The organism is Kitasatospora sp. NPDC018619, assembly GCF_044391605.1.
In the GTDB taxonomy this organism is placed as follows: Bacteria; Actinomycetota; Actinomycetes; order Streptomycetales; family Streptomycetaceae; genus Kitasatospora.
The window spans coordinates 237,034-292,206 of the sequence record NZ_JBISAI010000009.1 but is presented as its reverse complement, the minus strand read 5'-3'; the positions used below and the strand labels follow the sequence as shown (position 1 = coordinate 292,206).

General features: G+C 74.9%; 55 protein-coding genes (2 of these 55 cut by a window edge). 35 read left to right on the top strand and 20 right to left on the bottom strand.

The window, feature by feature from the left end; genetic code table 11:
* Positions 1-1,498 carry the 3' portion of a glycosyltransferase gene (locus ACH5AR_RS17210; RefSeq protein WP_396302236.1) on the top strand. It extends 242 nt beyond the left edge of the window, so the window shows 1,498 of its 1,740 coding nt (coding positions 243-1,740); its start codon lies off the left edge, out of view; it ends in the stop codon at positions 1,496-1,498.
* A gap of 235 nt (positions 1,499-1,733) precedes the next feature.
* Positions 1,734-3,968 carry an acyltransferase family protein gene (locus ACH5AR_RS17205; protein ID WP_396302235.1) on the top strand — a complete coding sequence of 745 codons (2,235 nt, stop codon included), beginning with the start codon at positions 1,734-1,736 and terminating at the stop codon, positions 3,966-3,968.
* Here the strand turns inward: ACH5AR_RS17205 and ACH5AR_RS17200 are convergent.
* Entirely contained in the window at positions 3,959-4,447 is a 489-nt protein-coding gene (locus ACH5AR_RS17200; protein ID WP_396302234.1) for a hypothetical protein, read from the bottom strand. The genes ACH5AR_RS17205 and ACH5AR_RS17200 overlap by 10 nt on opposite strands.
* Before the next feature lie 267 nt (positions 4,448-4,714).
* On the opposite strand from ACH5AR_RS17200, the gene ACH5AR_RS17195 reads away from it, so the two are divergent.
* The 3 genes from ACH5AR_RS17195 to ACH5AR_RS17185 all read left to right on the top strand — a co-directional run bounded on the left by ACH5AR_RS17195 (position 4,715) and on the right by ACH5AR_RS17185 (position 6,149).
* Positions 4,715-4,945: a hypothetical protein gene (locus ACH5AR_RS17195; RefSeq protein ID WP_355262023.1), complete on the top strand. Its 231-nt coding sequence runs from the start codon at positions 4,715-4,717 to the stop codon at positions 4,943-4,945.
* 92 nt (positions 4,946-5,037) lie between these two features.
* On the top strand, positions 5,038-5,526 hold the full coding sequence (locus tag ACH5AR_RS17190) for a hypothetical protein (protein WP_396302233.1): 489 nt from the start codon (positions 5,038-5,040) through the stop codon (positions 5,524-5,526).
* Entirely contained in the window at positions 5,523-6,149 is a 627-nt protein-coding gene (locus ACH5AR_RS17185) for a class I SAM-dependent methyltransferase (protein WP_396302232.1), read from the top strand. Before ACH5AR_RS17190 ends, ACH5AR_RS17185 begins: the two co-directional genes overlap by 4 nt.
* Positions 6,150-6,669: 520 nt before the next feature.
* Here the strand turns inward: ACH5AR_RS17185 and ACH5AR_RS17180 are convergent.
* Entirely contained in the window at positions 6,670-7,299 is a 630-nt protein-coding gene (locus tag ACH5AR_RS17180; RefSeq protein WP_396302231.1) for a histidine phosphatase family protein, read from the bottom strand.
* Positions 7,300-7,399: 100 nt separating this feature from the next.
* Positions 7,400-8,320: an aldo/keto reductase gene (locus tag ACH5AR_RS17175; protein WP_396302230.1), complete on the bottom strand. Its 921-nt coding sequence runs from the start codon at positions 8,318-8,320 to the stop codon at positions 7,400-7,402.
* Between the two features lie 48 nt (positions 8,321-8,368).
* Between ACH5AR_RS17175 and ACH5AR_RS17170 the strand changes: the two genes are divergently transcribed.
* The 3 genes from ACH5AR_RS17170 to ACH5AR_RS17160 all read left to right on the top strand — a co-directional run bounded on the left by ACH5AR_RS17170 (position 8,369) and on the right by ACH5AR_RS17160 (position 11,051).
* The gene (locus tag ACH5AR_RS17170; RefSeq protein ID WP_396302229.1) at positions 8,369-9,382 is read left to right on the top strand and encodes an ArsR family transcriptional regulator; all 1,014 of its coding nucleotides are present in this window, start codon (positions 8,369-8,371) and stop codon (positions 9,380-9,382) included.
* A gap of 109 nt (positions 9,383-9,491) precedes the next feature.
* Positions 9,492-9,920, top strand: coding sequence for a hypothetical protein (locus ACH5AR_RS17165; RefSeq protein ID WP_396302228.1), 429 nt, complete (start codon positions 9,492-9,494; stop codon positions 9,918-9,920).
* Between the two features lie 75 nt (positions 9,921-9,995).
* Positions 9,996-11,051 carry a hypothetical protein gene (locus ACH5AR_RS17160; protein ID WP_396302227.1) on the top strand — a complete coding sequence of 352 codons (1,056 nt, stop codon included), beginning with the start codon at positions 9,996-9,998 and terminating at the stop codon, positions 11,049-11,051.
* A gap of 30 nt (positions 11,052-11,081) precedes the next feature.
* Here ACH5AR_RS17160 and ACH5AR_RS17155 read toward each other — a convergent pair whose 3' ends face one another.
* Entirely contained in the window at positions 11,082-12,674 is a 1,593-nt protein-coding gene (locus tag ACH5AR_RS17155) for a M4 family metallopeptidase (RefSeq protein ID WP_396302226.1), read from the bottom strand.
* A gap of 374 nt (positions 12,675-13,048) precedes the next feature.
* Between ACH5AR_RS17155 and ACH5AR_RS17150 the strand changes: the two genes are divergently transcribed.
* The 5 genes from ACH5AR_RS17150 (at position 13,049) to ACH5AR_RS17130 (ending at position 18,286) form a co-directional block, all read left to right on the top strand.
* On the top strand, positions 13,049-13,873 hold the full coding sequence (locus tag ACH5AR_RS17150; protein WP_396302225.1) for an ABC transporter ATP-binding protein: 825 nt from the start codon (positions 13,049-13,051) through the stop codon (positions 13,871-13,873).
* Positions 13,874-14,000: 127 nt separating this feature from the next.
* The gene (gene efeO / locus ACH5AR_RS17145) at positions 14,001-15,146 is read left to right on the top strand and encodes an iron uptake system protein EfeO (RefSeq protein WP_396302224.1); all 1,146 of its coding nucleotides are present in this window, start codon (positions 14,001-14,003) and stop codon (positions 15,144-15,146) included.
* Between the two features lie 113 nt (positions 15,147-15,259).
* Complete coding sequence (efeB, locus tag ACH5AR_RS17140) at positions 15,260-16,561, top strand: iron uptake transporter deferrochelatase/peroxidase subunit (RefSeq protein WP_396302223.1); 1,302 nt, start codon at positions 15,260-15,262, stop codon at positions 16,559-16,561.
* Positions 16,562-16,606: 45 nt separating this feature from the next.
* Positions 16,607-17,458 (top strand): iron uptake transporter permease EfeU, encoded by an 852-nt coding sequence (efeU, locus tag ACH5AR_RS17135; RefSeq protein ID WP_396302222.1) that lies wholly within the window; start codon positions 16,607-16,609, stop codon positions 17,456-17,458.
* A gap of 216 nt (positions 17,459-17,674) precedes the next feature.
* Positions 17,675-18,286, top strand: a complete 612-nt coding sequence (locus ACH5AR_RS17130) for a DUF4232 domain-containing protein (protein ID WP_396302221.1) — start codon at positions 17,675-17,677, stop codon at positions 18,284-18,286.
* A 102-nt stretch (positions 18,287-18,388) separates the two neighbouring features.
* Here ACH5AR_RS17130 and ACH5AR_RS17125 read toward each other — a convergent pair whose 3' ends face one another.
* The 3 genes from ACH5AR_RS17125 to ACH5AR_RS17115 all read right to left on the bottom strand — a co-directional run bounded on the left by ACH5AR_RS17125 (position 18,389) and on the right by ACH5AR_RS17115 (position 22,524).
* A complete protein-coding gene (locus ACH5AR_RS17125; protein ID WP_396302220.1) occupies positions 18,389-20,953 on the bottom strand; it encodes an ABC transporter permease in 2,565 nt (854 codons plus the stop codon).
* Between the two features lie 56 nt (positions 20,954-21,009).
* Positions 21,010-21,780, bottom strand: a complete 771-nt coding sequence (locus ACH5AR_RS17120) for an ABC transporter ATP-binding protein (protein WP_396302219.1) — start codon at positions 21,778-21,780, stop codon at positions 21,010-21,012.
* A 219-nt stretch (positions 21,781-21,999) separates the two neighbouring features.
* Positions 22,000-22,524, bottom strand: coding sequence for a TerD family protein (locus ACH5AR_RS17115; protein ID WP_396302218.1), 525 nt, complete (start codon positions 22,522-22,524; stop codon positions 22,000-22,002).
* A gap of 448 nt (positions 22,525-22,972) precedes the next feature.
* Between ACH5AR_RS17115 and ACH5AR_RS17110 the strand changes: the two genes are divergently transcribed.
* Positions 22,973-23,887, top strand: a complete 915-nt coding sequence (locus ACH5AR_RS17110) for a DUF2797 domain-containing protein (RefSeq protein ID WP_396302217.1) — start codon at positions 22,973-22,975, stop codon at positions 23,885-23,887.
* A gap of 62 nt (positions 23,888-23,949) precedes the next feature.
* Here ACH5AR_RS17110 and ACH5AR_RS17105 read toward each other — a convergent pair whose 3' ends face one another.
* From ACH5AR_RS17105 to ACH5AR_RS17085, 5 genes are all read right to left on the bottom strand, one after another.
* Positions 23,950-24,261, bottom strand: coding sequence for a hypothetical protein (locus tag ACH5AR_RS17105; protein WP_396302216.1), 312 nt, complete (start codon positions 24,259-24,261; stop codon positions 23,950-23,952).
* Positions 24,258-24,422, bottom strand: a complete 165-nt coding sequence (locus tag ACH5AR_RS17100) for a hypothetical protein (protein WP_396302215.1) — start codon at positions 24,420-24,422, stop codon at positions 24,258-24,260. Before ACH5AR_RS17100 ends, ACH5AR_RS17105 begins: the two co-directional genes overlap by 4 nt.
* 163 nt (positions 24,423-24,585) lie before the next feature.
* Complete coding sequence (locus ACH5AR_RS17095) at positions 24,586-25,323, bottom strand: succinate dehydrogenase/fumarate reductase iron-sulfur subunit (RefSeq protein WP_030285070.1); 738 nt, start codon at positions 25,321-25,323, stop codon at positions 24,586-24,588.
* Positions 25,320-27,263 carry a fumarate reductase/succinate dehydrogenase flavoprotein subunit gene (locus ACH5AR_RS17090; protein WP_396302214.1) on the bottom strand — a complete coding sequence of 648 codons (1,944 nt, stop codon included), beginning with the start codon at positions 27,261-27,263 and terminating at the stop codon, positions 25,320-25,322. Before ACH5AR_RS17090 ends, ACH5AR_RS17095 begins: the two co-directional genes overlap by 4 nt.
* Positions 27,260-27,964 carry a succinate dehydrogenase cytochrome b subunit gene (locus ACH5AR_RS17085; RefSeq protein WP_396302213.1) on the bottom strand — a complete coding sequence of 235 codons (705 nt, stop codon included), beginning with the start codon at positions 27,962-27,964 and terminating at the stop codon, positions 27,260-27,262. Before ACH5AR_RS17085 ends, ACH5AR_RS17090 begins: the two co-directional genes overlap by 4 nt.
* 96 nt (positions 27,965-28,060) lie before the next feature.
* Between ACH5AR_RS17085 and ACH5AR_RS17080 the strand changes: the two genes are divergently transcribed.
* Positions 28,061-28,981, top strand: a complete 921-nt coding sequence (locus tag ACH5AR_RS17080) for a LysR family transcriptional regulator (RefSeq protein WP_396302212.1) — start codon at positions 28,061-28,063, stop codon at positions 28,979-28,981.
* Between the two features lie 63 nt (positions 28,982-29,044).
* Here the strand turns inward: ACH5AR_RS17080 and ACH5AR_RS17075 are convergent, their stop codons facing one another.
* Positions 29,045-29,533 carry a glutathione peroxidase gene (locus ACH5AR_RS17075; RefSeq protein ID WP_396302211.1) on the bottom strand — a complete coding sequence of 163 codons (489 nt, stop codon included), beginning with the start codon at positions 29,531-29,533 and terminating at the stop codon, positions 29,045-29,047.
* Between the two features lie 146 nt (positions 29,534-29,679).
* Complete coding sequence (gcl, locus tag ACH5AR_RS17070; RefSeq protein WP_396302210.1) at positions 29,680-31,461, bottom strand: glyoxylate carboligase; 1,782 nt, start codon at positions 31,459-31,461, stop codon at positions 29,680-29,682.
* Between the two features lie 742 nt (positions 31,462-32,203).
* Between gcl and ACH5AR_RS17065 the strand changes: the two genes are divergently transcribed.
* Both ACH5AR_RS17065 and ACH5AR_RS17060 read left to right on the top strand, forming a co-directional pair.
* The gene (locus ACH5AR_RS17065) at positions 32,204-33,694 is read left to right on the top strand and encodes a SulP family inorganic anion transporter (RefSeq protein ID WP_396302271.1); all 1,491 of its coding nucleotides are present in this window, start codon (positions 32,204-32,206) and stop codon (positions 33,692-33,694) included.
* A 76-nt stretch (positions 33,695-33,770) separates the two neighbouring features.
* A complete protein-coding gene (locus tag ACH5AR_RS17060) occupies positions 33,771-34,082 on the top strand; it encodes an MTH1187 family thiamine-binding protein (RefSeq protein WP_396302209.1) in 312 nt (103 codons plus the stop codon).
* On the opposite strand, the gene ACH5AR_RS17055 is transcribed toward ACH5AR_RS17060, so the two are convergent.
* A complete protein-coding gene (locus ACH5AR_RS17055) occupies positions 34,071-34,544 on the bottom strand; it encodes a DoxX family protein (RefSeq protein WP_396302208.1) in 474 nt (157 codons plus the stop codon). The two genes, ACH5AR_RS17060 and ACH5AR_RS17055, sit on opposite strands and share 12 nt — an antisense overlap.
* 154 nt (positions 34,545-34,698) lie before the next feature.
* Here ACH5AR_RS17055 and ACH5AR_RS17050 point away from each other — a divergent pair, with 154 nt between their 5' ends.
* The 3 genes from ACH5AR_RS17050 (at position 34,699) to ACH5AR_RS17040 (ending at position 37,512) form a co-directional block, all read left to right on the top strand.
* Positions 34,699-35,277, top strand: a complete 579-nt coding sequence (locus tag ACH5AR_RS17050) for a TetR/AcrR family transcriptional regulator (protein ID WP_396302207.1) — start codon at positions 34,699-34,701, stop codon at positions 35,275-35,277.
* Between the two features lie 76 nt (positions 35,278-35,353).
* Positions 35,354-36,754: an MFS transporter gene (locus ACH5AR_RS17045; RefSeq protein ID WP_396302206.1), complete on the top strand. Its 1,401-nt coding sequence runs from the start codon at positions 35,354-35,356 to the stop codon at positions 36,752-36,754.
* Complete coding sequence (locus ACH5AR_RS17040; protein WP_396302205.1) at positions 36,751-37,512, top strand: SDR family NAD(P)-dependent oxidoreductase; 762 nt, start codon at positions 36,751-36,753, stop codon at positions 37,510-37,512. Before ACH5AR_RS17045 ends, ACH5AR_RS17040 begins: the two co-directional genes overlap by 4 nt.
* Before the next feature lie 43 nt (positions 37,513-37,555).
* Here the strand turns inward: ACH5AR_RS17040 and ACH5AR_RS17035 are convergent, their stop codons facing one another.
* Complete coding sequence (locus tag ACH5AR_RS17035; protein ID WP_396302204.1) at positions 37,556-38,242, bottom strand: SMI1/KNR4 family protein; 687 nt, start codon at positions 38,240-38,242, stop codon at positions 37,556-37,558.
* Positions 38,243-38,479: 237 nt separating this feature from the next.
* On the opposite strand from ACH5AR_RS17035, the gene ACH5AR_RS17030 reads away from it, so the two are divergent.
* The 3 genes from ACH5AR_RS17030 to ACH5AR_RS17020 are packed head-to-tail and all read left to right on the top strand — an operon-like array spanning position 38,480 to position 41,762.
* The gene (locus ACH5AR_RS17030) at positions 38,480-39,418 is read left to right on the top strand and encodes a carbohydrate ABC transporter permease (protein WP_396302203.1); all 939 of its coding nucleotides are present in this window, start codon (positions 38,480-38,482) and stop codon (positions 39,416-39,418) included.
* A complete protein-coding gene (locus ACH5AR_RS17025; protein ID WP_396302202.1) occupies positions 39,415-40,317 on the top strand; it encodes a carbohydrate ABC transporter permease in 903 nt (300 codons plus the stop codon). The genes ACH5AR_RS17030 and ACH5AR_RS17025 overlap by 4 nt, the downstream gene beginning before the upstream one ends.
* 50 nt (positions 40,318-40,367) lie before the next feature.
* Positions 40,368-41,762, top strand: coding sequence for an ABC transporter substrate-binding protein (locus ACH5AR_RS17020; protein ID WP_396302201.1), 1,395 nt, complete (start codon positions 40,368-40,370; stop codon positions 41,760-41,762).
* A gap of 81 nt (positions 41,763-41,843) precedes the next feature.
* On the opposite strand, the gene ACH5AR_RS17015 is transcribed toward ACH5AR_RS17020, so the two are convergent.
* On the bottom strand, positions 41,844-42,113 hold the full coding sequence (locus ACH5AR_RS17015) for a helix-turn-helix domain-containing protein (protein ID WP_396302200.1): 270 nt from the start codon (positions 42,111-42,113) through the stop codon (positions 41,844-41,846).
* Between the two features lie 98 nt (positions 42,114-42,211).
* Here ACH5AR_RS17015 and map point away from each other — a divergent pair, with 98 nt between their 5' ends.
* The 5 genes from map to ACH5AR_RS16990 all read left to right on the top strand — a co-directional run bounded on the left by map (position 42,212) and on the right by ACH5AR_RS16990 (position 48,388).
* Positions 42,212-42,979 (top strand): type I methionyl aminopeptidase, encoded by a 768-nt coding sequence (map, locus tag ACH5AR_RS17010; protein ID WP_396302199.1) that lies wholly within the window; start codon positions 42,212-42,214, stop codon positions 42,977-42,979.
* Positions 42,980-43,432: 453 nt separating this feature from the next.
* Positions 43,433-43,567 carry a hypothetical protein gene (locus tag ACH5AR_RS17005; protein WP_396302198.1) on the top strand — a complete coding sequence of 45 codons (135 nt, stop codon included), beginning with the start codon at positions 43,433-43,435 and terminating at the stop codon, positions 43,565-43,567.
* Positions 43,568-43,772: 205 nt separating this feature from the next.
* Positions 43,773-44,198, top strand: coding sequence for an acyl-CoA thioesterase (locus ACH5AR_RS17000; RefSeq protein WP_396302197.1), 426 nt, complete (start codon positions 43,773-43,775; stop codon positions 44,196-44,198).
* Between the two features lie 139 nt (positions 44,199-44,337).
* The gene (locus ACH5AR_RS16995) at positions 44,338-45,852 is read left to right on the top strand and encodes an alpha/beta hydrolase (RefSeq protein WP_396302196.1); all 1,515 of its coding nucleotides are present in this window, start codon (positions 44,338-44,340) and stop codon (positions 45,850-45,852) included.
* Between the two features lie 214 nt (positions 45,853-46,066).
* Positions 46,067-48,388, top strand: a complete 2,322-nt coding sequence (locus ACH5AR_RS16990) for a transglycosylase domain-containing protein (protein ID WP_396302195.1) — start codon at positions 46,067-46,069, stop codon at positions 48,386-48,388.
* A 264-nt stretch (positions 48,389-48,652) separates the two neighbouring features.
* Here the strand turns inward: ACH5AR_RS16990 and ACH5AR_RS16985 are convergent, their stop codons facing one another.
* Entirely contained in the window at positions 48,653-49,249 is a 597-nt protein-coding gene (locus tag ACH5AR_RS16985; protein WP_396302194.1) for a hypothetical protein, read from the bottom strand.
* A gap of 50 nt (positions 49,250-49,299) precedes the next feature.
* Positions 49,300-49,848, bottom strand: coding sequence for an RBBP9/YdeN family alpha/beta hydrolase (locus tag ACH5AR_RS16980; RefSeq protein ID WP_396302193.1), 549 nt, complete (start codon positions 49,846-49,848; stop codon positions 49,300-49,302).
* Positions 49,849-50,103: 255 nt separating this feature from the next.
* On the opposite strand from ACH5AR_RS16980, the gene ACH5AR_RS16975 reads away from it, so the two are divergent.
* The 3 genes from ACH5AR_RS16975 (at position 50,104) to ACH5AR_RS16965 (ending at position 52,855) form a co-directional block, all read left to right on the top strand.
* Complete coding sequence (locus ACH5AR_RS16975) at positions 50,104-50,670, top strand: DJ-1/PfpI family protein (protein WP_396302192.1); 567 nt, start codon at positions 50,104-50,106, stop codon at positions 50,668-50,670.
* Positions 50,671-50,857: 187 nt separating this feature from the next.
* Complete coding sequence (locus ACH5AR_RS16970) at positions 50,858-52,270, top strand: serine hydrolase domain-containing protein (protein WP_396302191.1); 1,413 nt, start codon at positions 50,858-50,860, stop codon at positions 52,268-52,270.
* Between the two features lie 57 nt (positions 52,271-52,327).
* Positions 52,328-52,855, top strand: coding sequence for a gamma carbonic anhydrase family protein (locus tag ACH5AR_RS16965; protein ID WP_396302190.1), 528 nt, complete (start codon positions 52,328-52,330; stop codon positions 52,853-52,855).
* On the opposite strand, the gene ACH5AR_RS16960 is transcribed toward ACH5AR_RS16965, so the two are convergent.
* Positions 52,852-54,057 (bottom strand): MFS transporter, encoded by a 1,206-nt coding sequence (locus ACH5AR_RS16960; RefSeq protein ID WP_396302189.1) that lies wholly within the window; start codon positions 54,055-54,057, stop codon positions 52,852-52,854. The genes ACH5AR_RS16965 and ACH5AR_RS16960 overlap by 4 nt on opposite strands.
* 187 nt (positions 54,058-54,244) lie before the next feature.
* On the opposite strand from ACH5AR_RS16960, the gene ACH5AR_RS16955 reads away from it, so the two are divergent.
* The 4 genes from ACH5AR_RS16955 to ACH5AR_RS16940 form a co-directional block, all read left to right on the top strand.
* Positions 54,245-54,490, top strand: coding sequence for a DUF2277 domain-containing protein (locus ACH5AR_RS16955; RefSeq protein ID WP_396302188.1), 246 nt, complete (start codon positions 54,245-54,247; stop codon positions 54,488-54,490).
* Positions 54,491-54,505: 15 nt separating this feature from the next.
* A complete protein-coding gene (locus ACH5AR_RS16950) occupies positions 54,506-54,742 on the top strand; it encodes a DUF6296 family protein (protein WP_396302187.1) in 237 nt (78 codons plus the stop codon).
* Positions 54,743-54,823: 81 nt separating this feature from the next.
* Positions 54,824-55,108, top strand: a complete 285-nt coding sequence (locus tag ACH5AR_RS16945; protein ID WP_396302186.1) for a DUF427 domain-containing protein — start codon at positions 54,824-54,826, stop codon at positions 55,106-55,108.
* 50 nt (positions 55,109-55,158) lie between these two features.
* Positions 55,159-55,173, top strand: partial view of a hypothetical protein gene (locus ACH5AR_RS16940; RefSeq protein ID WP_396302185.1) — the 5' portion only. 939 nt of this gene lie beyond the right edge of the window; only the first 15 of its 954 coding nucleotides appear in the window; it begins with the start codon at positions 55,159-55,161; its stop codon lies beyond the right edge, outside the window.

Genomic DNA, 55,173 nt, shown 5'->3' with positions numbered 1-55,173 from the left:
GCTCAACGCGGCCACCTGGCTGCTCTCGCTCACCGACGGCCAGCGCGCCCGGCGCTTCACCCGTGACTCGCACGACCTGCTGCTGCGCGCCTGGAGCCCCGCCCGCGCACCGAGCGTCGACCTGCTGCTCCCCACCGCCGGCGAGCCGCTGGCCGTCCTGGACAACGCCTACCGGCACACCGCGGCCGTCCGGTGGCCCGGCGAGCTGACCGTCCTCGTCCTGGACGACGCCGACCGCCCCGAGGTGCGCGAACTCGCCGAGTCCTACGGCTTCCGCTACCACGCCCGCCCCGACCGGGGCCGGTTCAAGAAGGCCGGCAACCTCAACCACGGCCTGGCCGAGGGCACCGGCGAGATCGTCGCCGTCCTGGACGCCGACTTCTGCCCCCGCCCCGACTTCCTGCACCACCTGGTGCCCTACCTCGACAACCCCGAGGTCGGCATCGTGCAGAGCCCGCAGTGCTTCGACACGGACGCCGACATGTCCTGGCTCGAACGCGCCGCGGGAGCCACCCAGGAGATCTTCTACCGCTGGATCCAGCCCTCCCGGGACGCGCAGGACGGCACCGTCTGCTGCGGCACCAACGCCCTCTACCGCCGCGCCGCACTGCGGCGGATCGGCGGCTTCGCCGAGATCGACCACAGCGAGGACCTCTACACCGGCCTCGCCCTCGCCCGCGCCGGATGGGCCACCCGCTACGTCCCCGCGCTGGTCGCCAAGGGCATGTCGCCCACCGGCCTGCCCGCCTTCATCAGCCAGCAGTACCGCTGGTGCCTCGGCTCCCTGGCCCTGGTCCGCGACCCGGACTTCCGCCGGGGGCCGCTGCCGAAGTCCGCCCGGCTCTGCTTCTGGAACGGCATCCTCGGCTACGTCACCAGCGCGGTGAACGTCTTCGCCGTGCCGCTGCCCGCCCTGATCATGCTGTTCTTCCGCCCCGAGGAGATCCAGCCCTGGCAGGTGCTGCCGTTCCTGCCGCCGATCTGGGTCGCCCTGGTGCTGCTGCCCGCGATGTCCCGCACTCGCTGGCGCTTCGAGGTCACCCGGGTCCAACTCCTGGGCGGGCTCTGCCACGTGGTCGCCATCGCGCACGCGCTGCGCCGCCGCTCCGCCGACTGGGTGCCCACCGGCGCCGTCTCCGGCGGCAGCTCGCTCGCCCGCACCGTCGCCCGGATCGGGGTCGGCTGGCTCGGGTTCGTCGTCCTGGCGGGCGCCGCCGGGCTGGTCCGCGCGGCGCTGCTGTACGGCTGGCGGCCGTACTGGGCGCTCGCCGGGCTGCTCGCGCTCACCGCGTACACCATGGTCCCGCTGATCCGGGAGCTGTGGCCGCTGCTGAACGGGGCCAAGGGCGGCAAGGGCGCCGCCGTCGGCGAGGTCGCCGCCCCCGCCCCGGGCCGCTCCGACCTCGGGTTCGAACGGGCCGAGGCCGTCGCCGTCACCGCCGTGCTGCTCCTCTGCGGGCTGCTGGCCTCCGGCTGGGCCGACCCGCTGATCTTCTGATCCACCATCAGTCTCCGGGTGACGCCTGCCTGTTGCCCATCCTCCCCGTTGCCCTTCCTTGCGCGTCGCCCCACCGGCGCGGACACCGCCCGGCCGCCCCATCGGCCCGGCGGGCCCGACCACCGCTGCCAGCCCTGCAAGGAGCACCGCCGTGCCAACGGCCGCACCGTCCTCAGAGCCCACCTCCGTGCCCGTACCGGAGCCGTCTGCCGCACGTCCCACCGAGCCGCCTGCCGTGAGCCTCGCCGAGCCGTCCTCCCCGCCCGTACCGGAACCGCCCGCCGCGCCCGAACTGCTGCCCGGCGTCGTCCGGATGGACCGGGAAGCCGCCGTCCCGCGGCGCGCCGCCGTCACCGAGAACGGGCGGACCGGCCCCCGCACCGCCTTCCGCCCCGACATCGAGGGACTGCGCGGCCTCGCCGTGCTCGCCGTCCTCGCCTTCCACTCCGCCGTCCCCGGGCTGACCGGCGGATTCGTCGGCGTCGACATCTTCTTCGTGGTCTCCGGCTTCCTGATCACCGGCCTGCTCGTCGGCCGCCCGCTCGGCCTGTGGGACTTCGCCGCCCGCCGCGCCCGCCGCATCCTGCCCGCCGCCGCCACCGTGCTGGTCGCCACCGCCGCCGCCGGCGGCGCCCTGCTCGACCCGCTGCGCGCCACCGACCTCGCCCGTGACCTGATCGCCTCGGCCGGCCAGTTCGCCAACTGGCGCTTCGTCGGCCAACAGACCGACTACCTGGCCGCCGAACGCGACCCGAGCCCGCTCCAGCACTTCTGGTCGCTGGGCGTGGAGAACCAGTTCTACCTGCTCTGGGGCGTGCTGCTGCTCGGCCTCGCCCGCTCCCTGCACGGCCGCCGCCGCACCCTGGCGATCACCCTCGCCACCACGGCCGTCGGCGGGGTCTCGCTGGCGCTCTGCCTGCACTGGACGGCCGCCTCCGCGCCGCTCGCCTACTTCTCCACCGGCAGCCGGCTCTGGGAGTTCGCGGCCGGCGCCTGCGCCGCCCTGGCCGGCCCGGCCCTCACCGCCCGTGCCGGACGGCGCCCCGTGGCCTGGTCGCTACGGGCCGCCGGCTGGCTCGGCCTCGCGGCCGTGCTCGCACCGGTCGTCCTGTACGACCGCACCACGCCGTTCCCCGGCACCGCCGCACTGCTGCCCGTCCTCGGCACCGCCGCCGTCCTGCTGGCCGGGCACCGCGCCCCCGGCGCCGCCGACGCCGGCCGACTGCTCGCCACCCGCCCGCTGCGCGCCGCCGGACGGCTCTCCTACGCCTGGTACCTGTGGCACTGGCCGGTGCTGACCATCGCCCAGGCCCGGTACGGCGCGCTGCCCTGGACCACCCTGCTCGCGCTCACCGCCGCCAGCGCACTGCCCGCCTGGCTCACCCTGCGCCTGGTCGAGCAGCCGCTGCGGTACGGCAGCAGCCCGGCGCCCCGGCGCGGGCTCGCGGTCGGCGCCAGCGCCCTGGTCATCCCGCTGATCGCCGCGCTCACCCTCGGCGGCAGCACCGTACGCGCCCTCGGCGACCCGGCCGCCGGGCCCGCCGCGGCCCCGGCCGGAGCCGTCGACGGCCCGGCCCTGCTCGCCCCCGGCACCCAGGTGGTCGGTCTGACGCCCTCGCTGGCCCGGGCCAGGGAGGACTTCCCGCCCGGCAAGGGCTGCGAGATCCCGCTCAACGCCGACAGCAGCCCGCGCTGCCTGTTCGGCGCCGAGGACAGCCCCGACCGGATCGTGCTGCTCGGCGACTCGCACGCCGGACAGTGGATCTCCGCCGGCCTCGCCCTGGCCGAGCAGCGGCACTGGGCCCTGGAGGTCCTGGTCAAGCCCGGCTGCCCGCTGGCCACCCTCACCGTGCGCAACAACGTGCTCGGCCGCACCTTCGAGGAGTGCGACCGCTGGCGCGAGAACACCCTCACCCGGCTGGCCTCCGGGCCCAAGCCCCGCCTGGTCCTGATGGCCGGCCTCAACCGCTACGGCAGCCCGGAGGAGCGCACCGAGGGTTGGACCCGCACCCTGGACCGGCTCACCGCACTCGGCGCCCCGCTCGCCTACCTCGGCGACACCCCGATGCCCGGCAAGGACATCCCGGCCTGCCTGGCCGCCGCCGACGGGCGCCCGGACGCCTGCCCCTTCCCGCGCGACACCGCCTTCGAGCCCGACCCCGTGCTGGACGGCGGGCTCGCCGCCCGGTACGGGGTCCGCACCCTCGACCTCGGCCCGCTGCTCTGCCCCGGCACCGGGCCCTCCTGCCCGGCCGTCCTGGAGGGCGTGGTGCTGTACCGGGACACCGGGCACATCACCGACACCCTGGCGCGGGTGCTGGCGCCCCGGCTGGACAAGGGGCTGCTGGGGGTGCCCGGGGCCCCCGCGGCCCCGGGCGTTCCGGCGGCGCCGGACGTGTCCCCGGCCCCGGGCGTGTCCCCGGCGCCGGGCGTGTCCACGGCCCCGGGGGCGGGGCCGGCTCAGCCGTAGAGACCGCGGCAGATCCTGGCCTGGTCCGAGCCGGTCGGCCAGCGGCCCGCGCGCTCGGCCTGGTCGCAGATCGTGCCCGGGCCGCCGCCCGTGCCCGCCCCGGAACTCGCCTGGGCGGGCGTCCCCGACGGACCCCGGGCCGGCGTGGAGCTGTGCGGGCTGTGCCCCGCTTTGGGGTGGGCGCTGGCCGGGGCGTGCTGGGCGTCAAGCGTCGTCCCGGCCCCGGCGCCGGGTGCGGCGCTGGGCGCGGCCGGCGCCGGGGCACCCGGCCCGCCGACGGGGACCGCCGTGCCCGGGGTGGGCGCCGGCAGGGGGGACGGCGCGGGCTGCGCCGGGGCCGGTGAGACCGGCAGCAGCTGCGCCGTCGGGTCCGCGGCGGACGGCGAGGAGTCCGGCGCCGCCGCCGCGCTGAGCTCGTCGCCCGGCCCGGGGCCGTACATCGCCAGGACGGAGGCCAGCACGGCGCCCGTCCCGACCATCGCCGCCGTCCAGGCCCTGCGTGACAGCCGCCTCGGTGGTGAGGCGGAGGACCACTGCGGTGGCGGTTTCGTCGGAACCGGCGGCGGCTGCCACGCATCCTGCGGCCACTGCCACTGCCCTCCGGTGGGCTGCCCAGTCATGTGCTCGTCCTTCCAGCGGCCCCCCTCGAACGTTTCCGTGCTCAACGAGCGCACCGACGCCGGGACATGACCCGGAAGAGGGGTTTGGACGGGCGTTGATTGCCAGTGCGCCACATGCTGGGGGGCATGGAGACCAACAGCACGTCCGCCCCCCTCGTCGAGGTGGCCGAGTTCCGGACCGACAGCCGCTACCGCCTCGTCCACTTCGAGGGCCACGGCTGGGAGCCGCTCGCACCGGAGGAGTTCGAGCCGCGCGTCCACCAGCTCTTCCCCGACCTCGACCCGCGCGACCCCCAGCGCGTCCACTGGGCCGACCGCCCCTGGGAATGGCCCGCCTGGCACCCCGGCGAGGCCTGAACCGGTGGAGACGGTCGGTTCGGGCGGTCCGGTCCGGGCGGGTCGGGGCGGTCGGCCGGGGCGCGGACGCCCGGGTTCGTTACGCTGAGCGGGTGAGCGTGGATCATGACCGGCGCCGCCTGCCGGGCCGGGCCGTGGACACCTGCCGGCCGGAGGAACCCGGCCGCCTCGTGCCCCGGGACCGCGCCGTCCGGTACGGCCGGCCGGCCGCCGCCGGGCACGCCCTCGGCGTGCGGCGCACCGCCGCCCTGGGGGAGCTCGCGCCCGCCGAGAACGGCCCGCACCCCGAGCCCGCCGCCCGGCTGTCCGTCCACGGCGGCGGACGGCCCGCACCGGACGGGGCGCTGCCGGCCGGTGCCCTGTCGGCCGGTGTCCTGCCGGACGGTGCCGTCCCGGTGCTGCGTCCCGAACAGGTCCGCCGGCCGGGCAGCGTCCCCGCCCTGACCGTCGCCCCTCGCCGGCACCCGACGCCCTGGCCCGAGGCGTGGGCGGCGCTCGTCGTCCACGGCCTGCGCGAGCCGCGGGACCTCTTCGCCGGAGCCGCCGCAGGCGACGCGGTGGCCGTCAGGGAGGCGGCGTGACCGGAGCTGCGGAGCCGGCCGGGCACGCAGGGACCGCCGGGTACGGGGAGGCGGCTGAGCAACTCGCCGTCCAGTACGAGAGCGTGACCTTCGCCGAAGTGCACCGGGCGGTGAGCCACCTGTACCCGGCCCCGCCCGCGACCGTCCTCGACGTCGGCGCCGGCACCGGCCGCGACGCCGCGGCCCTCGCCGCCCTCGGGCACCGGGTGACCGCGGCCGAGCCGACCCCCGAACTCCGCGCCGCCGGAGGGCGGTTGCACGCCGGCTCGGGCGTCCGCTGGGTCGCCGACGAGCTGCCGGTCCTGCCGCTGCTCGTCGCCGAGGGCGGGCGGTACGACCTCGTCCTGCTCACCGCCGTCTGGATGCACCTCGACCCCGCCGAGCGGCCGCCCGCGATGGCCGCCCTCGCCCGCCTCCTGGCCCCGGCCGGCCGCCTCGCACTCACCCTCCGGCACGGCCCCGTCCCACCCGGCCGCCGCATGTTCGACCTCCCGCCCGAGCCCACCGTCGCCCTCGCCGCCGACCACGGCCTGCGCCTCGTCCACCGCTCCGCCCGCCGCGACCTCCACGGGCGGGACGGGGTGCACTGGACGGAGCTGGTCTTCGAGGGGCCGGGGGCGTAGCGGCTCGGGCGGACGGTCCAGGTCGGCGGCGGGCGGACCGCCTGTTCCTCGGTGGGGCCCGGCGCGGCGGCCGCCCCGGACGTCCGCGTGAGCGTGCGGACCTCCGCCGGTACGGGGAGCGGCGGTCGGGCGCCCCTGGGCCGCCGGTCCACGAGGGAGGCGCCCGTCGCCGGGGCGGCGGGTCCTCCGGGGTGCCGCGGGGGACGAACGGTCTGGGGGCTTCTGCGACCGTGTTTCCCGACTCGGGTGTTCTCACCGGCAGTCGGGCCGGCGCGGTCCAGCGGTCCGCGACCGCGTCGGGCGGAGGGGGCAGGGCGGCTCCCTCCGCGAGGGCGGCGGCCACCCGCTCGGCCCGGCCGCCGGGGCAGTGGCCGTGGAGCGCGCCGTGCGGGCCCCGGCGGCGGCGATCCGGGTCTGTTCGCCCTGGGCCCCGTCCGGCGGCCGTGGGCCGGTCCGGATGTTCCCGTCGGCGGCTCCACGGCCCCACGGCTCCACGGCCCCACGCCCCCACGGCCCCTCGTCAGAAGCGGAGTTCGGGCGGGTAGCCGGTCCAGCGCAGCTCCTCCGGCAGGTGGCCCTGGTCGTTCAGCAGCAGCACGGCGGGCGGTCGGCCGGGCGCGTAGCGCAGGACGGTCAGCGCCGCGTTGGCGGCGGTGACGCCGAGCCACCGCCAGGCCGGGGCGTCCAGCGCGTGCCGGACCAGCCAGCCGACCACGAACGCGTGGGTGACGACCAGTTCGTGCCGCGCCTCGCCGCCGGGCACCGGCCCGGTGAACCGCTCGACGGCCCTGTGGGCCAGCGCCGCGCCCTGCTCCCGTGCCGCCGCCGTGGTGGATGCGAGGCGGTCAAGCAGGAACTGGGCGCTGTCCTCCGGGAGTTCGGCCCGATCGGGCAGGTAGGGCACGAAGTCCCCGGCCTCCTCGCGGACTTCCGCCCGTACGCCGGGCAGCTGCGCGGCGACCAGCCGCGCGGTCTCGGCCGCGCGCGGCAGCGGGCCGTGGTGCAGCGCGGTGAGGGGGCGGCCGGCCAGCCGCCGGCCCAGCAGGACGGCCTGCCGGCGGCCGGCGGTGGTGAGGCCGCTGCCGTCGCCCTCGGACTCGGCCTCGCCGTGGCGGGCCAGATAGAGGTAGCGGGTGGCTCGGTCGGTCATGGGCGGGGCCTCCTCGGGCGTGTCTGACAATTCTCGCCGGGTGCGCGGCGAATCGTCAGACACGCCCAAGGGCGGGGGACGGGTGGACGGAACGTCGGGCTCACTCCGCGTGGGCCTCGTCCAGCAGTGCCAGCTCCGGCGCGGACAGGCGCAGCGCCCCGGCGGCGATGTTGGCCTCCAGGTGGGCCAGGTCGCCGGTGCCCGGGATGGCCAGGACGTGCGGGCCGCGGCTCAGCGTCCAGGCCAGCCGCACCTGTGCGGCGCTCACCCCGTGCGCCTCGGCCACCGTCCGGACCTGGGCGGGCTCGGCCTGGCCCGCGCCGCGCTCCCGGCCGGCTCCGGCGATCGCGTAGAAGGGGACGAAGGCGACGCCCTGCTCCCCGCAGATCCGCAGCAGCTCGTCCTGCTCCGGCGTGGCGCCGATGCCGTACGGGTTCTGCACGCAGACCACCGGCGCGATGGTCTGCGCCTCGGCGAGCTGGTGCGGGTGGACGTTGGACAGGCCCAGCTGCCGGATCAGTCCGGCCCGGCGCAACTCGGCCAGCGCGCCGAAGCGTTCGGCGACGGAGTCGGTGCCGACGACGCGCAGGTTGACCAGGTCGAGGTGGTCGCGGCCGAGCTCGCGCAGGTTCTGCTCGACCTGGGCGCGCAGCCGGGCGGGGGTGCGGGCGTGCTCGGCCCAGCTGCCGTCGAGGCTGCGACCGGGGCCGACCTTGGTGGCGATCACCAGGTCGTCGGCGTACGGGGCGAGCGCGCGGTTGATCAGTTCGTTGGCGGAGCGCAGCGGAGAGAAGTAGAAGGCGGCGGTGTCGATGTGGTTGACGCCCAGTTCGACGGCGCGGCGCAGCACCCGCAGCGCCTGCTCGCGGTCACGCGGGACGGCGTGCGGCACGAGCGCGGGGCCGGTCTGCGGCAGGCGCATCGCGCCGAAGCCGATCCGGTGGACGGTGCGGTCGCCGAGCGTCCAGGTGCCGGAGGCGCGGGCGGTGACGGGGGTGTTCACGAGACTGTTCGACGTCATGCCGGTCATGATCGCCAGTGCACTAGCCTGACCGCCAATGATTCGCACATGTCTGAATCCACGGGGGTGGGTGCGCTGGCCGAGCTGCTGTTCACGGCGGGGGACCTGGCGCGGATGCGCTTCGCGGTCTCCCCGATGTGGGAGGTGGGCCCGAGCCTGCGGCTGCTGCGCTCCGGGCTCGCCCATCCCGTCCACCGGCCCTGGGCGGAGCAGGTGCGGCCCCGGCTGGCCGCGCTCGGCCCGTCGTACGCCCTGCTCGCCGAGCTGGTCCGGCCCGCCGGCTACGTGCCGGACTTCCTCAACCCGGCCCCGGAAGGGCCCGCTCCCACGCTGGCGGAGGAGCTGGCGGCGATCCGGTCCACCCCCGCCGAGCAGGTCCGGCGCGACCTCGACCGGCTCCGGGAGGACGGCGGGCCGGGCCCCCGGCTCCGTGCCCTGTACGGCGACCCGGTCGGCGGCCTGGCCCGGCTGACCGAGGCGGTCGAGGCCTACTGGGAGCTCGCGCTCGCCCCGTACTGGGCGCGGATCCGCGCCGTGCTGGACGCGGACGTGCTGCACCGCGCCCGCCAGGCCGCCGAGCACGGGGCGGCCCGGGTCCTGAACGACCTGCACGCCGGACTCCGGTGGACGGAGGACACCCTGCGGCTGCGCCACCGCACGCGCCCGCTGCCGGGCCGGACGGCCGGGGCGGGCCTGCTGCTGGTCCCGTCCGCCTTCACCGGCCCGGCGCTCTACACCCGGCTCGCCCCGCCGGAGCCGCTCCAACTCGCCTACCCCGCACGCGGGACCGGCGGACTGTGGGCTGCCGCCCCGGCGGACCGCACCGGGGCCCTGGCCGCCGTCCTCGGCCGGCCCCGGGCCCGGCTGCTGACGGAGCTGGCGGCCCCGGCGTCCACGAGCGAGCTCGCCCGGCGCACCGGGCTCTCCGCCTCGGCGGTGTCCCAGTACCTGACGGCCCTGCGGGACGCCCGGCTGGTCAGCGCCCACCGCGCCGGGCGGTCGGTGCTGTACGCGAGGACGGTCTCGGCGGAGGCGCTGCTGGCGCCGTTCGCGCAGGGGTGAGCCGGGCGGCCCGTCCGTCCACCGTCGCCTCGGCCCCCGCGCGCCCGCGGCCCGCCCGGTCGGAACGCCGCGTGGTCGGCGCCGGGCACCGCCGGTTAGGCTGCCGGGCATGGCGGGTGTGGAGGGCACGGATGGTGTGGAGGGCGGGGCGAAGGGGAGCCCGCCGTACGAGCGGACGGCGGAGGAGCGGGTCCGCGAGCGCTTCGGCGGGGCCGTGGAACCGCAGGGCGCGCTGACGGCCTTCGACGGGCGCCTCGTCGTCGACCCGGACACCCGGGTGGTCACCCTGGACGGCCGTCCGGTGCAGCTGACCCGCGCCGACGTCAGGCTGCTGCGCGGCCTGGTCGACCTCGGCGAGGGCGTGCACGATCCGCAGGAGATCCTGTGGAAGGTCTACCGGGCGGCCCTCCACCCGCACGAGCTCGGGTACCCGATGACGCTGCTGAGGGCGAAGCTCGGCGAGCCCACCTGGATCGTGCGGACCGCTCAGGGCTACGGCCTGCGCCCCCCGGAGCCGCCGGCCGCCGCGGGAGGCTGAGGCCCTCGCCCGGCCGCCGCGGCTACGGCTGCGTGCCACCCCGTACCCGGGAGGCGATGCCCGCATACTGACGGCATGACGGATGCGGAGGGCGGCCGCCGGGCCCCGGACCGGCGCGGGGTGCTGCGGGCCGGTGCGGCGGGTACGGCGGCGCTGGTGCTCGGGGCGGCGGGCTGCACGGGCGGCGGCAGGCCGCGGACGGCGCCCGGCAGCCCCGCCACGACTCCGCCCGGAACGCCCACCCCCACGCCGACACCCACGCCGACACCCGTCCCCACGCCGACACCCGTCCCCACGCCGACGCCGCTGCCCCGCCCGCCCCTCTGGCAGCCCGGCCCCGGCGAGATCCAGCCCGAGGTCAAGCGCCGCGCCGTGGAACTGGTCGCCGCGCTCGGCGCCTGGCCGCCCGGCGGGCAGGGCGCCGAGGCGGCCCGGGCCCGGGTGGCGGCGCTCGGCCTGCCGCCCGCGCTGGCCGACCGGGCGGGCCCGCTGGCCCCGGCGGCGGCCGAGGCGAGCCTGGAGGTGGTGGTCGCCCAGTACGGCGGCATCCTCGCCGACTCGGCGAGCGTGCTGGTGGTCTGCCGGCAGTGGACCCGCGGCCCGGACGGCTCGGTGGTCGAGGGCGGCACCACGGTGGACGTCCGGCTCGCCCGGGCCGAACCCCGCTGGACCGTCACCGACCTCCTCCCGGGCGCCGCGGGCCCGGCCGCCGCCCCGTCCCCCGCGGTGGCCCGGGTGCTGGCGGAGCCCCGGATCGAGCTGCCGCCCGAGGCCGCCGCGGACCTGCGCGCCGGCACGGTGCACGACAGCGTGGCGGAGGCGATGCTGCGGCTGGCCGGCCCGTACACCCTCTCGGTGAGCGTGGTGCGGACCGGCCACCCGCTGGACGTCTTCGGCACGACCCGGCCCAGCGACCATCCGCTGGGCCGGGCCTTCGACGTCTGGCGGATCGACGGGCTGGCCGTGGTCGATCCCGGCACGTCCCGGCAGCTCGTCGAGTCCTTCATGCGGGACGCGGCCGCCGCCGGCTCGTACAACGTGGGCGGTCCGGTGGCGATCCCGGGCGTCGGCAACCGGTTCTTCACCGACGACACCCACCACGACCACTGCCACGTCGGGTTCGATTACTAGCCGGCCCCGCGGCCGCCCGGCCGGCCGGCGTCAGCTGACGTTGACCGCGCTCCAGGCCGCCGCGACCGCGTTGTACTCGGTGCTGCCGGCGCCGTAGAGGTCGCGGGCCGCGTTCAGGGAGGCGGTGCGGGCGCCCTTGTAGGTGGTGGTGGAGGTCATGTAGACGGTCAGCGCGCGGTACCAGATCTTGGCGACCTTGGTGTTGCCGATGCCGGCCACCGTCGAGTTGTTGCAGGTCGGGCTGGTGTAGGCGACGCCGTTGACGGTCTTGCTGCCGCTGCCCTCGCTGGCCAGGTAGAACCAGTGGTTGCCGACGCCGGAGGAGTAGTGCACGTCGAGCTTGCCGACGGTGCTGCTCCAGCAGTCGGCCGAGCGGCCGTCCAGCGAGGGCTTGTCGAAGCGGCGCAGCCACGGCGGGGTGGACTGGTCGCTGAACAGGTAGTCGCCCTTGTCGACGCTGTTGTTGGCGTACCACTCGACCATGGTGCCGAAGATGTCGCTGGTGGACTCGTTGAGGCCGCCGGACTCGCCGCTGTAGCGCAGGTTGGCGGTGGCGCTGGTGACGCCGTGGGTCATCTCGTGGCCCATGGTGTCGAGGTCCACCTGCTCCGGGTCGGTGGTGCCGTCGCCGTCGCCGGTCATCATGCAGAAGCAGCTGTCGGACCACTGGGCGTTGTCCCAGTTGGTGCCGACGTGGACGAAGACCGTGGCGCCCTTGCCGTCGTTCTTGATGCCGCTGCGGCCGTGGACGTTCTTGTAGTAGTCGTACGTCCAGGCGGTGTTGGCGTGGGCGTCGACGGCGGCGGTGGCGCGGTTGGTGGAGAACTTCTGCCCGTCGCCCCACACGTTGGTGGTGCTGGTGAACGGGGTTCCGGAGGTGGCCTTGAGCGAGCTCGCGGAGAGGTTGTTGGCGTCCTTGGTGACGTGGCCGCGGACCGGGTCGGTCAGGGTGTAGCCGCCGGAGGTCGCGGTGGTGTCGATGGTGACGGTGCCGGTGTACTCGGAGTTCCCGGTCCCGGCCGCCTGGTGCTCGGCGTCGTAGGACTCGATCTGCTCGCCGGTGGTGGCGTCGGTCACGACCACCTTGCCGGCCGGCTGGCCGTGCTCGCCGGTGCCCTCGACGGTGGTGCGCCAGGCCAGCCGGGGGGTGCCGTCGGCGGCCCAGACGACCAGCTCGGGGGTGCTGACGGCGTCCCGGACGCCCGGGGCGGCGGCCAGCGCCTCGGCCGCGCCGGACTGCGCGCCGACCTTCGGGACGGTCGACTTCACGGCGGGGTCGTGGGCGGCCGCGCGGGAGGAGTCCTTGAGCCGGCCCTTGGCGTCTTGGTGGACGACGAGGTCGCCGCCGACGACCGGCAGGCCCTGGAAGGTCCGGTCGAAGCGGACGTGGGTGCTGCCGTCGGCGTCGACCACGACGTCCCTGGGCACGAGGTCCTGGCCGGTGCCGAAGCCGAACGCCCCGGCGTTGTGGGCGACGTTGGCGCGGGCCTGGGATATCGCGGCCTCGCGCGTGCCGGGGGCGGCGGAGGCGGTGGCGGCCGGCACGGTGGCGCCCGCGAGGGCGGCGACGACCGCGACGGCCGCGGCCATGCGGGCACGGCGGGAGGAGGACGTGGGGATCACTCTGACTCCAGTGGGGGTAGCTGTGCAGGGAAAGGAGCTGGGTCAGAGATTGACGGGGGTCAGTCAGGTCGAGCTAGAGGAAAGGTCATAACTTTGCCAAGTCGTGTCCTTGGTCGATAAAAAATGATCGAAAGTTAACAAGCGCTCCACAGTGCCGTCGTGACGGTCTGCTGGCTCCGCAGGTCGGCGGCCCGGGCCGCCGACTCGCTCCGGACTGCCGATCGCCCCGCAGGACGGGCATCCGGCGCGTCCACCCCTCGGACGGCCGGGCCGGCGGCCGGGCGACGGTTGTACTCTGCACGCGGACGGACGGCGCCGGCCCGCCCGGTGCGGCGCCCTGCCCGCACCCTGCCCGGCACCGCGATCGGAGTCCCGTGAACGCACCCGCCCCCGCCGTCGACGGGCCCCTGCTGCGCACCCGGGACGTGGACGTCGTGCGCGACGGCCGGCACCTGCTGCGCGGGATCAGCCTGGAGATCCTCCCCGGCCAGCACTGGGCGCTGCTCGGCCCCAACGGCGCGGGCAAGTCGACCCTGCTCGCCCTGCTCGGCGCGGTCTCCCACCCCACCCGCGGCGAGGTGGACGTGCTCGGCCGCCGCCTCGGCCGGGTGGACATCCGCGAGCTGCGCGCCCACCTCGGGCACGTCAACCCGCGGCACCCGCTGCGCTCGCCGCTGTCCGTGCGCGAGGTGGTGCTCACGGGGCACACCAACACGATCGAGCCGGAGTTCCACCGCAAGCCGGCCCCGGAGGCGCTGGAGCGGGCCGAGCGGCTGATCGACACCCTCGGCATGCGGGCGATGGCCGAGGCGCCGTGGACCACGCTGTCGCAGGGCGAGCGCGGCCGGGCCCTGATCGCCCGCGCGCTGATGCCCAGCCCGCGGCTGCTGCTGCTCGACGAGCCCGCCACCGGGCTCGACCTGACCGCCCGGGAGCTGCTGCTGGACAGCCTCGACCTGCTGCGGCACCAGCACCCGGAGCTGGCCAGCGTGCTGGTCACCCACCACCTGGAGGAGCTGCCGGAGAGCACCACCCACGCCCTGCTGCTGCGCGGCGGCGAGTGCGTCGCGGCCGGGCCGGTGGACGCGGTGATGACCACGGAGCTGGTCAGCGAGACCTTCGGCCACCCGATCCGGATCAGTCGGCACGAGGGCCGCTGGACGGCGCGGGCGGCGGCCCGCCGGGCACCGGGACGGTAACGGTCCGGGGGTGGGTGTAGACGAAAAATCGTCTTTACGTAAGGTATGCCTTAGCTAATGATGGTCGGCTGACCCCGGTCGACCGCACTGCCACGGCACACCCATGCCCTTTTCCGTTGGAGCCCGCATGTCCGCCCGCCGCCGTTCCACCGCAGCCGCGCTGCTCACCCTCGCCGTCGCGACCGCGACCCTGGCCGGCTGCGCGTCCAAGAAGGACGACAAGGCGAGCGGCGACGCGGTCAGGGTGAACGCGACCGACACCGCCTGCGAGGTCTCCAGGACCACCTTCCCGGCCGGGCACGTGGTGCTGGACATCAGCAACAAGGGCTCCAAGACCACCGAGGTCTACGTCTACGGCGACGGCGACAAGATCGTCACCGAGCGCGAGAACATCGGCCCCGGCACCAAGGCCAGCATCAACGCCGAGATCAAGGCCGGCTCGTACGAGATCGCCTGCAAGCCCGGCATGGTCGGCAACGGCATCCGCCAGAAGATCACCGTCACCGGCGGGGACGGCAGCACCGCGCCGGCCGACCCGCGCCTGGCCGCAGCCGTCGACGCCTACCGGGCGTACGCCCAGGAGCAGGCCGACGCCACCGTCCCGGCCGTCGAGGCCTTCGCCGCCGCGATCAAGGCGGACGACCTGGAGAAGGCCAAGTCGCTGTACGCGCCCTCGCGCACCGGGTGGGAGCGCACCGAGCCGGTCGCCGAGAGCTTCGGCGACGTCGACCCGAAGACCGACACCCGAGAGGACAAGCTGGAGCCCGGCCAGGCCTGGACCGGCTGGCACAAGCTGGAGAAGTCGCTCTGGGTCGACGCGAAGACCGGCGACGACGAGAAGAAGCTCGCCGACCAGCTCGTCGCCGACCTCAAGGACTGGCAGAAGAAGATCCCCGAGGCCGAGATCACCGCGACCAGCATGGCCAACGGCGCCAAGGAGCTGCTGGACGAGGTCGCCACCAACAAGATCACCGGCGAGGAGGACCGCTACAGCCACACCGACCTGGCCGACTTCCAGGCCAACGTCGAGGGTGCGCAGAAGGCCTACGAGCTGCTGAAGCCGGTCGCCTCCGAGAAGGATCCGGAGCTGGCGAAGACGCTGGACTCCGAGTTCGCCGCCATCAACGCCCTGCTGGCCAGGTACAAGCAGGCCGACGGTACCTTCACCCCCTACGACAAGGTCTCCGAGGCCGAGCGCAAGGCCTTCTCCGACGCGGTCAACTCGCTGGGCGAGCCGCTGTCGAAGCTGGCCGCCGCCGTGGTCGTCAAGTAGCCGGCCACCCGCACCGCAGTACCCCCCACCGACGCCGTGGCGGCCCGTGATCCGGGCCCCACGGCCGCCGTGGGTCAGCGCAGAACCCGTACAGGAGAAGGGCCCGCCCGCCGATGGACGCGGAGAACGAGCAGCAGAACGGGACGCCGGCCGCCGCCGGCGCCACCGCGACCAGGGGCGCGGTCAGCCGCCGCGCCGTCATCGGCTGGGCGGGCGCGGGCGTCGCGCTCGGTGCCGCCGCCGTCGGCTCGGTGGCCGCGGCCACCCGGCAGGACGACGCCGCCCCGGCCGCCGCCCAGGTCGGTGCCGAGGTGCCGTTCTACGGCGAGCACCAGGCGGGCATCTCCACCCCGGTCCAGGACCGGCTGCACTTCGCCGCCTTCGACGTCTCCGAGAAGGCGACCCGGGAGTCCCTGGTCAAGCTCCTCAAGGAGTGGACCAGGGCGGCCGCCGCGATGACCGGCGGCCGCGAGGTCGGCACCGGCGCGGTGCCCGGTTCGCCGGAGGCGCCGCCGGACGACACCGGCGAGGCCCTCGGCCTGCCCGCGTCGCGGCTCACCCTGACCATCGGCTTCGGCCCCAGCCTGTTCGAGAAGGACGGCGTCGACCGCTTCGGCCTCCTGGCCAAGCGCCCCGAGGCCCTGATCGACCTGCCGAACTTCAAGGGCGACAAGCTCGACCCGGCCCGCAGCGGCGGCGACCTCTGCGTCCAGGCCTGCGCGGACGACCCGCAGGTCGCCGTGCACGCGATCCGCAACCTGGCCCGGATCGGCATGGGCACCGTCAACATCCGCTGGTCCCAGCTCGGTTTCGGCAAGACCTCCTCGACCACCCCGGACGAGCAGACCCCGCGCAACCTGATGGGGTTCAAGGACGGCACCCACAACATCGCCGGCACCGACGCCGCCAGGCTCGCCGACCACGTCTGGGCCGCCCCCGGGGACGGCCCCGAGTGGATGACCGGCGGCTCCTACCTGGTCGCCCGGCGGATCCGGATGCACATCGAGACCTGGGACCGCGCCTCGCTGAAGGACCAGGAGGACACCTTCGGCCGCACCAAGGGCGAGGGCGCCCCGTACGGCAAGGCCAGGGAGCACGACGCGCCGGACCTCGCGGCGATGCCCGCGACCTCGCACGTCGCCCTCGCCCACCCGGACGCCAACGGCGGCCTGATGATCCTGCGCCGCGGCTTCTCCTTCACCGACGGCACCGACGGCCTCGGCCGGCTGGACGCGGGGCTGTTCTTCCTCGCCTACCAGCGCGACACCCGCAAGGCCTTCGTCCCGCTCCAGCAGAAGCTCGCGGCGAGCGACAAGCTCAACGAGTACATCCAGCACGTCGGCTCCGCGCACTTCGCCTGCCCGGCGGGCGTGCGCAAGCCGGGGGAGTGGTGGGGCCAGGCCCTCTTCGGCTGAGCCCGCCCCGCACCCCCTACCGTCCCGATCCCCCCAGGAGCCCGCGTGTTCGGCAACTACCTGATCGGCCTGCGCGAAGGCCTCGAAGCCAGCCTGGTCGTCTGCATCCTGATCGCCTACCTCGTCAAGACCGGCCGCAAGGACCGGCTGGCGCCGGTGTGGACCGGCGTCGCCGCGGCCGTGGTGCTCTCCATGGCCTTCGGCGCGGCGCTCCAGTTCGGCTCCTCGCAGCTCACCTTCGAGGCGCAGGAGGCGCTCGGCGGCTCGCTGTCGATCATCTCGGTCGGCCTGGTGACCTGGATGGTGTTCTGGATGCGGCGCACCGCCCGGCACCTGAAGGCCGAACTGCACGGCAAGCTGGACGCGGCGGTCGCGATGGGCACCGCCGCGCTGGTGGTCACCTCCTTCCTGGCCGTCGGCCGCGAGGGCCTGGAGACGTCGCTGTTCATCTGGACCGCCGTCCAGGCCACCGGGGACGGCTGGAACCCGCTGATCGGCGCGATGCTCGGCCTGCTCACCTCGGTGGTGCTCGGCTGGCTGTTCTACCGCGGCGCGCTCAGGATCAACCTGGCCCGGTTCTTCACCTGGACCGGCGCGATGCTGGTCGTGGTCGCGGCCGGCGTCCTCGCCTACGGCGTGCACGACCTCCAGGAGGCCGGCTGGCTGCCGGGCCTGCACAGCACGGCCTTCGACATCTCCAGCACCATCCCCAAGGACAGCTGGTACGGCACCCTCCTGAAGGGCGTGTTCAACTTCCAGCCGGACCCGACGGTGCTCCAGCTGGTGGTCTGGCTGCTCTACCTGGTCCCGACCCTGGCCGTGTTCTTCAACGTCCTCGGCGGCGGCCGCAAGAGCGGCAAGCCGGCCCGGCCGGTGGCCGCGAAGCCGGCCGGCTGAGCAGCCCGTTCCACCCGTCACCGCCCCGTCCGGCCTGCGCCGGGCGGGGCGGTTTCGTACCAATGGCGCCAGTTCCGGCCAGTCTTGACTGAAAATAGTCAGGAAACCAACAAAAACGGTCAGCTCTGACAAACTGCAACCTCAGTGGAACCGTTGCGCCACGGCTTTCGTACTAAGAGTGACCGCACCATGCCATGACTCACCCTTGGGGGGACCATGACCGTTCGCAAGCCTGTCAGGTTAGTCGCCGCCGGTGTCGCCGCCCTCGCGGCGACGGTCCTGCTGACGGCGTGCGACGACGTGAAGTACACGGACGACAAGCCGGGGGACCCGAAGGCGAGCGCCGCCGGGGCCACCGTCCCGGGCGACCCGATGGCCGGCCAGGCGGCCGGATCGCGGTGCAAGGGCGACGACATCGCGGCCACCGTGCAGCTCAAGGGCCCGGGCTCGGCCCTGTTGACGATCAAGAACAAGAGCGACCACAACTGCACCCTGTACGGGTACCCGGGCTTCGCCGGGCTGAAGGCCGACAACAGCCCCGAGGCGCTGGACGCCAGGACCGACGCGCACCCGGGGCCGGCCGTGCTGGTCACCCTGAAGCCCGGCAAGTCCGGTTACGCGGGCCTCAAGTGGAGCGCTTGCGACAAGGCGGACGCGAGCTGCCACGTGCTCGCCGGGCTCCAGGTCACCGCGCCGGACGAGACCAAGGCGGTCACCGCCGAGGTGCTCGGCACCGACGGCAAGCCGGTGGCCCAGCTGCTCGTCTCGGCCGCCGGGCTGACCACCGGCACCCTCCAGCCGAACAACGAGAAGGTCCTGTTCAACTGAGGCCGTCCTGCTGACGCCCGGGTGCCGACGACACGACGGAGCCCCCGGCGGCGGTTCCACGCGAACCGCCCCCGGGGGCTCCGGTGGTGCCGGGCGGGCCGGCTACTGGCTCTTGATCGAGTCCAGGATGTCCAGCCTGGACGCCCGGTAGGCCGGCCAGAGCGCGGCCAGCAGGCCGATCACGGCGGCCGCGACGAGGAACCCGGCGATCTGCGCCGGCGGCACCACGGTGGTGATGCCCTTGAGGTTGTCCGCCATCGTGCGCACGGCCGCCCAGGCGACCAGGATGCCGAGGCCGACACCCACCAGCCCGCCGAACAGGGCGATCAGCAGCGACTCCAGCCGGACCATCCGGCGGATGCCCAGCCGGTCCAGGCCGATCGCGCGCAGCATGCCGATCTCCCGGCGGCGCTCGAAGACCGACATCGCCATGGTGTTGACCACGCCGAGCACCGCGATGACCACGGACATCCCGAGCAGCCCGTACATCATGTTCAGGACGCTGGTGATCATCTCGCGGTTCTCCGCCCTGATCTCCTTCTGGCCCTTGACCGCGATCAGCGGGTTGCCGCCGGTCGCGTCGCGCAGCGCCTGCTTGAGCTCCTCGGTCGGGCCGTTGACGCCCTTGACCAGGACCGACTCCGGACCGGAGCCGGGCTTGGCGTGCGGGCCGACCACGGACTCGGGCGCGATGACGCCGGCCAGCGCGGTGTCGGCCTCCAGGATGCCGCCGATGGTCAGCGTGCCCTTGGCGCCGTCCGGGTAGGTGACGGCGAGGGTGTCGCCGAGCTTGTAGCCGCCGTGCTCGGCGCGGCCCGAACTCACCAGCAGCTTGCCCTGCTTGAGGGCGTCGGCGGAGCCCTCCCGGACGCTGACGGTGGCCAGCTGGTCGATGGTCGCGGCGTCCACCGCGGTGATCGCCTCGCTGTCCTCCTGCTCCTGGCCGATGCCGACCCTGACGGTGCGCTGGGCGCTCATCACGCTGACGCCGGGGGCCTTGGCGATCTGGGCGGCGACCTCGGGGGAGAGGTTCGAGTAGTTCTGCATCGCGACCGTGTAGTCGGCCTTGACGTTGCTCGCGGTGAGCCTGTCCACGGCGTGGTTCACCGAGGCGCCGATCACGGTCAGCGAGGTGATCAGGGTGACGCCGATGGTCAGCGCCGAGGCGGTGGCGGCGGTGCGGCGGGGGTTGCGGACGGCGTTCTCCCGGGCCAGCTTGCCCGGCGTGCCGTACACGGCGCGCAGCACCGGGGCGAGCAGGGCGATCAGCGGCCGGGACAGCAGCGGGGTCAGCACGAACACGCCGATCAGCAGGGCGCCCGCGCCGAGGCCGACCAGCTTGACCTCCTTGCCGGCCACGCCGGCCACCAGCGCGGCGCCACCGGCGGCGGAGAACAGCAGGCCGATCGTGTTGCGGACCACCAGGCTCTTGTGGGTGGCGGGCTGCTCGACCGAGCTCATCGCCGCCACCGGCGCGATCCGGGAGGCCCGGCGGGCGGGCAGCCAGGCGGCCAGCACCGTCACCAGCACGCCGGTCGCGAGCGCGGCGACCACCGCGGTGGGGGCGACGACCAGCGGGCCGTCCGGCAGGTTGGCCTCCATCGGGCCGTTGAGGACCGCCTTGAGCCCGGCGGCGATGCCGATGCCGGCCAGCAGACCGGTCACCGAGGCGGTCAGGCCGACCAGCAGCGCCTCGATCAGCACCGAGCGGGTGATCTGGCGGCGGGTGGCGCCGACGGCGCGGAGCAGGGCCAGCTCCTTGGTGCGCTGGGCGACCAGCATGGTGAAGGTGTTGGCGATGATGAAGACCCCGACGAACAGCGCGATGCCGGCGAAGCCCAGCAGGGCGGTGCTCAGCGCCGTGGTGCCCTGCCTGATCATCCGGTCCTGCTCGTCGGCGAGCTCGCGGCCGGTCTTCGCCTCGATGGTGTCGCCCTGCGGGACGGTCTGCCGCACGGCGGCGAGCAGCGCCGCGTCGTCGGTGCCGGGTCGGGCCCTGACGTCCAGTTCGGCGAAGCGGCCCGGGGTCAGGTAGAGCCGCTGGGCGGTGGCGGTGTCGAAGGCGGCCAGCGAGCCGCCGGCCACCACCCGCGGGTCGTTGGTGTGCACGGTGCCGGTGAGCGTGAGCTGCATCACCGGGCCGTTGACCGCGACCCGGACGGTGTCGCCGACCTTGAAGCCGCCCTTGTCGGCCGTCCTGGCGTCCAGCACGATCTCGGTGGCGTCCTTCGGGCCGCGGCCCTCGACCAGCGGGTAGCGCGGGTCGGTGCCGTCGGCGCCCGGCACGTAGTTGGTGCCGGTGGTGGAGAAGCCGTTGCCGATCAGCGCGCCCTTGCGGTCGGCGATGCCGGCGAAGCCGCTGACGACGCCGCGGACCTCGGCGGCGCCGGGCAGCGCGGCGATCTTGGCCCGGGTCTCCTCGGTGAGGGTGGGGCTGCCGACGGGCCGGTCGTCCTCGTCGCGGCTGAGGTTGCCGGCCTCGCGGTCGCTGACCGTGACGGCGATGTCGGTGTAGCTCTTGGAGTTCTGGGTCCTGAGCGCGTTGCCGACGGTGTCGGAGAAGACCAGCGTGCCGGACACGAAGGCGGTGCCGAGCATGACGGCCAGTACCGTCATCAGCAGCCGGCCCTTGTGGGCGAGCACATTGCGCAGTGCGGTGCGGAACATGGGGGAGCGTCAGTCCTGGGGGTACTCGGGGACGGGTGTCGTTTCCGGGGCCGGTCTCAGCTGGTGCGGCCCTTGGCGTCGAAGCGGCGCATGCGGTCCAGGACGGTGTCGGCGGTGGGCTGGTGGAGCTCGTCGACGATGCGGCCGTCGGCGAGGAAGACGACGCGGTCGGCGTAGGAGGCGGCGACCGGGTCGTGGGTGACCATGACGACGGTCTGGCCGAGCTCGCGTACGGAGTTGCGCAGGAAGGAGAGGATCTCGGCGCCGGAGCGGGAGTCGAGGTTGCCGGTGGGCTCGTCGGCGAAGATGATGTCGGGCTTGCCGGCCAGGGCGCGGGCGCAGGCGACGCGCTGCTGCTGGCCGCCGGAGAGCTGGGAGGGGCGGTGGCTGAGGCGGCCGGAGAGGCCGACGGTGTCCACGACGCGGTCGAGCCAGGCCTGGTCGACCTTGCGGCCGGCGATGTCCATGGGCAGGGTGATGTTCTCCAGCGCGGTGAGCGTGGGGAGCAGGTTGAAGGCCTGGAAGACGAAGCCGATGTGGTCCCGGCGCAGCTGGGTGAGCTGCTTGTCCTTGAGGCCGACGAGCTCGGTGTCGCCGATGGTGGAGGAGCCGGAGGTGACGGTGTCGAGGCCGGCCATGCAGTGCATGAGGGTCGACTTGCCGGAGCCGGAGGGGCCCATGATCGCGGTGAACTCGCCCTGGGGGAAGACCACGCTGACGTTGTCGAGGGCGACGACGCGGGTCTCCCCCTCCCCGTAGACCTTGTTCAGGCCGGTGGCTCGGGCGGCCGCCAGGCCGGTGCGGACGGCGGTAGGAGGGAAGGTCACGTGGGCTCCTGGAACGGATCGACGGAATGTTCGGCTCCGTTACATCATCCCAAGCTGTTCGAACGCGATGCGTATGCCACACGGACGGTCGGCCCCCGCCGACCCGGTGGGGCGGCGGGGTCGCCCTCCTCCTCAGGTATGACGCGGCCCCTGAGGAGGAGGGCCCGGGTGTGTCGGCCGGGGCCGCTCGCGCCCGGGCCGCTCGGGTCGGGGCCGCGCCTACTCGACCGCCACGCCGAAGGCCGTCGCCAGCCCGGCCAGCCCGTCGGTCACCGCCCGCCCGGACGGGCTGAACTCCCAGCCGCCGCCCGCCCGGCGGAACGCCCCGAGCAGCATCGCGCTGTCCGGCACCCCGCCGGTCGGGCCCGCCCAGGCGTCCGGGCCGCTCGCGCCCGGCCCGTACACGGCGGCGAGGGACAGCCCGTGCACGTAGCCGAGCGGCAGCGCCGGGGGCTCCTCCTCCTCGGTGGAGACGGCGACCACCACCTCCGCCACGGCGGGCGGCAGCCGGTGCAGGTCCAGCGCCAGCCGGGCCGCCCGGGTCGGCTCGCCCGGCACCGAGCGGGTGGGCTGGAGCCGGACGGCGCCGTCCGGCTCCTGCGGGTTGTTGAAGAAGACGAAGTGCTCGTCGCTCAGCACCCGGCCCCCGGCGGCGCACAGGAAGGCGGTGACGTCCAGCTCCACCGCGTCCCCGCCGGCCGTCCGGCTCCGCCTCCCGGCCGTGCCGCCGACCGCGCCCGCCACAATAGAGCGTGGACGCCCCGCCGGGCCAAACGCCGGTGACCTGCGGGGTTTTCGGGTGCGGTGGCGGCCGGGGAGGGCGCCGCGACGGCGTCGGGGGAGCGGGCTCAGGACCGGCTCTGCGAGGCGGCGTGGTCGTCGCGGGCCCGCTGCTGGGCCGGTGCGCCGTTGCCGCCCCGGGAGCCGGCGGCCCCCAGGCCCTTGCCGCGCCGGCGGTTCTGCCGCCGGACGGCGGTGGCCGGCCCGAGGCCGTGCGCCGCGGCGAGCAGCGCGGGCGCTCCGGCCGCCGTGCCTCCGATCCTGCGGCCCGGGCCTTTCCCGGCGACGTCCCCGCGCTGTTCCCGCGCTGTTCCCGCGCTGTTCCCATGCTGTCGCCCGGTGACGGCGCCGACCGGTCCGGCTGTCCGGGCGCTCCGGTAGCCTCGGCGGTTCGGAGACAGGGGTGAGACGGGTGAACGTGGCGAGCGGGTGGATGTCGACCGGCCTCCAGTGGCGGGACGGGCGGGCCGTGTTGAGCGCCGTGCGCGGGGCCCACGTGCACGAGCGCGCGGTGGCGCCCGGCACGGAGGTCGGCTGGCTGCTGGGCGGCCCGCGGCGCTGCGTCGGGGCCTGGCTGGCCGGGGCGACGGAGCGCACGCCCTGCCCGCACCACGCGGTGGTCGACCCGGACGGCGGTGCGACGCAGTGCCCGGCCTGCCAGAGCGTGGACCGCGGCCTCGCCCTCGCCCGGGACCAGATCCTCGACGACGGCCGCACCTACCTGCTCTACCTCGCCTGGTTCGGCGAGGGCCTGCTCAAGGTCGGCCTGACCGCCGAGCAGCGCGGGGACAGCCGGCTGCTCGAACAGGGCGCGCTGGCCTACGCGTTCACCGCCCGCGGCGCCCTGCCGGCCGTCCGGCGCGCCGAACTCACCGTCGCCGCCTCGGGCCTGGCCCGCGAGCGGTACAAGGCCCGGCTCAAGGCCGAGCACTGGTGGTCGCACGGCGACGCGCCCCACCGCCGTACCGTGCTCGGCGAGGCCCGCGCCCGGGCGCACCGGCTGCTGGACGGCCACGCCGTGGAGCTGCTCGCGGACCGCCCGGTGGTCGACCACGTCGAGCGCTACGGCCTGGCCGGCGGCGCCCCGCCGGTGTACCGGGAGATCGCCGCCCTGGCCGACGGCGCGGTCCTCGCGGGCCGGCTCCGCCCGCCGGTGGGGCGGCACCTCTTCCTGGACCAGGCGGACGGCTCCGACCCGCTGCTGCTGGACACCCGGCTGCTGACCGGCTGGACGCTCAGCCCGGTGGCCGGCCGCGGCTGCGCGGGCCTGACCCTCCGGGAGCGGGTGCGTCCGCCGGAGCCGGACACCCAGGAGGCGCTGTTCTGAGGCCGGGCGGCCCCTGCCGCCACGGCCGCGGGCCGGGCCGGGCCGGGCCAAGCGACGCTCCGTCAGCCGAGCTTGCCGCGGACCCCGCCCGGCCCCGAGCGGGCCCGCCGGGACAGCGGCGGCCGGGACGGGCGGACGCCGCCGCGCGCCTGGGCGGCGGGCTCGGCGGCCTCCGCGAGGCGCCCGGCCAGCGCGGCCCGGGCGGCGGCCAGCGCGACCCGGGCGAGCAGCGGGTCCTCCCGGACGCCGGCCGCGCGCTTGGCGCTCTGGCAGGCGGCGCACCAGACCGGTGAGGCCGGCCCGTCGGGGTACACCATGTCCTCGGGCGGCAGGTAGTGCCCACCGCACTCGACGCACTCGAAGACGAACCTCATCCGACGATCACCGTCCCGGATCCGTGGCACCGACCGCACGGCGACCAGAAGGTGTGGACGCTGGGCACCATGCTTCCTTCCTCGTCCAGTTCGACCGTGGCCTCGGTCTTCTGGGTCCCCCCGGACCCGCCGCAGCCGGAGCAGGACTGAACCTCGGGCATATGCCGTCCTTCCGTAGCGGAGCACCACCGTAGCGCGATTCTCCGTCAGGAAGCACCGCCCCGGGCGATCCGCCACCCGTACGGGTAGCGCCGGGCCGCCCCGGGACGCGCGTCGGCCCCCTCGCCCGAGCACCGGGGCGAGGGGGCCGACCGTACGGGGGAGTCAGCCGCGGGCGGCCCGCAGGAACTCCCGGTTCATCGCCGCGATGCTGGGCAGCGGGATGCCCTTGGGGCAGGCCGTGGCGCACTCGCCGGTGTTGGTGCAGCCGCCGAAGCCCTCGGCGTCCATCGCGGAGACCATGTTCCGCACCCGGGCGGCCCGTTCCGGCGCGCCCTGCGGCAGCACGTTGAGGTGCACGACCTTGGCGGAGGTGAAGAGCATCGCCGAGCCGTTCGGGCAGGCCGCCACGCAGGCGCCGCAGCCGATGCACTCGGCGTGCTCGAAGGCGGTGTCGGCGGCCTCCTTGGGGACGGGCGTGGCGTGCGCCTCGGGCGCGCTGCCGGTGGGGGCGGTGATGTAGCCGCCGGAGCCGATGATCCGGTCGAAGGCCGAGCGGTCCACCACCAGGTCCTTGACCACCGGGAAGGCCGCCGCCCGCCAGGGCTCGACGTCGATGGTGTCGCCGTCCCGGAAGTGCCGCATGTGCAGCTGGCAGGTGGTGGTGCGCTCGGGGCCGTGCGCCTGGCCGTTGATGACCATGCCGCAGGCGCCGCAGATGCCCTCGCGGCAGTCGTGGTCGAAGGCCACCGGCTGGTCGCCGCGGGTGATCAGCTCCTCGTTGAGGGTGTCCAGCATCTCCAGGAAGGACATGTCCGGGCTGATCCCGCTGACCTGGTAGGTGGTCATCGAGCCGGGTGCGTCCGGGCCCGCCTGGCGCCAGATGCGCAGGGTGAGGTTCATGCGTAGCTCCGCTGGGTGGGGTGGACGTACTCGAACTCGAGTTCCTCGCGGTGGAGGACGGGTGCCGTGCCGGTGCCGGTGAACTCCCAGGCCGCGGCGTAGGAGTACTCCTCGTCGCGGCGGGCGGCCTCGCCGTCGGGGGTCTGGCTCTCGGTGCGGAAGTGGCCGCCGCAGGACTCGGCGCGGTGCAGCGCGTCCAGGCACATCAGCTCGGCCAGCTCGAAGTAGTCGACCAGCCGGTTGGCCTTCTCCAGCGACTGGTTGAGCTCCTGCCCGGTGCCCGGCACCTTGATCCGGCGCCAGAACTCCTCGCGCAGGAGCGGGATCCGCGCCAGCGCCCGCCTGAGCCCGGCCTCGTCGCGGGCCATCCCGCACTCGTCCCAGAGCAGTTCGCCGAGTTCGCGGTGGAAGGAGTCCGGGGTGCGGTCGCCGTCCACCGCGAGGATCAGGTTGAGCCGGTCCTCGACCTCGGCCTCGACCTCCGCGAGCACCGGGTGGTCGGCCGGTACGGCCGGCAGCGGGTGGCGGGCCAGGTAGTCGTTGATGGTGGGCGGCAGCACGAAGTAGCCGTCGGCCAGGCCCTGCATCAGGGCGCTGGCGCCGAGCCGGTTGGCGCCGTGGTCGGAGAAGTTGGCCTCCCCGATCGCGAACAGTCCCGGGACGGTGGTCTGGAGGTCGTAGTCGACCCAGAGCCCGCCCATCGTGTAGTGGATCGCCGGGTAGATCCGCATCGGCACCCGGTACGGGTCCTCGGCGGTGATCCGCTCGTACATCTCGAAGAGGTTGCCGTACTTGGCCTCGACGGCGTCCCGGCCCATCCGGCGGATCGCGTCGGCGAAGTCGAGGTAGACGCCCTGGCCGCCGGGGCCGACGCCGCGGCCCTCGTCGCAGACGTTCTTGGCGGCCCGGGAGGCGATGTCGCGCGGCACCAGGTTGCCGAAGGAGGGGTAGATCCGCTCCAGGTAGTAGTCCCGCTCCTCCTCGGGGATCTCGCCCGGCGGCCGGGTGTCGCCCTGGGCCTTGGGCACCCAGATCCGGCCGTCGTTGCGCAGCGACTCGCTCATCAGGGTGAGCTTGGACTGGTGGTCGCCCGAGCGCGGGATGCAGGTCGGGTGGATCTGGGTGAAGCACGGGTTGGCGAAGTACGCGCCGCGCCGGTGCGCCCGCCAGACCGCGGTGGCGTTGGAGTTCTTGGCGTTGGTGGAGAGGTAGAACACGTTGCCGTAGCCGCCGGTGGCGAGCACCACGGCGTCCGCGGTGTAGGAGCGGATCGCGCCGGTGACGAGGTCGCGGGCGACGATGCCGCGGGCCCGGCCGTCGACCACCAGCAGGTCGAGCATCTCGGTGCGCGGGTGCAGTTCGACGTTCCCGGCGGCGACCTGCCGGGAGAGCGCCTGGTAGGCGCCGAGCAGCAGCTGCTGGCCGGTCTGGCCGCGGGCGTAGAAGGTCCGGGAGACCTGCACCCCGCCGAAGGACCGGGTGTCCAGCAGGCCGCCGTACTCGCGGGCGAAGGGCACGCCCTGGGCCACGCACTGGTCGATGATCTCCACCGACACCTGGGCCAGCCGGTGGACGTTGGACTCGCGGGCGCGGAAGTCGCCGCCCTTGACGGTGTCGTAGAACAGCCGGCGGATCGAGTCGCCGTCGTTGCGGTAGTTCTTCGCCGCGTTGATGCCGCCCTGGGCGGCGATCGAGTGGGCCCGCCGCGGGGAGTCCTGGAAGCAGAACTGGACGACGTGGTAGCCCTGTTCGGCCAGGGTGGCACCGGCCGCGCCGCCGGCCAGGCCGGTGCCGACCACGATCACGGTGTGCTTGCGCCGGTTGGCCGGGTTGACCAGCTTGGCGTCGAACCGCCGCTGGTCCCAGCGCTGTTCGATCGGCCCGGCGGGGGCCTTGGTGTCGGCGACCGGCTCGCCGAGGGTGTACTCCAGGTAGCTCACTTCACCACTCCGGTCATCACGGCCACGGGGACGGACAGGAAGCCGACGGTCAGCGCCAGCGCCAGGGCGTTCGCGACCAGCTTGAGCGCCCGGTCGCGGCGGGCGTTGTTGGCGCCGAGGGTCTGCGCGGCGCTCCAGAACCCGTGCCGGACGTGCAGGCCGAGGGCGAGCATCGCGAGGACGTAGAAGACGTCGACGTACCAGCGGCCGAAGGAGGCGACGATGTTCTGGTACGGGTGGCCGTGCTCGGCGGCCGGGTTCACGGTCAGCGTGGTGAGGTCCAGGACGTGCCAGACGATGAACAGCGCCAGGATCACCCCGCCCCAGCGCATGGTCCGGGTCGCGTAGCTGGCGCGTCGGCGCTTGTGCGCGTACCTGCTCGGGCGGGCCGCGAGGTCGCGGCGGCTGAGCTGGTACGCGCTGACGCCGTGCAGGACCACGGCGGCGAGCAGGCCGGCCCGGGCGATCCACAGGAACCACTCGTGGCCGAGGAAGGGCCGGCCGATGGTGCGCAGCCAGGCCGCGTAGCCGTTGATGTCGTCCGGGCCGGCGAACACCTTGAGGTTCCCCAGCATGTGCGCGACCAGGTACAGCAGCATGACCAGTCCGGTGACGGCCATGACCGCCTTCTTGCCGACGGTCGACCGCCACAGGGTCGCCAGGGTGGACGGATGCCGGGCCATCCGAGTCGCGGTTGTCATGGCAGCAACGGTAGGGACGGCCGACAGGGTGCGTCCAAGACATGATGCGGCTCGTGACGAGAGGCAGTGGCTATCGTTGCGGCCTATCCTGGCCGTGTGCAGCTCCAGCAACTCCGCTACTTCCTGGCCGTGGCCGAGACCAGGCACTTCACCCGGGCCGCCGAGGCGGCGCACGTGGCGCAGCCGTCACTCTCGCAACAGATCCGTTCGCTGGAGCGTGAGTTGGGGGCCGAGCTGTTCCACCGCACCCGGGGCAACATCGCGCTCACCGACGCGGGCGACGCCCTGCTGCCGCTGGCGCGGCGCATCCTCGCGGACACCGAGAGCGCCCGGCTGGCCGTGCAGGAGACGGTGCAGCTGCGCCGCGGCCGGGTGCGGCTGGGCGCGCCGCCGAGCCTGTGCACCAGCCTGGTGCCGGACGTGCTGCGGATCTTCCGGGACCGCTACCCGGGGGTGGCGCTGGTGGTCCGCGAGGGCGGCTCGCGCGACCTGGTCGGCTGGCTGGCGGCGGGGGAGCTGGACCTCGCGCTGATCATCACCCCGCCGAGCGGGGAGCACGCGCCCGCGCAGGCCGTCACCGCGCTGCTGCACGAGGAGCTGGTGCTGGTCACCGCGCAGGCGCGGGCCCGGCGCACGGTCCGGGTGACGGAGCTGAGGGGCCGGCCGCTGGTGATGTTCCGGGAGGGCTACGACGTCCGCGAGGCGACGCTGGCGGCCTGCCGGGCGGCCGGGTTCGAGCCGGAGTTCGCGGTGGAGGGCGGCGAGATGGACGCGGTGCTCGGCTTCGTCCGGGCCGGGATCGGGCCCGCCGTCGTCCCCGGCATGGTGGCCGCCCGCTCCGGCCTCGCGGTGACGCCCTTCGCGGGGCCGGGGCTGGGCCGCACGATCGCCGTCGCGCACGGTCACGAGGTGCCGCTCACCCGGGCGGCGGAGGCCCTGCGGGAGACCCTCCTGGCGCACCTGCGGGACGCCGCCCGGGACGGCGAACTGCCGCCGGGCACCAGGCTGTTGCTGTGACCCCGGCCTCTGTTGCCGGGACGCCGGCCCGGGCGCGGGCCCGGGCCGGCGCGCCGGCCGTGGTCAGGCCGGCAGCACGCCCTCGATCGCGGCGACCAGCTCCGGCGCCTCCGGCTCGACGGGCGGGCGCAGCCGCGCCACCACGGTGCCGTCCGGGGAGAGCAGGAACTTCTCGAAGTTCCAGGCGACGTCCCCGGCCTGGCCCTCCGCGTCGGCGGTCTCGGTCAGCCGGGCGTACAGCGGGTGCCGGTCCTCGCCGTTGACGTCGATCTTCTCGAACAGCGGGAAGGTCACGCCGTAGGTGGTGGAGCAGAAGGTGCGGATCTCCTCGGCGCTGCCCGGCTCCTGCCCGGCGAACTGGTTGCAGGGGAAGCCCAGCACGGTGAACCCGCGCCCGGCGTAGCGCTGCTGGAGCCGCTCCAGGCCCTCGTACTGCGGGGTCAGGCCGCACCGGGAGGCGACGTTGACGATCAGCAGCGCCTTGCCCTTGTGCTCGGCCAGGGAGGTGGCCGTGCCGTCGAGGGCGCGCAGCGGGATGTCGTACAGGCTCACGGGGGTGGTCCTTTCGGAAAGTCGTCAGGCCGGGCCTCTTCCGGGGCCACGGTAGTGGCCGCGACCACACCAACGGCGGTGGGCGTGCCGGTGTTCCGGGTGCACGGGGGCGTGCGGAGCGGCGCGCCCGCCCCCGTGCGCCCGGTTCACGGCGCCAACGGGCGGATCGCCGTCGGGGCGTGCTCGGGGAGGGTGGCCAGCTCCTCGAACTCGTTGACCTTGTCGATGTCCGCGGCGGCCATCGAGATGTTGGTGACCCGCTCCAGGATCGCCTCGACCACGACCGGGACGCGGAACTCGGCGGCCAGCTTCCTGGCCTCCTCGAAGGCGGGCAGCAGGCCCTCCGGCTCGGTGACCCGGATCGCCTTGCAGCCCAGGCCCTCGACGACCCTGACGTGGTCCACGCCGTAGGCGCCCAGCTCGGGCGCGTTGATGTTCTCGAACTCCAGCTTCACCTGGAAGTCGATGTCGAAGGCGCGCTGCGCCTGGCGGATCAGCCCCAGGTAGGAGTTGTTCACCAGCACGTGGACGTACGGGATGCGGTGCTGGGCGCCGACCGCCAGCTCCTCGATCATGAACTGGAAGTCGTAGTCGCCGGAGAGCGCGACCACCTGGCCCCCGGGGTCGGCGGTGGCGACGCCCAGCGCGGCCGGGATGGTCCAGCCGAGCGGGCCGGCCTGGCCGCAGTTGATCCAGTGCCGCGGCCGGTAGACGTGCAGCAGCTGCGCCCCGGCGATCTGGGACAGGCCGATCGTGGTGACGTAGCGGGTCTCGGGGCCGAAGGCCCGGTTCATCTCCTCGTACACGCGCTGCGGCTTGAGCGGCACGTCGTCGAAGTGGGTGCGGCGCTGGAGCGTGGCCCGGCGCTCCTGGGTGGAGGCGGCCCAGGCGCCGCGGTCCTTGAGCGTGCCGGCGTCCCGCAGCTCGCGCGCCACCTCCAGGAAGAGCTCCAGGGCGGCCTTGGCGTCGGAGGCGATGCCGAGGTCCGGGGCGAAGATCCGGCCGATCTGGGTGGGCTCGATGTCGACGTGGACGAAGGTGCGGCCCGCGGTGTAGACGTCCAGGCCGCCGGTGTGGCGGTTGGCCCAGCGGTTGCCGATGCCGAGGACGAAGTCGGAGGCGAGGAAGTTCTCGTTGCCGTAGCGGTGCGAGGTCTGGAGCCCGACCATCCCGGCGTTCAGCGGGTGGTCGTCCGGGACGACGCCCCAGCCCATCAGGGTCGGGACCACGGGGACGCCGGTGAGCTCGGCGAACTCCAGCAGCAGGTCGGCGGCGTCGGCGTTGACGACGCCGCCGCCCGCGACGATCAGCGGGCGCTCGGAGCGCTGGAGCAGCGCGACGGCCTTCTCGATCTGGGTGCGGTTGGCCGCGGGCTTGTAGACCGGCAGCGGCTGGTAGGCCTCCGGGTCGAAGTCGATCTCGGTCAGCTGCACGTCGATCGGCAGGTCGACCAGGACCGGGCCGGGGCGGCCGGAGCGCATCAGGTGGAAGGCCTGCTGGAACACGCCGGGGACCTGCGCGGCCTCCAGGACGGTGGTGGCGGCCTTGGTGACGGGCGCGGCGATCGAGGCGATGTCGACGGCCTGGAAGTCCTCCTTGTGCAGCCGGGCGACGGGCGCCTGGCCGGTGATGCAGAGGATCGGGACGGAGTCGGCGATCGCCGAGTACAGACCGGTGATCATGTCGGTGCCGGCCGGGCCGGAGGTGCCGATGCAGACCCCGATGTTGCCGGCGCGGGCGCGGGTGTAGCCCTCGGCCATGTGGGAGGCGCCCTCGACGTGGCGGGCCAGGGTGTGCCGGATCCCGCCGGAGGCCTTGAGGGCGGCGTAGAACGGGTTGATGGCCGCGCCCGGCACGCCGAACGCGACCTCAACGCCTTCGAGCTTGAGGATCTCCACGGCCGCGCGGGCGGCTGTCATACGGGGCATCGGATCTCTCCTGCGTCGGCCCGCAGTGGCTCGGAGGGCTCATCTCCTGAATTCCACCATACGGAAGAACGGTTTCTGTATGTGGAAGCACGGTAGGGCGGGGCCCGTCGGGGCGTCAAGGGGACTTCAACAGAATGTGGAAGGCGGGGAGGGGGCGCCGGACGGCGGGCGATCGCACGCCGGGACGACGGTCGATCCGGTGTGCCCGGGGAAGCGGACGCTCCGCGCCGGGAAGCGCAGCCGGTGTGCAGCGGCGGTGAAGGGTCGGTGCCCGCGGTGGGCCCGCCGCGCCCGGCTGGGTACCGTCGGTGGCACGCCGGGCCCGTGACGTCCGACTGAGGCCGCGGCAAGGGGGGTTCGGGGAGCGCCGGGGGAGCGGGGAACTCCGCCGGCGGCCCCCGGCCAGGACCGGCGCGCCCGGTCCGCCGTACCCGAGCGAGGGACGCCCCCCGGCCGCACCGACCCGACACCCGCCGCCGCGCTCTGGTCCGCCCGGACCCGCGGCCGTACCGCTGCCGCCGCCCCGTCGCGGTCCCTTCCCCCCTCCTCCTGCGCCCGCCCCCGCCACGGCGCGCCCGCTGCGGCGGACGCGCGGAAGGAACGTCCCCATGCGCTGTTCCACCCCTGCCCGGTTCCCGGTGGTGACCTGGTGAACCCGCCGCCGAACCCGCCGCCCCACCGGAGCGACAGCCCGCCGGGCCGCCTGCGCAGGCTCGGCCCGCCGGGCCGGTCCCGCACCCCGGTGGCCGTCCTGCGCGCCGTCCCCTGGCGCCACGACCTGCCGGCCTCGCTGGTGGTGTTCCTGGTCGCCCTCCCGCTGTGCGTCGGTGTGGCCGTCGCGTCCGGCGTCCCGGCCGAACTCGGCCTGGTCACCGGCATCGTCGGCGGGCTGGTGGCCGGCCTGCTGCCCGGCAGCAGCCTCCAGGTCAGCGGCCCCGCCGCCGGCCTGACCGTCCTGGTCGCCGACGCCGTCCAGCGCTTCGGCGTCGGCGCGCTCGGCCCCCTGGTGCTCGGCGCCGGCCTGCTCCAGCTGGCGATGGGCGCCCTGCGGCTCGGCCGCTGGTTCCGGGCGATGTCCGCCTCGGTGGTGCACGGCATGCTGGCCGGCATCGGGCTGACCCTGGTGTTCGGCCAGCTCTACGCGCTCGCCGACCGCCGCGCCCCCGCCACCGGGCCCGAGAAGATCGCCGGACTGCCCGCGCTGCTCGGCGACGTGCTGACCGCCGCGGCCGCCCCGAGCGCGGTGGCCCTGGGCCTCGGCACCCTGCTGGTCCTGGTCGGCTGGACGTACCTGCCCGAGCGGGCCGCCCGCGCCGTCCCCGCCCCGCTGGCCGCCGTCGGCCTGGCGGCGGCCGTCACCGCGGCCGCCGACCTGCCGGTGGCCCGGGTCCGGGTGGCCGCGCTGCTCGACGTGGTGCACCTGCCCGACCGCGACGCCCTGGCCGCGCTGGCCGGCCCCGCCGGGATCGGCACGGTCGTCGCCTTCGCCCTGATCGCCTCCGCCGAGACGCTGTTCAGCGCCGCGGCCGTCGACCGGATGCACCACGGCCCGCGCACCGACTACGACCGCGAGCTCACCGCCCAGGGCGTCGGCAACACCGTCTGCGGGCTGCTCGGCGCGCTGCCGATGACCGCGGTGATCGTGCGCAGCGCGACCAACGTCCAGGCCGGCGCGCGCACCAGGGCCTCGCGGGTGCTGCACGGGGGCTGGCTGCTGCTGTTCACCGCGCTGCTGCCCGGCGCCCTCGGGCTCGTCCCGCTCACCGCGCTGGCCGCCGTGCTGGTGCACGCCGGGGCCAAGCTGGTGCCGGTGCGCCGGATCGTGGCACTCTGCCGCGGACACCTGGGCGAGGCGCTGGTGCTGGCCGTGACGGCGGTCGCGGTCATCGCCACCGACCTGTTCGAGGGGGTGCTGGTCGGTGTCGGCCTGGCGGTGGCCAAGTCGGCCTGGCAGACCTCGCAGCTGCAGATCGCGGTGGAGGAGCTGGTGCGGCCCGACGGGCCGCCGCTGCACCGGGTGCGGCTGAGCGGCAACGCCACCTTCCTGCGGCTGCCCCGGCTGCTGGACACCCTGGAGCGGCTCCCCGGGGACCGGCCGGTGGAGCTGGACTGGACGGGGCTGCGCCACCTGGACCACGCCTGCACGGTGGCGCTGGTCTCCTGGGCCGACCAGCACCGGGCGCGCTCCACCGCGCCGCTGGCGGTCGAACCGCCGCTGCCGGGCGTGGCCTGACGGCTAGCCTGGTCGCGGCCCGGGTGCCGAGCCCCGGGCCGCGACCAGTGCCGTTCGACGCAAGGAGCGCAGAGCCGTGATCGCAGCCTTTTCGGTGACCCCGCTGGGGATCGGCGAGGACGTGGGGGAGGCGGTGGCCGCCGCCGTCCGGGTGGTCCGGGACAGTGGCCTCCCGAACCGCACGGACGCGATGTTCACCAGCATCGAGGGGGAGTGGGACGAGGTGATGCCGGTGATCAGGGCGGCGATCGAGGCGGTGAAGGGCCACAGCGGCCGGGTCAGCACGGTCATCAAGATCGACGACCGTGCCGGGGTCACCGACGGCCTCACCGCCAAGGTCGCCTCGGTCGAGCGCCGCCTGGCCGCCGACGACCCGTCAGACCGCTGACGTCGGGCGGGCCGCCGGTTCGGCCGCCTCGGCCGCCGGGCGGCGGCCGAGCAGGCGGTCCACCGCGTACGGGCCGGAGCCGAGCACCGCGATGGCCAGGAAGGCCCAGCAGAACATCACCGAGGCCTCGCCCCCGTTCTGCAGCGGCAGCAGCGCCCGTTCCTGGTGGACGGTGAAGTAGGCGTAGGCCATCGAGCCGGAGCAGAGCAGCGCGGCCGCCCTGGTGCCGGCGCCGAGCAGCACCAGGGCGCCGCCGGCCAGCTGGATCAGCGCGGCCCACCAGCCGGGCCACTGGCCGAACGGCACGGTGCCGCCGCCCTTGGCGCCGCCGAGCACGCCGAACAGCGAGGCGGCGCCGTGGCAGGCGAAGAGCAGGCCGACGACGATCCGGAACGCCGTCAGCACCACGGGTCTGACGGCATCGACGGCCGGCCGCGGGCGGGTGGGTCGGTGTGCGGGCATGCGAAGCGCCTCCTGTGGGGGAAGGAGGTGGATGGGGGAGCGGTAAGGGTAGCCATGGTCTAGTCCAGTTGGCAATGCTCCGTCAGTTACGAGGTCTGGACCAATAGTTGGCCTTTCTTGACCGGTCGATCCAGAAAGGGCTACTGTTCCCGGCATGGCGCGAACGAAGGAATTCGACCCGGACGCTGCGCTGCAGGCGGCCCTGGAGCTGTTCTGGCAGCGCGGCTACGAGGCCACCTCGATGGCCGACCTGGTCGAGCGGCTCGGCATCGCCCGGGCCAGCCTCTACGCGACCTTCGGCAGCAAGCGCGAGCTGTACCTGCGGGCGCTGGAGCGCTACTGCGAGCAGAGCGACGCGGCGCGGCTGGACGAGCTGTCCCAGCCCGGTCCGGCGCTGTCGGCCGTCCGTCGGCTGGTCCTGCACTACGCGACGGCCGGCGAGCGGGAGCGCCGGTTCGGCTGCTTCGTCACCAACACGGCGGTGGAGCTCGCCCCGCACGACCCGGCCGCGTCCCGGCGGGTGGAAGCGAGCTTCGACCGCCTGGAGACGCTGCTCGCCGCCGCCCTGGCGCGGGCCGCCGCGCAGGGCGAGCTGCCCGCGGGCCGCGAGCCCCGGGCGCTCGCCCGGATGCTGGTGGTGCTGCTCCAGGGCATCCGGGTGGTGGGCAAGACCGCCGACGGCGCACCCCGGGCGCGGGACGCCGCCGAGCAGGCGCTGGCCTTGCTGGCCTGAGGCCCGACCGGCTCCGGTCGGCTTCGTGCTGCGCTTATTCTGGACCGAACGGTCTACATAGGGGGGAGGGTTTTACATGGCCGCCATCACTACCGGCCGGTACGGCTTCGCGCTGCTCGGTGTCGTCCAGGCGGTGCTGATCTTCACGATCATGATCCTGACCGTCCCGCTGCCGCTGGTGGCGCGGGAGTTCGGGCTCGGCCCGTCCGGGGTGCTGCTGCTCAGCGCCGCCTACGGGCTCTCCTTCAGCTCCCTGCTGCTGCTCGGCGGCAGGCTGACGGACCGGCACGGCGGGCGCCCGGTGCTCCGCGCCGGTCTGGTGCTGCTCGCCGCCGCCTCGATCGCCTGCGCCCTCGCGCCCGACTACCCCGTCCTGCTGGTGAGCCGCTTCGTGCAGGGCGCGGGCGCCGCCCTGACCGCCCCGGCGGCGGTCGCCGTGGTCCGGGTGCTGTTCCCCGGGCCGGCCGAGTACCGCCGGGCCATGGCCGCCTGGGGCGGGCTCTCGGTGCTCGGCGCGACCGCCGGCAGCGTGGTCTCGGGCGCGGTCGCCGCCGCCGTCTCCTGGCGCTGGCTGTTCGCGGTGCCCGTCCTGGTCGCGCTGACGGCGCTGGCCCGCTCCGCCGCGCTGCCCCCCGCCGCCCCCGCCGGTGCCCGCCCCGCCCTGGACCTGCCCGGCGCGCTGCTGGCCACCGGCGGTGTCTGCGCGGTGAGTTACGCCCTCGTGGCGGCCATCGAGCACGGCTGGCAGGCCCTCGGGACGTCCGGGCCGCTGGCCGCCGGACTCGCCCTGCTGCTCGCCTTCGCCGCCGTCGAGCGCCGCACCGCCGAGCCGCTGCTGCCGCCCGGCTTCCTCGCCGACCGGCGCCGCGCCACGGCGCTCGCCGCCGTCATGGCCACCGCCGCCGGCACCGCGCTCACCTTCGTCGTGCTCTCGCTCTACCTCCAGCAACTGCGCGGCTGGAGCGCCGCGGCCACCTCCGCCTCCTTCCTGCCGTACGCGGCCGTCCTGGTGCTCTCCGGCCGGCTGGCCGGGCCGCTGACCGCCCGGTACGGGCCGGCGGCGGTCACCGTGGGCGGCCTCGCCGCGGCCGCCGCCGGACTCGGCCTGCTGGCCGGCCTCGCCCCCGGCAGCGGGTACGCCGCCGGCCTGCTGCCCGGCCTGCTCCTGCTGCCGGCCGGCGCCGCCGCGGCCTTCGCCGGGGCGGCCGTGCTCGCCACCGCCGGGGTGCCGCCCGAGCGCACGGGGCTGGCCGCGGGGCTGTTCAACACGGCCATGGAGCTCGGCCCCACCGCCGGGCCGGCCGCCCTGATGGCGCTCGCCGCCACCCGCCCGACCGTCGTCGGCGGCTACGCCGCGGCCTTCGCCGCCGCTGCCGCGGGGCTGGCCCTCACCGCCGTCGCGGTCGCCGCGCTGTCCCGGACCACCGCTTTCAGCACACCCGAACCCACCATCCACACCGAGGAGTTCACCCCATGACCACGCGTTTCGCCGACAAGTCCGTCCTGGTCACCGGCAGCGGCAGCGGCATCGGCCGGGCCATCGCGCTCGCCTTCGCCCGGGAGGGCGCCCGGGTCGCGGTCGTCGGCCGCACCGCCGGTCCGCTCGCGCAGACCGTCGACCTGATCGAGCGGGCCGGCGGCAAGGCCGTCGCCCTCACCGGCGACATGACGGACGCCCGGGACGCCGCCCGGGTGGTCCGGGAGACCGTCGAGCGGTTCGGCGGCCTGGACGTGGCCGTCAACAACGCCGGGGTGTTCGGCGCGGCCGGCCCGGTCGCCGACATCGACGAGGCCGAGTGGCAGCGGGTGATCGGCGTCAACGTCACCGGCACCCTGCTCGCCATGCAGGCGCAGATCGCCCACCTGCGGGCCCACGGCGGCGGCGCGATCGTCAACGTCTCGTCCAACCTCGGCGCCCACCGGCGGCTCGCGGGCGTGGGGGCCTACGCCGCCAGCAAGGCCGCGGTCACCGTGCTGACCAGGGCCGCCGCCCTCGACCACATCGGCGAGGGCGTGCGGATCAACGCCGTGAGCCCCGGCGCGGTGGACACCCCGATGTCCAGCCGGCCGGGCGAGGACGCCGAGGCCAAGGCCGGGCGGATGAGGGCCGAGGTCCCGGTCGGCCGGGCCGGCACGACGCAGGAGGTGGCCGCCGCGGTGCTGTACCTGGCCTCGGACGAGGCGGGCTACACCGTCGGCAGCGACCTGGTGCTGGACGGCGGCTCCTCCGCCTGACCGGCCCTCCGCCCGGCCTCCCGTTCGCGGGAGGCCGGCCGGGCTACCCGTCCTGCCAGTCCCCGGGCACCGCCTCGTAGAGCGCGTCCAGCGCCTGCGGGGTGCGTGCCCGGGCCACCGTCCAGGCGTCCTCGACCACCCCGAGCAGCACCTCCGGGCCGCGGTACCAGCGGACGTCGCGGCCGAGGGCGGGCAACTCCTCCAGGCTGTCCGGCAGTTCCCCGTCCGGTTCGAGGGCGTCGGTCAGCTCGTGGTCCTCCAGCAGCTTCTCCATCATCGCCATCGCCGCGGCCGCCACCGAGAAGCGCTCCTCCCAGGGCTCCCACCGCTCCTGGGACTTGTCCGCGAGGTCCGGCCGGCCCACCGTCGGCGGGTCCGCCAGGCCGAGGTCCTCCAGCCGTACGCCCCAGTGCGCGCAGCCCTGGTTCTCCGCCCGGTACACCAGCGCGCCGTCCAGCACGTACAGCTCGTCCGGCGTCAGCAGCACGTCGTGGCTGCTGGTGAGGTCCGCCCGGCGGCCGAACAGCCGGTACGCCTCGCGCAGGGCCACCGGCAGCCGCAGGCCGAGGCGTCGCTCGGCCGCGTCCAGCTCCGCGTCCGTGAAGCCGTCGTCCGGCCCCAGCGGCTCGCCCCAGTAGGCGGCGAGGCCCCTGACGAGCGCCCAGGCCCCCGCGCGGGAGCGCACGCTTTCGGCCATTGCGGCCGGGATGTCGAATTCCGTTTCGTCCACCCGCGCACCGTACGCCACCCCCCTGACAGCGCGGCGGGCCGCGCGACCGCCCGTCCGCAGGCCGCCCGCGCCCCGTCCGCAGGCCGTCCTCCGCCCGTCCGGGCACGACCGGCCGGATCTGACGCGAACGCGTAATCCCGGCGACACCCGTTGATCACCACGGGGTTCCCACGCCGTCGTTCGGGCAGGACACGGTTTCGGCCGGAACCGACATCACGAAAGGCGGACGCGCGACACATGCCGACCGCACCGCACACCGGGCCCCTCCCGGGCCGCCCCCCACGAGCACGCCGAGGAGGGCGCTGGGGCGAACACGGGCTCGCCTGGGCCTTCCTGCTGCCCTCCCTGGTGGTCTTCGTCCTCTTCATCGGCTACCCGCTGGGACGGACCGTCTACCTGAGCGGGCACGCCAACGACCTCTTCGGCGCGCCCTCCCGCTACGTGGGGGCGAAGCACTACACCGACCTGTTCGCCTCGGCCGACTTCGGCCGCACCCTGGCCACCACGGCGCTGTTCACCCTGCTCACCGTGGTCCCCGGAGTGCTCGGCGCGTTGGTGCTGGTGCTGCTCCTGGAGAACCGGATCCGGGGCGTGCGACTGCTGCGCTCGGCCTTCGCGCTGCCGTTCGCGTTCTCGGTGGCCAGCGCCTCGGTGGTGTTCGCGGTGTTCTTCAACCCCGCCAGCGGGGTGCTCAACGGACTGCTCTCGCACGTCGGCCTCGGCCCGGTCGGCTGGCTGACCGACTCCCGGTACGCACTGCTCTCGGTGGCCGTCACCACGGTGTGGATGAACCTCGGCTACAACGTGCTGGTGCTCTCCGCGGGCATCGGCTCGATCCCGGGCGAGGTCGTCGAGGCGGCCCGCATCGACGGCGCCTCCGGCCTGCGGCTGGCCCGCTCGATCACCGTCCCGATGCTCGGCCCGAACCTGTTCTTCCTGACCGTCGTCTCCACCGTCCACGCGCTCCAGAGCTTCGGCCAGATCCACATCCTCACCAAGGGCGGGCCGGACGGCTCCACCCGGACCCTCGTCTACTCCGTCTACGAGAAGGCCTTCGCCTACGGCTCCAGCGACTTCGGCACCGCCAGTGCCCAGGCCGTGGTGCTGCTCGTGGTCGTCCTCGCCTGCACGGCCGTCCAGTTCGGCGTCCTGGAGCGGAAGGTGCACTACGCATGACCACCCTCGCCACCGGAGCCGAGGCGCCCGAGGTCTCGAAGGCGCCCCGCCCGCGCACCCGCGCCCTCGCCGGGCGCTCCGCGCGCGACCTGCTCGGCCGCGCCGCCGTCTACCTGCTGCTGGCCGCGGCCGTCGTCACCGTGGCCTTCCCGGTCTACTACGCCGTCGCCGGCGCCTTCATGGGCCCGTCCGAACTCTCCTCCTACCCGCCGGCCCTGGTGCCGCACTCGGTCACCGGGCGGAACTTCTCCGGCGCCGTGGACGCCATCCCCCTGGCCCGCCAGTACGCCAACTCGGCGATCGTGGCGACGGCCATCACCCTCGCCCAGCTGTTCACCTCGGTCCTCGCCGCGTACGCCTTCGTCTTCCTGCCGATGAAGGCCCGGGCCGTGGTGTTCGGGGTGTTCCTGGCCACGCTGATGGTTCCGTGGGAGGCCATCATCATCCCCAACTACCTGACGCTGTCCGGCTGGGGGCTCGGCAACACCTACTTCGGGCTGGTGCTGCCCTTCCTGGCCTCCGGCTTCGGCACCTTCATGCTGCGCCAGGCCTTCCGCCAGCTGCCCGGCGAGCTGCGCGACGCCGCCCGGATCGACGGGGCCGGCCACTGGCGCTTCCTGTGGCGGATCGTCGTCCCGCTGAACAAGCCGGCCCTCGCGGCGCTGTCGATCTACGTCTTCCTGTCGGCCTGGAACCAGTACTTCTGGCCGCTGATCATCACCCGCACGGCGCAGATGCAGACCCTCCAGATCGGTCTGACCTCGCTGCGCGACTCCGAGATGGCCGACCCCGGGCTCATCCTGGCCGGCGTCGTGCTCTCCCTGCTGCCCACCCTCGCCCTGGTGGTGTTCGGCCAGCGCTTCATCGTCCGCGGCCTCACCGCAGGCGCGGTCCGCTGACCCGTGCCCCGTCCACGTTCCCCGCTTTCCCGGATAGAGAGAGAACCCTCGTGAAGAAGAGTGCGCGCGCGCTCGCGGCCCTGCTGGTGGCCGGCCTGTCCCTGACCGCCTGCAGCTCCAGCGGTTCCGGCTCCGGCTCCGGCGGCTCCTCGGACGCCGGCGCGCCCGGCGCCCAGGCGCTCGACCAGGCCACCGGCGTCACCACCGTCGAGTTCTGGCACTCGATGACCGGCAAGAACGCCGAGGTGCTGGACGGGCTGGTCGGCCGGTTCAACGCCGCCCACCAGGGCAGGATCGCGGTCAAGGCGCAGTTCCAGGGCAAGTACGACGAGCTGGTCACCAAGTACAAGGCCGCGGTGCAGCAGAAGGGCACCCCCGCCCTGGCGCAGGTCTACGACATCGGCACCCGGTTCATGATCGACTCCAGGCAGACCGTCCCGGCCCAGGCCTTCGCCGACAAGGACGGCTACGCGCTGGACGACCTGGACCCCAACATCCGCAACTACTACTCCGTCGGCGGCAAGCTCCAGTCGATGCCGTTCAACTCCTCGATGCCGCTGCTCTACCTGAACACCGACGCCTTCAAGGAGGCCGGGCTCGACCCGGCCCAGGCGCCCAGGGACCTCGGCGAGCTGGGCGAGCTGGCCAAGAAGCTGACCAGGAAGGACGCCGACGGCAAGACCGTCCGGTACGGCTTCGGTGCCGCGATCTACGGCTGGTTCGTCGAGCAGCTGCTCGCCGAGTCCGGCAGCATGTACTGCGACAACGACAACGGCCGGGGCAACAAGGCCGGCAAGGTCGTCTTCGACTCCGCCCAGGGCGCCCAGATCGTCCAGTGGTGGGCCGACCTGGTCAAGGGCGGCTACGCGGCCAACACCGGCCGCACCACCGACGACGCCCAGGCCGCGTTCAAGGCCGGCACGGTCGCGATGCACCTGGAGTCCACCGGCGTGCTGCGCGGCTACACCGAGGCCGCCAAGTTCGGCGTCGGCACCGCGGCCTTCCCGAAGGTCACCGCCGCCGACCAGGGCGGCCCGGTGATCGGCGGCGCCTCGCTGTGGATCAGCGGCCCCGGGCACTCGGACGCCGAGAAGCGCGCCGCCTGGGAGTTCGAGAAGTTCGTCACCGCCCCCGAGCAGCAGGCCGTCTGGCACACCGGCACCGGCTACTTCCCGGTCAACACCAAGTCCCTGGACGACCCCAAGGACAAGGAGTGGGTGGCCAAGTACCCGCAGTTCCAGACCGCGATCGACCAGCTGAAGGCCACCAAGCCGACCCCGGCCACGGCCGGCTGCCTGCTCGGCGTGATGCCGCAGGCCCGCAAGGGCGTGGAGACCGCGATCGAGCAGACCATCGCGGGCACCAAGCCGGCCCAGCAGGCCCTGGCCGACGCGGCGAAGGAGCTCCAGCCCGCGATCGAGAGCTACAACAGCTCGGTCGGCTGAACCCGCTGACGCCGGGTCGTCCCACGGCGGCCCGCTCCGCGCACCGCGCGCGGGGCGGGCCGCCGTGCCGTGTCGTGGCGGCTACGCGGAGAGCGCCTCGTCGCCCTCCGGGGGCGCGCACGCGGCCGCCAGCTCGTCCAGGGACAGGCCCAGCGCGAAGGCCAGCGCCGCGATGGTGAAGAAGGACGGCGTCGGCGCGCGGCCGGTCTCGATCTTCCGCAGCGTCTCGGCCGAGACGCCGGCCACGGCCGCCACCTCGACCATGCTGCGCTCGCCGCGCGCCCCGCGCAGCAGCGCCCCGAAGCGCTCGCCGCGCTCGCGCTCCCACGGGGTCAGCGGAGTCCTCACCATGCCGACGAGTGTAGGCCCTCCCGCCGGCCGTCGGCCCGTACCCTGCGACCGTGATACAAATACCGGTATAAGAATTGGATCCAGGGGAGAGATGCACCATGGTCGAACTCAAGTCGGACGCCGCACTGGCCGCGATGCGCGAGGCCGGACGGGTGGTGGCGGACGCCCTCGCGGCCGTCCGGGAGCAGGCGGCGGTCGGCGTGAGCCTGCTGGAGCTGGACGAGGTGGCGCGGGGCGTGCTCAAGGCGGCCGGGGCCACCTCGCCGTTCCTCGGCTACCGCCCCTCCTTCGCGCCCGTCCCGTTCCCCGCCGTCATCTGCGCCTCGGTGAACGACGCCGTGGTGCACGGCATCCCGGGCGGCTACCGGCTGCGCGACGGCGACCTGGTGAGCATCGACTGCGGCGCCCTGCTGGACGGCTGGGCCGGGGACTCGGCGGTCAGCTTCACCGTGGGCACCGCCCGCCCCGAGGACACCGCCCTGATCGAGACCACCCGGCGCGCCCTCGAAGCGGGCATCGCCGCCGCCGTGGTGGGCAACCGGACCGGGGACATCGCCCACGCCATCGGCGCCGTCGCCCGCTCCGGCCGGTACGGCCTGCTGGACGGCTACGGTGGCCACGGCATCGGCCGCCGGATGCACGAGGACCCGCACGTGCCCAACGAGGGCCGCCCGGGCCGCGGTTACCCGCTGCGCCCGGGCCTGGTGCTGGCGATCGAACCGATGCTGCTGGCCGGCGGCCGCGACGACTACCGCACCGACCCGGACGGCTGGACCCTGCGCACCGTCGACGGCACCCGGGCCGCCCACGTCGAGCACACCGTCGCCGTCACCGAGGACGGCCCGCGCATCCTCACCCTGCCCTGACGGCGCAGGCCCCGGGCTCGGTCCCATGGCCGGAGGCGCGATGGTCGACTTCTCCGGCACCCTGTTCGGGGTCGTCTCCACCGCCGAGTGGCCGGCGGCGCACGCCGCCGCCACCGGCCCCGCCCTGCCCGCCGGGGAGGAGGCCGAACCGGTCGCCCGGCCGGAGGAGTTCGGCGCCCTGCCGGGCGGCGTGCCGCCGCGCCGCGTCCCCCCGGAGGTCCGGCCGGCCCGGGACACCGGGGACCGCACCCCCGCGCTGCACCGCGCCGCCTGCACCGCGCTCACCCGGGCCGCCGGGCCGCCCGCCGCCCTCGACATGGACGCCCTCGACGAGCCCCACCGGGCACCCGCGAACTCGCGGCCGTACCCGGACACCCCCGCCGTGCTGGGCGAGCTGCGCCGCCGGGGCGTGCCGGTCGCGGTGGTGAGCAGCATCGGCTGGGCCTGCCGCCGGTGTTCCGTGCCCACGGCCTGGCGGAGCTGGTCGACGTCTACGCGCTCTCCTGGGAGCTCGGCGCGCAGAAGCCCGACCGGGTGGTCTTCGAGCCGCCTGCGCGCGGCCCGGCCTGGCCCCGGCCGACGTCCTGACGGCCGGCGACGACCGCACCTGCGACGGCGGCGCGACCGCGCTCGGCTGCGGCGTCCACCACGTCGAGCCGCTGCCCGTCGACCGGCGCCCGGATGCCCTCACCCCGGTGCCGGCCGCCCTGCCGGGGTGAGCGGCCGGCGGCGCGGCCCCGGGTGACGCAGGACACGAGGTGGTGCCCCGGTGGCCCGGAGTACCGTGCGGGGCATGAGTGATCAGGACTTCACCACGCACCTCACCGTCCGCGGGTACGAGACCGACTCCCAGGGCCACCTCAACCAGTCGGTCTACCTCCAGTACGCCGAGCACGCCCGCTGGGAGTACCTCCGGGCGGCCGGGATCCGCCAGGCGGACCTGGTCGCCAAGGGCGTCGGCCCGGTGGTGCTGGAGACGACGGTCAAGTACCTGCGGGAGCTGCGCGCCGGTGACGCGGTGACGGTCAGCTGCTCGTTCGCCTGGCGGGACGGCAAGACCTTCCAGGTGGTGCAGCGGCTGGTCCGCGAGGACGGTGTGCTGGCCGCCGAGATCACCGGGGTCGGCGGGATCCTCGACCTGACGGAGCGCAGGCTCGTCGCCGACCCGCGCGAGCCGCTGCGGGCCCTGGCCGCCGATCCGGCCCTGCTCGGCCTCTGAACCGCCCCGCCCCACCCTCCGCGGAACCGGAGACCGCGACGGAAGCGGTCTCCACCCCGCCTCCCGGGGGCTTTCCCCACCCCCGGTCGGCCCGTTGCCCGGATGGGCCCAAGTCCCCTGCGGCAGCAGACTCCCGGGCATGACGAAAGCCACCCGCACCCGCACCGCCGCCCTCGCCGCGGCCGCCGCCCTCGCCGTCACCGCGCTGGGCGCGCTGCCCGCCGGCGCGGCCGGGGCCCCGCCGCCCGGGAGGGACGGCCTGGCCTGGGCCGCCTGCCCCGGCGCCCCGGCCGACAGCTCCCAGCGCTGCGCCGAGGTCACCGTCCCGCTGGACTACGCCGACCCGGACGGCGCCCGGATCACCCTCGCCGTCTCCCGGAGCGCCGCCGCCGAGCCGGGCCTGCGCCGGGGCGTCCTGCTGGCCGTCCCCGGCGGACCGGGCGGCTCCAGCCTCGACCTCGTCCACGGCATGGCGGGGCGCCTGCCGCAGTCCGTCCGCGACCGCTACGACGTGGTCGGCTTCGACCCGCGCGGCGTCGGCCGCTCCACCCCGGTCAGCTGCGGGCTCGACACCGGCGACCTGGTGATGTCCAAGGTGCGCCCCTGGCCGGCCGCCGACGGCTCGATCGACGGGAACCTGGCCACCGCCCGCCGCGTCGCCGAGGCCTGCGTCCGCAACGGCGGCCCGGTGCTGCGCAGCATCTCCACCGCCACCGAGGCCCGCGACATCGACAGCGTCCGCCGCGCCCTCGGCGAGCGCCGCGTCTCGCTCTGGGGCGTCTCGTACGGCACCTACGCGGGCTCGGTCTACGCCACGATGTTCCCCGAGCGCACCGACCGGGTCGTGCTGGACAGCAACGACGACCCGGACCCGACCCGGGTCGAGCGCGGCTGGCTGGACAACCTCGGCCGGGGCGTGGAGGACCGCTTCCCCGACTTCGCCGCGTGGGCCTCGGCGCCGGGCAACCCGCTCCGGCTCGCGGACACCGCCGAGGAGGTGCGCCCGCTCTTCCTCGACGTCGCGGCCCGCCTCGACCGGGCCCCGCTGCCCTGGGAGGGGGCCGACCCGGCGGAGCTGAACGGCAACGTGCTGCGCGAGGCCCTGCTGGAGGGCCTGTACGCGAAGGAGGCCGGGTTCGCGGGCGTCGCCCGGCTGGTGCTGGCCGGCCTCGGCCGCGGCGCGCTGCCCGCGCCGCCGAAGCCGACCGAGCAGGACCTGCGGAACGCGCAGAACACCCTCGCGGTGTCGGTCGGCACCCTGTGCAACGACGTCCGCTGGCCCACCGACCCGGCCGGCTACGCCGGGGCCGTCGCCGCGGACCGCGCCGCCCGTCCGCTGACCGCGGGCCTGCCGGTGAACGTGATGCCGTGCGCCTTCTGGCCGTTCGCGCCCGCCGAGCCGCCGGTGCGGGTCACCGGGCGCGGCCCGGCGAACGTGCTGCTCGCCCAGAACCTGCGCGACCCCGCGACCCCGTACTCCGGCGCGCTCGCGCTGCGGGCGGCGTTCGGCGAGCGCGCCCGGATGGTGACGGTGGATTCGGGCGGCCACGACGTGTACCGGGCCAACGGGAACGCCTGCGGCGACCGGGTGGTGACGGACTTCCTGACCACCGGCCGCCGCCCGGCCCGGGACGTCCTCTGCCCGGCGGAGTGACCGGCAGGCGCGGCGCGACCGGACGGGTGCGAACGGGCCGGGTGGCCGGGAGGTGAACACTGCGCGGGGGCAACGGGCCGTGGGCGAACGGCCCTTGTCCCTGCGTGTACGGCTGTTCGACCCTCGGGAATGAGTCGAATCCGTCGCGATTTTGTGACAATCCTTCGCCAACACCCGCTCCCCACCGCCTGTTCACGGCCGTAGTGTTCGATCTATGTCACCGAAGAGCCGCACCCCCGCCGCCTCGGACCCGGGCGACACCTGGGTGCCACGCCCCAGGCGCCGTGAGACCCCGCTCGGCATCCTGCGCCACGCGGCCGCCTTCCTCGGTTCCAGCGTGCTCGGCGGGGTGCTGCTGGCGGGGGTGGTCCTCCCGGCGGCCGGTGCGGTCGGGCTCGGGGCGAAGAGCGGCGCCGAGGGCTTCGAGAGCATCCCCGACGACTTCATGGCCCCGCCGCTGAGCCAGGCGACGCAGATCTTCGATGCCGACGGCGGCCTGATCGCCAAGGTGTACGAGCGCGACCGCACCGTCATATCCGCCGACCAGATGTCCCCGCTGATCCGCACCGCGCAGGTGGACATCGAGGACGCCCGCTTCTACGAGCACGGCGCCGTCGACCTCAAGGGCATCCTGCGCGCGATCACGAAGAACGCGGAGAGCGGCGCCACCGTGCAGGGCGCCTCCACGCTGACCCAGCAGTACGTGAAGAACGTCAACGTGGAGAAGGCCGGCGACGACGTCGACGCGGTGCGCGAGGCGCAGCGCAAGACGCTGGGCCGCAAGATCCAGGAACTGCGGTACGCCATCAAGCTGGAGGAGGACCTGACCAAGGAGCAGATCCTCACCAACTACCTCAACATCACGTTCTACGGCCACCAGGCGTACGGCATCCAGGCCGCCTCCCAGCGCTACTTCGGCAAGGACGCCAAGGACCTGAACCTGCCCGAGGCGGCGATGCTCGCGGGCCTGGTGCAGAACCCCTCCCAGTACGACCCGAAGCTGCACCCGGTGGCCGCCCAGAAGCGCCGCGACACCGTCATCGACAAGATGGTGGAGAACAGGCACATCACCGCGGACCAGGCCAGGGAGGCCAAGGCCGCCCCGCTCGGCCTGAACTACCGGGACCCGCAGAACGGTTGCATCACCGCCCAGGCCGGGATGGGCTTCTTCTGCGACTACGTCCGGCACGTGGTCAAGCAGGACCCGGCGTTCGGCAAGAGCGCGGGCGAGCGCAAGAAGCTGTGGGACACCGGCGGCCTGAACATCTACACCACGCTGGACCCGGGGAAGCAGGCCGCCGCCCAGCACGCCGTCTCCACCAAGGTGTACGTCACCGACCCGGTCTCGGCCGCGATGACGATGGTCGAGCCCGGCAGCGGCAAGATCCTCGCGATGGCGCAGACCCGCCCGTACGGCCTGGCCAAGGAGAAGAACGAGACCGTCGTCAACTACAACGTGGACGCGGCGATGGGCGGCGGCATCGGCTTCCAGCCCGGCTCCAACTTCAAGCCGATCGTGGCCGCCGCCGCCCTGGAGGCCGGCCTGCCGCCCACCCAGCGGTACGACTCGCCGAACCGGATGGACTGGCCGACGATGCGGACCTGCGACGGCACCTGGAAGAACCTCAGCAAGGGCAGGAAGGAGGGGACCATCCCCAACGAGAGCCCGAGCGAGGTCGGCCCGTACGAGCTCAAGCAGGCGATGGCGCTCTCCGTGAACACCTACTTCGTGCAGATGGAGCAGGAGATCGGCCTCTGCGCCGTCAAGCAGATGGCCAACAAGCTGGGCATGGAGGGCAAGGCCAACGGCGAGCCGCTCCAGGAGCTGCCCGCGCTCGGCCTCGGCACCCAGGAGGTCAGCCCGCTGACCATGGCCAACGTCTACGCGACCTTCGCGGCCCGGGGCACCTACTGCGCGCCGCTGGCGATCAACCGGATCACCACCGTGGCCGGCGCCGAGGTCCCGGTGCCGCAGGCCCGGTGCACCCCGGCGATGTCCGAGGACACCGCCGACGTGATCAACAGCGTGCTGCTCGGGGTGACGGAGAAGGGCGGTACCGCGCGGGACCTCGGGCTGGACGACGGCCGCCAGATCGCCGGCAAGACCGGGACGACGGACGAGAAGAAGTCGGCCTGGTTCACCGGCTACACGGGCAACCTGGCGGGCTCGGTCTGGCTGGGCAGCCCGGGCACCAAGGTGCCGATGCGCAACATCCGGATCGGCGGGAAGTACCAGGCCGAGGTCTTCGGCGCCACCGGCCCCGGGCCGATCTGGCAGCAGGCGATGAGCACCGCCGTCCGGAGCATGCCGGAGAAGCCGTTCGTCACCGTCCGCATCCCGGACCCGCCCCGGCGGGACGCCAACTGCGCCACCCCTGGCGGCCCGCCGGGCTCGGCCACCTGCACCGGTGCGCCCGCCACCGGGGGGCCGGGCGGCAACGGCAGGCCGCGCGACACCGGTCCGACCGGCCGCGGCGCGCCGTCCGTCCCGCCCGGCGCCACCGACCCCGGCGCCACCGAGCCGGGGGACCAGTGAGCCCGCGGCCCGGTGCGTCGGCGGACGGCGCCGGGCGGCGGCGGGGTCCTCGCCGGCCCGGCCCGGCCCGGCCCCGGGGCCGGGCCGAGCGGCCCCTCCTAGCTAGGGCGTGTCTGACAATTGGCGTCGGACCAGGGCGCGGCGTCGGGGTGCGTGCATCGCAAGGCGGAGGAGGGAGCCACTGCGGAGCATTGGCGACCGACGACAACGCGGCGAGGTGCGTGCCCCGACGCCGCGCACCCGGCGAGAATTGTCAGACACGCCCTAGCGCGCCTCGACCGGCTCGCCGCTGTCCTGGTCGAGGTTGAACACCCGCCGGTAGGAGTCGGTGACGACGGTGATCTGCGTCCGCCCGGTCCAGCTGGCCTCCACCAGGCGGGCGTCGCCCGGGCCCCGGCCGATGTCCGCCAGCGACCAGCGCCGGGCCGACCAGCCCTCGCCGCTCTCCAGCAGCACCTGCCAGTGCTCGTCCGCCTCCGGCCCGGTGGCGTACGAGCGGTGCACCACCACCAGCGCGCCGTCCGCCCCGGCCGGGGCGTCCTCCCGCACCCGGGTCTCGGCGGCCGACACCTTGTGCGCGGCCACCACGCCGAGCAGGAACACCACCCCGGCGGTCACCGTGACGGCCCGGGTGGCCGTGCGCACGGCGGCGCGCAGGTCGCCCAGCCAGGCGGCCGCGATCAGCGCCGCCAGTGCCCCGCCGAGCAGCAGCTCCGGCCGGTTGAGCAGGTCGGCGACGAGCATCCGCCCGCCCGAGCGGCTCTCCCACTGCCCCTCGGTGTACAGCAGGACGGCGGTCAGCCCGGCGCCCGCCAGCAGCCGGACCAGGACGCGCCTGTTCCGGGAGGTCCGTCGGTCCATCGTCCACCGGTCCATCGTTCGCCGGCCCCCGTGTCCCCCCGTGGCCGCGCTCACAGCTCGGCGAGCAGCTTGCGGCCCTCCGGCCAGTCACCCAGCCCCGAGTCGGAGTTGAGGTGCCCGTAGGCACCCGGCTCGACGTAGCGGGCCCCCCAGGCGGCGGCGAAGGCGCGGGCCCGCCCGGCGGAGACCCACGGGTCGTCGGTCGAGGCGACCACGACGGCCGGGAACGGCAGCCGCTCCAGCGCCACCGGGCGGAAGCCGGTCAGCTCCGGCACCTCGGCGGTGTCGACGTCCGCCGGGGCGACCAGCAGTGCGCCCCGCACGGCGGCGGTCCGCCCGGCGGGGGCGGTGGCCGCCCAGTGGGCGGCCGTGACGCAGCCCAGGCTGTGGGCGACCAGCACCACCGGCCCGGTGGCGGCGGCCGCGGCCACCGCCGCGTCGACCCGGGCCACCCAGTCCGCCCGCTCCGGGTGGTCCCAGTCCGCCTGCTCGACCCGGCGGAAGGCCTCCGGCTCGGCCGCCTCCCAGCGGGTCTGCCAGTGCGCGGGACCGGAATTCTGGTAGCCGGGGAGGATGAGGTAGGTGGTGCGGTCGGGCATGGGCTCCTCCGGGAGAGGCACGGGCGCGGGCAGCAGGAGTCTAGGACGCCTCCGGACGGCTCCCGCAGCCGGGCGGCCGACCGGCGCGCACTTCTTGCAACCGGCGCGCGCACCTCCGTATGCGCCGTCGTACGCCCGGTGCGCCCCGTTGCCAAGCGTGTCGCCGGTACGGGAGGTTGGACCGGGCCCGGGCCGGCCGCCACCGCCCGGCGCCCCTCCCGTTCCGAGGCCCGACCAACTGGAGGGATGTCGGCGATGACATCGAAGATCCTGCTCGTCACCGGGGACGCCGCCGAGTCGCTGGAGGTCTTCTACCCGTACCAGCGGCTGCGCGAGGAGGGCTACCAGGTCGACATCGCCGCCCCGGCCAGGAAGCGCCTCCAGTTCGTGGTGCACGACTTCGTCGAGGGCTTCGACACCTACACCGAGAAGCCCGGCTACACCTGGCCCGCCGACCTGGCCTTCGCCGACGTGGAGCCGGCCGACTACGTGGCCCTGGTCGTCCCCGGCGGGCGCGCCCCCGAGTACCTGCGCAACGACCCGGACGTGCAGCGGATCGTCCGGCACTTCTTCGCCGAGGACAAGCCCGTCGCCCAGATCTGCCACGGCCCGCTGATCACCGCCGCCGCCGGGCTGCTGGGCGGCCGCCGCAGCTCCGCCTACCCGGCACTCGCCCCGGACGTCACGGCGGCCGGCGCCGAGTTCGTGGACGGCGAGGCGGTGGTGGACGGCGTGGTCGTCTCGGCCCGCGCCTGGCCCGACCACCCGGCCTGGCTGCGGGCCTTCCTGGAGGTGCTGCGCACCAAGGCGCCGCTCGCCTGACGCCCGCCCGCCGGCCTCCCCGGGGGGCCGGACCCCGACACCTCTCGGGGTCCGGCTCCGGGGACTCTCGGGGTCGGCGCCCCTTCCCGAGGCGGACGATCCGCCCCCGCTCGCCTGACACCATGTCAACGGAGTGAGAACCGGACGGAGCCGACCGCTCCGCCGGTCCCGGACCAGGGAGGACGGCATGACCGCCGACCCGATCGCCCCCGCCCGCCGCCGCCCGGTGCTGCGGGCCGCCGTGGCCGCCGCCGTGGGCGTCGGCCTGCTCACCGCCCTCGCCCCGGCGGCCGTCGCCGGCCCGGCCGCCGGGCCGCCGGGGCCCGGCTGCGACGGCGCCGTGCACCTGGCCGTCGCCGACGGCACCGCCTGGGGCGCGAGCGTCGCGGGCCCGGCGGCCGACGCCCCGGCCGCCGCCGACGACCCGGTCACCGCCGACGGGCCCGCTGCCGGACGCCGGGACGAGTGGACGGCCGCCGACGCCGCCCTCGCCGGGATGACCGGCCCCGGCTACTCGACCTCCGCCCTCGCCGCCGTCCGCACGGACGGCCGACTGGTCTGGCGCAACGCCACCGGCGTCGCCGACCTCGCGAGCGGCGCGCCCGCCGACCCCCGCGGCGCCTTCCGGATCGGCAGCGCCACCAAGACCTTCGTCGCCACCACGCTGCTCCAGCTCGTCGGCGAGCGCCGGCTGGACCTCGACGACCGGCTGGAGTGCCTGCTGCCGGGCATCGTCCCGCACAGCGGCGAGATCACCGTCCGGCAGCTGCTCGACCACACCAGCGGCGTCGCCGACTACACCCAGGACCCGGCCTTCGACTACCGCCGGCCGCAGTGGCTCGACGGCGGCCGCTTCCGGCACTACGCCCTGCGGGACCTGGTCGACATCTCCCGCCGCTACCCGCCCGCCTTCCGGCCCGGTGAGGACTGGCAGTACTCCAACACCAACTACGTGCTGGTCGGCATGGTCATCGAGAAGCTCACCGGCCGCAGCTGGGGCGAGGAGGTGACCCGCAGGATCATCCGCCCGCTCGGCCTCCGCGACACCCGGATGCCCGAGGACTCGCCCGTCATCCCCGGCCCGCACGCCCACGGCTACTACAGGTCGGACACCGGCCCGGTCGACGTCACCCTGCTCAACCCGTCGATGGCAGGCTCCTCCGGCGCCGGGACGTCCACCGCCGCCGACCTGACCGCCTTCCTCAGGGCCCTGCTCGGCGGCCGCCTGCTGCGCCCGGCCGAACTCGCCGCCATGCAGCAGACCACCGCCCACGGCGAGGGCCGGACGTACGGCCTCGGCCTGCAACGGATGGACACCCCCTGCGGGTCCTTCTGGGGCCACGGCGGGGGCTTCCCCAGCTACGTCACGACGATGCTCGGCTCGGCGGACGGCAAGCGCCAGTTCGCGGCGAGCGCCACCGTCTACGACACCTCGGACCAGACCGCCGTCAACGCCGCCTGGCAGCGGGTGGCCACCACCGCCCTGTGCGGCCCCCAGCCCGCGACGGCCCCGGCGTCCGCCCCGGCGTCCGTCTCCGCGTCCGCCCCGGCCCCCGCCCCCGGAGCCGCCGAACCGGACCTCGGCCGCAGGACGCCGTGACCGACCCCCTACGCTGACCGGCGACCCAACGGCCGACCGTCACCAGGAGGACGAGACATGGCAGAGCCGCTGATCGCCGCAGTCGGGGGCCGGGTGCCCGCCGTCGACCCGGGCGCCTTCGTGGCGCCGAACGCCGTCGTGGTCGGGGACGTGACCGTCGCCGCCGGCGCCAGCGTCTGGTACGGCGCGGTGCTGCGCGGCGACGCCGAGTCGATCAGCGTCGGCGCGGGCAGCAACATCCAGGACAACTGCACCCTGCACGCCGACCCCGGCTTCCCGCTGGTGCTCGGCGAGCGGATCTCGGTCGGCCACAACGCCGTGCTGCACGGCTGCACGGTCGAGGACGACGTCCTGGTGGGCATGAACGCCACCGTGCTCAACGGCGCCCGGATCGGCACCGGCTCGCTGGTCGCGGCCGGCGCGGTGGTGCCGCAGGGAGCGGTCGTCCCGCCCGGCTCGCTGGTCGCCGGCGTCCCGGCCAAGGTCCGCCGCGAGCTGACGGCGGACGAGAGGGCCGGCATCACGGCCAACGGCACCGGCTACCAGCTGCTCGCCGAGGCCCACCGGGAGGTCCGGGAAGGCTAGGACACGCCCTGGACCACGGCCGTCGGGGCCGCCGCCGGCTCCGTCGCCACGGGCGCCGGCCGGCGGCGGTCGACCGCCCAGGCGAGCACCGCGACCACCGCCCCCGCGGCGGCCAGGCCCGCGCCGACCAGCGTCGGCGAGGTCCAGCCCAGCCCGGCGGCCAGCGCCAGCCCGCCGAAGTACGCGCCCTGGGCGTTGGCCAGGTTGAAGGCGCCCTGGACGGTCGCGGAGGCCAGGGTCGGCGCGCTGCGCGCCTTCTGGAGCACCAGGGTCTGCACGGCCGGCACGATCGCGAAGCCGAACAGCCCGATCAGCACCACCGTGACGGCCGCCGACCAGCGGGCGTGCGCCGTCACCGCGAACAGCGCCAGGGTGGCCGAGAGCAGCACGAAGGCGGCGCAGACGGTGGGGCGCAGCGCCCGGTCGGCGGCGAACCCGCCCAGCACGTTGCCGATCGTCATGCCGACCCCGAACAGCGCCAGCACCAGCGTCACCGAGCCGGTGGCGTACCCGGAGACCTCGGTGAGCAGCGGTGCGATGTAGCTGTAGCAGGCGAAGAACCCGCCGCAGCCGAAGACGACGGTGGCCAGCGCCAGCCAGAGCTGCCCGCTGCGGAAGGCCCGCAGCTCGTGCCGGAGCCCGGCCTGGCCGGAGGAGGGGAGCGCGGGCACCAGCCGGGCGATCGCCGCCGTCCCGGCGGCCGCGATCAGGACGACCACCAGCATGGTCGCCCGCCAGCCCAGGTGCTGGCCGAGCAGGGTCGCGGCCGGGACGCCGACGATGTTGGCGACGGTCAGCCCGGAGAACATCACCGCCACCGCCCGGGCCCGCCGGTCCGGGGCGACCAGCTCGGCCGCCGCCACCGCGCCGGCCCCGAAGAAGGCGCCGTGCGGCAGCCCGGTGACCAGCCGCGCGGCGGCCAGCGTCCAGAAGTCCGGCGCCACCGCGCACAGCAGGTTGCCGGTGGCGAACAGTCCGGCCAGCGCCACCAGCACCGCCTTGCGCGGCCGCCCGGCGGCCAGCGCGGTCAGCAGCGGCGCGCCGACCACCACCCCGAGCGCGTACGCGGAGATCAGCCAGCCCGCCTGCGGGATGGAGACGTGGAGACTGTCGGCGACCTGGGGGAGGAGGCCCATGGCGGCGAATTCGGTGGTTCCGATGGCGAACGCGGTGACGGCCAGCGCGAGCAGCGCGAGGGGCAAGGGGGTGACTCCGGGGTGATGCCGACGGCCCGGGGAAGCGCGCGGCGGGACGGGGGCGGCGTAGCGCCGGGGGGAGCGGGGAGGAATTCGTTCGTCGGGCATCCTAATCGGCCCGGATGTCGGCGCCGTGTGGTGCGTGTGACGAGAGGAAGTCGCCGATGCGGCTCCCGCGCGCGAGACTGGGAGCATGTGCCGCAACATCAAGACGCTGCGACCCCCCGTCACGCCGGACGCCGACGAGGGGGACTTCCACGCCGCGGCGCTCCAGTACGTCCGCAAGGTGTCCGGGTTCCGCGCCCCCGCGGCGCACAACAGGGAGGCCTTCGAGCGGGCCGTGGAGGCGGTCGCGGAGGCCACCGCCCGGCTGCTCGCCGAACTGGAGGTCCGCGGCTCCCAGGCCCGGGCCGCCGTGCCGGCCGAGGCCGCGGGGTAGACGGGAGTGGCTGCCATGGACCGCGTCGAGCGCTACGCCCTCACCTTCCCCGGGGCCCCGGGCACCCAGGCCCCCCAGGACGTGGTGGTGGTCACCCGGACCGAGGCGACGGGCCCCGGCGGGCACCCGGTCTACGAGGACGAGAGCGGCATCGTCCGCGCCGAGATCAGCGGGGCGGGCGAGGTCCGGATGCTCGCCAGCGGCGGCCACCAGAGCCCGCACGTGCCCGTGCACGCCCAGCCGATGCCCTGACGGCCCGCCGCCGGCGCCGGGCCGCGGCACGCGTGCCCGGTTCCCCCGGCGCGCCGGCCCGCCGTCGGGCACAATCGGCTCATGACCACAGCGAGTTGGCAGGGCGTCGTCATCGCCGAGAGCGACGACACCGTCGTCGTCGAGGGCAACCACTACTTCCCGGTCGAGGCGGTGCGCGCGGAGTACCTGCGCCCCTCGGAGACCACCACGGTCTGCGGCTGGAAGGGCACCGCCGGCTACTACACCCTGGAGGTGGACGGGCGGACCAACCCGGACGCCGCCTGGTACTACGCGGACCCGAAGCCCGAGGCCGAGCAGGTGCGCGGCCGGGTGGCGTTCTGGCGCGGGGTAGTGGTCGACGGGTAGCCGGCGCCCGCCCCCGGGTGTCGTCCTCGCGAAAGGGGTACCCGATTCCCATGGCACTCTTCCGC

Coding starts and splice junctions, on each gene's coding strand:
- ACH5AR_RS16980 (WP_396302193.1), bottom strand. CDS start 49,848: ATGCCCGACCGCACCACCTACCTCATCCTCCCCGGCTACCAGAATTCC.
- ACH5AR_RS17015 (WP_396302200.1), bottom strand. CDS start 42,113: ATGGTGAGGACTCCGCTGACCCCGTGGGAGCGCGAGCGCGGCGAGCGC.
- ACH5AR_RS17105 (WP_396302216.1), bottom strand. CDS start 24,261: ATGAGGTTCGTCTTCGAGTGCGTCGAGTGCGGTGGGCACTACCTGCCG.
- ACH5AR_RS17055 (WP_396302208.1), bottom strand. CDS start 34,544: ATGCCCGCACACCGACCCACCCGCCCGCGGCCGGCCGTCGATGCCGTC.
- ACH5AR_RS17125 (WP_396302220.1), bottom strand. CDS start 20,953: ATGTTCCGCACCGCACTGCGCAATGTGCTCGCCCACAAGGGCCGGCTG.
- ACH5AR_RS17030 (WP_396302203.1), top strand. CDS start 38,480: ATGCCGACCGCACCGCACACCGGGCCCCTCCCGGGCCGCCCCCCACGA.
- ACH5AR_RS17165 (WP_396302228.1), top strand. CDS start 9,492: ATGGCGGGTGTGGAGGGCACGGATGGTGTGGAGGGCGGGGCGAAGGGG.
- ACH5AR_RS16975 (WP_396302192.1), top strand. CDS start 50,104: ATGACATCGAAGATCCTGCTCGTCACCGGGGACGCCGCCGAGTCGCTG.
- efeB (WP_396302223.1), top strand. CDS start 15,260: ATGGACGCGGAGAACGAGCAGCAGAACGGGACGCCGGCCGCCGCCGGC.
- ACH5AR_RS17200 (WP_396302234.1), bottom strand. CDS start 4,447: ATGGTCGGGACGGGCGCCGTGCTGGCCTCCGTCCTGGCGATGTACGGC.
- gcl (WP_396302210.1), bottom strand. CDS start 31,461: ATGCCCCGTATGACAGCCGCCCGCGCGGCCGTGGAGATCCTCAAGCTC.
- ACH5AR_RS17095 (WP_030285070.1), bottom strand. CDS start 25,323: ATGAACCTCACCCTGCGCATCTGGCGCCAGGCGGGCCCGGACGCACCC.
- map (WP_396302199.1), top strand. CDS start 42,212: ATGGTCGAACTCAAGTCGGACGCCGCACTGGCCGCGATGCGCGAGGCC.
- ACH5AR_RS16995 (WP_396302196.1), top strand. CDS start 44,338: ATGACGAAAGCCACCCGCACCCGCACCGCCGCCCTCGCCGCGGCCGCC.
- ACH5AR_RS17180 (WP_396302231.1), bottom strand. CDS start 7,299: ATGACCGACCGAGCCACCCGCTACCTCTATCTGGCCCGCCACGGCGAG.
- ACH5AR_RS17085 (WP_396302213.1), bottom strand. CDS start 27,964: ATGACAACCGCGACTCGGATGGCCCGGCATCCGTCCACCCTGGCGACC.
- ACH5AR_RS16955 (WP_396302188.1), top strand. CDS start 54,245: ATGTGCCGCAACATCAAGACGCTGCGACCCCCCGTCACGCCGGACGCC.
- ACH5AR_RS17130 (WP_396302221.1), top strand. CDS start 17,675: ATGACCGTTCGCAAGCCTGTCAGGTTAGTCGCCGCCGGTGTCGCCGCC.
- ACH5AR_RS17025 (WP_396302202.1), top strand. CDS start 39,415: ATGACCACCCTCGCCACCGGAGCCGAGGCGCCCGAGGTCTCGAAGGCG.
- ACH5AR_RS17100 (WP_396302215.1), bottom strand. CDS start 24,422: ATGCCCGAGGTTCAGTCCTGCTCCGGCTGCGGCGGGTCCGGGGGGACC.
- ACH5AR_RS16985 (WP_396302194.1), bottom strand. CDS start 49,249: ATGGACCGACGGACCTCCCGGAACAGGCGCGTCCTGGTCCGGCTGCTG.
- ACH5AR_RS17170 (WP_396302229.1), top strand. CDS start 8,369: ATGTCTGAATCCACGGGGGTGGGTGCGCTGGCCGAGCTGCTGTTCACG.
- ACH5AR_RS17175 (WP_396302230.1), bottom strand. CDS start 8,320: ATGACGTCGAACAGTCTCGTGAACACCCCCGTCACCGCCCGCGCCTCC.
- ACH5AR_RS16965 (WP_396302190.1), top strand. CDS start 52,328: ATGGCAGAGCCGCTGATCGCCGCAGTCGGGGGCCGGGTGCCCGCCGTC.
- ACH5AR_RS16990 (WP_396302195.1), top strand. CDS start 46,067: ATGTCACCGAAGAGCCGCACCCCCGCCGCCTCGGACCCGGGCGACACC.
- ACH5AR_RS16945 (WP_396302186.1), top strand. CDS start 54,824: ATGACCACAGCGAGTTGGCAGGGCGTCGTCATCGCCGAGAGCGACGAC.
- ACH5AR_RS16970 (WP_396302191.1), top strand. CDS start 50,858: ATGACCGCCGACCCGATCGCCCCCGCCCGCCGCCGCCCGGTGCTGCGG.
- ACH5AR_RS17050 (WP_396302207.1), top strand. CDS start 34,699: ATGGCGCGAACGAAGGAATTCGACCCGGACGCTGCGCTGCAGGCGGCC.
- ACH5AR_RS17000 (WP_396302197.1), top strand. CDS start 43,773: ATGAGTGATCAGGACTTCACCACGCACCTCACCGTCCGCGGGTACGAG.
- ACH5AR_RS16950 (WP_396302187.1), top strand. CDS start 54,506: ATGGACCGCGTCGAGCGCTACGCCCTCACCTTCCCCGGGGCCCCGGGC.
- efeO (WP_396302224.1), top strand. CDS start 14,001: ATGTCCGCCCGCCGCCGTTCCACCGCAGCCGCGCTGCTCACCCTCGCC.
- ACH5AR_RS17160 (WP_396302227.1), top strand. CDS start 9,996: ATGACGGATGCGGAGGGCGGCCGCCGGGCCCCGGACCGGCGCGGGGTG.
- ACH5AR_RS17045 (WP_396302206.1), top strand. CDS start 35,354: ATGGCCGCCATCACTACCGGCCGGTACGGCTTCGCGCTGCTCGGTGTC.
- ACH5AR_RS17040 (WP_396302205.1), top strand. CDS start 36,751: ATGACCACGCGTTTCGCCGACAAGTCCGTCCTGGTCACCGGCAGCGGC.
- ACH5AR_RS17195 (WP_355262023.1), top strand. CDS start 4,715: ATGGAGACCAACAGCACGTCCGCCCCCCTCGTCGAGGTGGCCGAGTTC.